We start from the raw sequence: 42,430 nt of genomic DNA on the forward strand, positions 1-42,430 counted from the left end.
CGGGATCACGGTGCAGAGCTGAGAGATGAATGTCTGAATGGAGAGATCTTCTATTCATTGAAGGAGGCTCAGGTGGTGATCGAACAGTGGCGGCAGCAGTACAACACCAGCAGGCCGCACTCGGCGCTCGGCTATAGGCCCCCGGCGCCGGGGGCCTATAGCCCTGTCAAAAACCCGGTTTCTCGGCCTCAGGTTGTGATGTAAACTCTCTCACAAGGATTGGTACAAAATCTCGGGCGGGCCAGGCCTCCGTCAAGCCGTCCGCATGTCCAAGAGGAGGTCTCAAATGGTTCACTTTAACCCTTTAATGGCCTAGTTAATCGTGAAGATATCCGTGTTGTTCGCGATCCACTCGGATCCGGATACGGTCGTGCTTCATGTTTTGCTGGATGTCTATATTTATTTGTTCATGGAATCAATGCGCTCGAATTAGTAGGCTGAGACCAGCGCTACTTCGTGACTTTAATTAGCGAACCGGCACGGTACGCGGTCCGGGTTTGGGTAGAGGCTTGCGCGGCAGCGGTTCGGGCCGGTTGGCCGTGTGATAGACGAATGACGCGATAATCGCCGCGGCCTGCATCAGGTCGGCGGGCACGATGCGGTCGTAGACGTCCATGTTGGAGTGATGCGTGCGCGAGTTGTACTCGACCTGATCCTGAATAAACTGGAAACCGGGTATGCCCACTGCGTCGAATGACAGGTGATCGGTGCCGCCCGTGTTGCGAATCGAGAGCGTGGTCGCGCCCAGATCGCGGAACGGCGACAGCCACGCATCAAAAGTGGGCCGCACCATGTCGTTGCCCTGCAGATAGACGCCGCGTATCTTCCCCGTGCCGTTGTCGAGATTGTAGTAGGCGGAGACCTTGCCATGCTCGGGAAGCAGCTTCATCGTCTCCGTATCGGCATAGTGATTCTTCACGTAGCCCTCAGAGCCAAACAAACCTTGTTCCTCGCCGCTCCAAAGAACTAACCGGACGGTGCGGTCCATCTTGAGGTCCAACGTCTTCAGGATGCGCATCGCCTCCATCATCACCGCGCAGCCGGCGGCGTTGTCGGTGGCACCGGTGCCGAAGTCCCATGAATCGAGATGCCCGCCGATGATGACCACTTCATCGCGCTTGGCGCCGCCGGGCAGTTCGGCGACCACGTTCGCCGCTTCCACCGGGTTCTCGTAAAACTGCGCCTGGACTTCGACCTCGATCTTCACTGGCTGCTTTTTCTCGACGAGGCGCATGAGGCGGTTGTAGTGCTCCGGCGTCAACGCGATCGACGGCGGCGGGAGCGGGAAGCCGCTCTGGTAGGCCGAGCCGGCCGTGGGAGGAAATATTGTTCCACCATCACCCGCGCTGGCCGGATAGATCAGCAGCCGCACGCCCTCATTTTTCAGAAACGTGTAGAGCTTCCTGTACATGACTTCGCGCTTCACGCGCGTTTGCTCGAAGACCCATGCCGGCGCGTAGGCATTGAATCGGCGGCGCTCCTCGGGATCGGAGGGCGGATGGGGATCGTCCATATTAATGTCGATTGGCTCGACCGGCTCGGGAGCCTCGGCGCGCTCGCGCAACTGGTCCGCCGAGTAACGAGTCGATGCGGCCTTGTCTTGAGGCTCCAGTTTTTTCAATGGACGGTACAGCAACATTTGATCGCGCAATTTGCCCTTGTACTTGGCCATGAATTTATCGATCGCGGCTTGGTATTCGTCCACATCCTGGCTGGGTTCCAGTGTGGCGATGATGGGCGTCCCGGTGAGCACGCCATTGGTGCCAGGCGTCCACGAGAGCGGCACGGCGATCAGCGGCGCATAACCCGGCTCGATCAAATGTGCTGAGACGCGGCTCGACGACCAGCCGCGCCCGAATTTTCCCCAAGGTTCCAGCGCGGCGTTCGCCAGTCCCATTTCCTTCGAACGTTTCACCACCCAATCCGCCGCTTTGTGGAAGCCGGGGGAGTTGGTCAGCCGCGGACCATGCACGTCGGTCAGATAGAATAGATGATCCATCACCTGCGAGCGAGTGAGCGCCTCCTCGCGGATGCGATGCACCACCTGAAGGTCACTGCTGTCGGCGGCATCGAGACACGCGGCCGGCGTCAGTAGTGTGAGCAGGAGCGCAAGATGGAAAACAGGGTTGCGTGGACTTCCTGACCAGCGCTGGCGCGACAGGCAATGGATATTTATGTTTGACACGGGACCTCCGTGAATGTTGAATAATCCTGAGCGATTATAGTGTACCTGCAGGACTTACGAAACAGTAATTGTGCCCCCGATCCTTTCCCCAGTTCCGCTTAATGGTAGAATCCCCTTTGCTTCATATTCGTCCCTCATCCGGGCTATGACATGAATCCACTTTTGAAAAACATTCTCCTCACCATACCGGCGGTTCGCCGCAGACGGACGGAACGGCTACGGCTAGAGAGTCTGCTGGAGGAAACCAACGCCACGCTGGCGGACGCCATTAAGCAACACCGCAAAGAGCTTGCGGGGTTGAGTATGGAGAAAGGGTTTCGGCCGGGACATTTCTACTCGCCCTACCTCGACCCGGAAGATCCGGCCGTCATCCAGGCGATGGAGTTGGAGGCGCAGTCCTCCATGACGCTCGATCAATTGGGTATTGATGAGCGGGAAGTGTTGGGCTGGTTTGAGCGCATCGCCGAGCACTATGACGCGCCGCGCGGCAAAGACCAGCCGTTTCCCAAAGATTCCACCGCGGGCAGGCGCTACCTCTACTACGCCAACCCGGCGTTTCCCCTGGCCGACGCGCTGGCCTTGCTGGCCTTCATGACCACCACGCGACCGCGGCGCTATATTGAGGTTGGGGCGGGGCACTCCTCCTGCGCGGCGCTGGACATCAACGAACAGTATCTCGGCGGGGCCGCGGAGATGACCTTCATCGATCCCCACCCGGAGACCTTTCACCAGCTCATCGCCGATTTTCCAGAGGACCGCCAGCGTATCGTGTCATCGCCATTGCAGGATGTTCCCATCGAGCGATTCACCGCGCTCGAGTCCGGCGACATTCTCTTCATCGACTCTTCGCACGTGGCCAAGACCGGCAGTGATGTGGTCGACTACATGTTCCGCATCCTGCCCGCGCTGCGTCCCGGCGTATTCGTTCACGTTCACGATATCTTTTATCCGTTCGAGTACCCGCGGCGGTGGATCGTGGACCAGAACCGCTCGTGGAACGAAGCCTATCTGCTGCGCGCCTTCCTGCACGCCAACCCGCGCTTCCGCGTGCTGTATTTATCCGACTGGATTTTTAAATGCCGCCGGGACTTGTTCGAGACGCGCATGCCGTTGTGCCTCCTGAACGCCGGCGCCAGCCTGTGGATGCGCGCCGTATGAGCCGTTTACATTCTCATTGCGCAACCGATAAAATGATCGTTACGGTCGTCCGAATCTCATCCATCGCCAGGACTATTCAATGCCATCCGAAAAATTTCCGGCACTGTTCCGCAGTCCGCTGCGCTCGCAGCTTGAACGAGCCGGCGCAAAATTTGTTGTCGCCGCGACCGCAGACGGCGGCGTGGAATCCGCCGCCACCTTCGGCTCCGCTGAGTCGGAGTACTGGGCGCTGAAGGAGTCCTCCGGGCTGATGGACCTGTCGCATCGCGGGCGGCTCCTGGTCAGCGGCCCGGACGCGGCGCGGTTTCTTCATGGCATGACTTCCAACGAAGTGAAGAACCTCGCCGTGGGGCAGGGCAATCATGCGTTCTTTCTGAATGTGCATGGGCACATTCTTTCCGACGCACGCGTGTTCCGCTTCGCCGAGCAGAAGTTTCTGATCGACTGCGATCCACAGCGCGTGGGCATGGTGCGCGAGAGTCTGGAGAAACACATCATTGCCGATCAGGTGGAGGTCAGCGACGTGCGCTCTGCGCTCGCGTGCCTGGCGATCGAGGGTCCCACGTCGCGCGAACTATTGCGCCAGGCCATAGGATTTGAACCGCCCAACTTACAGCCGCTCGAATCGTTGATCGTGCCGGGGGACGTTCCCGAGGATGGCGCCACCGGGCCGGCGTCGTTGGGGGAATCTCTGCGAATTGCGCGCGCGCGCATCACCAGTGAGACGGGCTTCTGGCTGTGGGCTGCGCCGGAGCGCCTCGCCGCCATCTGGGAGAAGGCCGTGGCCGTGGGCCTGCCGCTGGGCGCGATTCCGGTGGGCATGGACGCGGTGGAGATTTGCCGTGTGGAGGCGGGCCTGCCGCGCTGCGGCGCCGAGATTGTCGAGAAGACGCTCGTGCAGGAGACCAGCCAACTGCGCGCCGTCAGTTCTACCAAGGGTTGCTACATCGGGCAGGAGATCGTGGAGCGCGTGCGCTCGCGCGGCAATGTGCATCGCCAGTTGATGGGCCTGCTCTTCGACGGCCCGCAGGAAGTAGCGGCGGGTTCAGAAGTCCACATTCTGGGCGACGCCGGCCGCGTCCACGCCGGAACGGCGACCAGCTTCACTTACTCCTTCGGCCTGCGCCGCACGATCGCGCTGGCCATGCTGGATATTGGGAAGGTTGGGGGCCAGGCCGGCGACCAAGCTGAAGCCGGCAAGACGGTGGAGGTTGCTGGCTTGGCCGCGGAAACCTCCGCGCTGCCATTCTTCTTCCCCACTGCACGGTACTGAAAGCAGGGGTTTGGGATTAGGGGTTAGGGATTGGGGGAGGAGCGGGATGAGATTGGAAACTATCGACTAGGCATAGCGTGTAGTTCGACTAATTCCCAAAACCTAATCCCTAACCCCCAATATTAATCGTTCGCTTGAAGCTGCCGCTTTCGCGCTCAATCTTCTTTTGCAGCATCAATATTGCGTAGATGAGCTGCTCGGGTCGCGGCGGACAGCCGGGGACATACACGTCAATGGGGATCACCTGATTGACGCCCTGCACAATTGCGTAGTTGTTGAACACGCCGCCCGAGGTCGCGCACGCGCCCATCGAGATCACCCACTTGGGCTCGGCCATCTGCTGATAGAGCAGCTTGATCACCGGCGCCATCTTCTGCGAGACGCGCCCCGCGATGATCATCAAATCAGACTGCCGTGGCGAGGGCCGGAAAACCTCCGCGCCGAAGCGCGCAATGTCAAAGCGCGAGCCGCCCATCGACATCATCTCAATGGCGCAGCAGGCCAGCCCAAACGACATGGGCCACAGCGACGACTTGCGCGCCCAGTTCAGCGCATGGTCAAGCTGCGTGGTGATGATGCCCTCGGTGGAGTGCCCGCCCGTCCCAACATCGAGAGAGGATTGCCCCGCCGGCAACGGCGATGGATAATTTTCCTGCTGCATAATTAGTTCCGCCTAATTTCATTTTTCGATGCATCTGGCTAATTGTATATCGAATGCACCTACCCATTCACAAACTGAAAAACACTCAAGAATGGCCCGCAGATAGATTTCCGGGATCACTAGTGGCTACCGATACTAGAAGACGTTCGGTCCGCCATCGATTAAGGACAAATTATTTGAATTCCGAACTTCGTCCGGGCGTAAAGAGCTGGGCCATCTGCGTGCCCACTTCGGTTACGAGGACGTGTCCAAGTTTGATGCTATGATTTGTCCTATTCAAAAACCGAGTGTTCCGGGTCTGGGTAGTCTCTGCTGTCGGGTCGAGGTACACGGAAGCAGCTTCCTCGAAGGAGACGGCGTGCTTGCGCTGATTGGTTCTGGCTTCGCCGCATCCCACTCGAAGATCACAGCATAAGTTTACCTCAGGGAATGCTTGAATCAAACATTGGGTGTTGCCCGAGGAGGAGGCGCCGAAACGTCGAGCTGTGCGGGGCTTGCGCATGGCAGTAACGTGCGGTATCTTGCTTGCCAGCGGTTAGAGAGTACAGGAGGATATCGTGAACATCATTCTACTTGCGGCTATCATTTGGGCGGGGGCATCCGTTGTTGGCGTAGCTCCTCCCGCGGGGCAAACAATCGTCAAGCTTGATCCGGTGCTGGACGCGCTGATTGCGGCGGACGCCAGGCTGGAGATTGTCTCCAAGGATTTTGCGGAGGGCGACAGTCCCGCCACGGAAGGGCCGGTGTGGATCAAACAGGCGTCCTCGCCCGATGGCGGCTACTTTGTCTTCACCGATTCGCGGCGCACGCAGTTGACGCGCTGGTCGCCTGGCGCGGGGCTGGTGCAGGCGCATGATCTGAAGAAAATGCTCGGCGCGCTCGACCCAGAGCGGTCCCCCTCGAGCGGGCTGGCGGTTGATCCGCAGGGGCGCATTGTGTTTTGCAGCTCGGCGCGGCACGCCGTGGTGCGCATCGAGAAGGACGGCAAAGCCACCATCCTTGCCGAGACGTACAACGGCAAGCAGCTCAATAATCCCAACGACGTAACCATTGCGGCCAATGGGACCATCTTCTTCACCGACAATTCGCGCGACGAGACCGGCCAGATGCCCCCCACCGTTTACCGCATCAAGGACGGCAAGCTTACGGCAGTGGTCAGCGGGCTCACCAGCCCCAACGGCATCACGCTCTCGCCCAATGGCAAGGTGCTCTACGTGAATGATATTCGCCCGCGCAAGGTCTATCGCTACGACGTCGCAGCCGACGACAGCGTGGCCAATCAGCGCCTGTTTATTGATATGAGCGCGCGCACCGAGCCTGGCTCGAACGACGGTATGCGCACCGATGAAAAGGGGAATCTCTACGACAGCGGACCCAGCGGCGTGTGGATCATCTCGCCGCAGGGCAAGCATCTGGGGACGATCACGACGCCCGACCGTGTGTCAAATTTAAGCTTCGGCGGCGCCGACGGCAAGACGCTGTTCATGACCGGACGCTCGTCGGTGATGAGCATCCGCGTCAAGACCGGCGGCGCGATGCGCTAGCCCATTTTTATAGTTGGTGTATCAGAGCCCCGACCGCCAGGGAGAGGGCACGCTTGCCGGATATCGCAGCCCGTTGAACGTGCCCCCTCCCTGGCGGTCGGGGCTCTGATTGCTAGACGCCGACAAATCTTCAGCGATTAGACTTCAGCGATTAATCCACGCCAGGGCTAGCGATGCGATGAGTTTCGTTATCGAGTCATAGCCGATCTGCTGGGCGACCAGCGCGGCGGGCAGCGGCTGTACGGCGTAGTAAATCATGTAAGTGGGAAACACCAGCAGCACGATCATAGCCAGTCCGAAGCGGACGCCCTGCGCCAGCCACGGCGCGTCCTTGCGCCCCTCCAGATAGACCCACACCATGCCCACTGCGATGAATACGTGCGCCAGGAACATGTGCAGGAAGTGTGTCTGCTGGTCTTCCAGCGTGCGATAGAGCAGCGGCAATTGCGAATATCCGTCCGCTAAGAGTGCGCCATGCACCACGAAATCCAGTCCCATGCCGAGTACGAACATGGCAACCAGCGAAATCAAGACTTTTTTGTTCATCCGTTTCCTCCCGCGACAGTAAACGCTTGCAGACTGCGCCTGATTATAGCGGAATCTTAAGGTATTGACAGCATGGAATTCGTTGAGTATCTTCAGCGAGCAGTCGTTTTTGGATGCCAATGGAGGAACAATCTATGAGTTTGCAAAAATACGCCGCCACGATGCTTGCGCTCACGTTGATGCTGGGCGCGGCTGGCGTGCGCGCGCAGGCGCAGGCAGGCGCCGCGGCGACGCTCGAAGCACGGCACATTCACATTCGCGTGATGGATGTAGAAAAAACCAAGGCGTTCTATCGTGACAAGCTCGGACTAAAAGTCACCAATGAGCGCGGCGGCGCGGTGGTGGAATTTCCTGGCCTGTGGTTCGGCAAGTGGAGCGGGACCGGCGCCATTCCCACCGGCGGGATTACCATCGGCCTGGCCGCGAAATCCGTGCAAGCGACTTACGACATGATGAAGAAGAACGGCGTGAACATCCCCAAGCCTCCCGCGCCCGCGCGCGACGAGTGGGCCTTCAGCTTTCAAGACCCGGACGGCTACGCCATCGAAGTCGAAGGGCCGAAATAACACCTGCGGTGTGGCGTGCGCAGCGCTCCCGTTGGTCGCTTCGCAGGAGCGCGTTGTCTTAATTCGAATCGCGTCCAGCCTTTTCGCTGCGCGCTCTCTGGCTGCACGGCAGAAACCTAGCAGTGATGGACCTGCGAACTAAGTGTCGGCTGGAGTCAAAGTGAATTTGGTTACTTCCGGGCGCACGCCGAAGCGCACTTGCGCCAGATGTCCGACGCCGCGATTAATGTAGAGCCGCCGATTCCCTGCCAGATCGAACTCTCCGGCCGTATAGCGGCGATTGACCACGGGAAGAATGGGTGGCGGCAGGAAGGGCGGTTTGCATTGTCCGCCGTGGGTGTGGCCGGAGAGTATCCAGCCCTGATAATTTCCCCACCCATGCATATCGACGGTATCGGGATTGTGGCTCAAGGCAATCGCCGCCGTATCGTGTCGAAGTTTTGCCAATGCGTGTCCCGGGTTGAATTGGTTGGCCCACAGGTCATCCATGCCCACGATCTGAAGTCCTTCCACATCGCGCACTTCGTTGCGCAGAATTTGGATGCCGCAGGATCCAAAAATTGCGGCGAGCCGTTCGGCGATATCCAGATACGCCCAATTCCAACCATAATCATGGTTGCCCAAAATTCCCAGCGTCGCCAGACTCCCTCGCGGAGCCTGCGCATATATTTGTTCGGCTTTCTCGAATAAGTCGCTTTGGAACGAGGTGAAGTCTCCCGTATAGACTACGATCTCCGGCTGCAAGCGATTCACTCGTTCGAACGTCTCCAGAATGTATGCGTCCGATACTAGTGGCCCGACGTGCAGGTCGCTTAATTGAACGAGTGTTTTGGATTCAAGAGAGCGGGGAAGATTGCGGATTGGCAGGGGTCTGGAAACAATCTCCAGCCAATGCGGCTCGACGAAGGCGGCATACCCGCCCAGTGCCATTCCACCCGCGGCGGCGGCCATGACTCCTTGCAAAAGGCGGCGCCGGCCGGGGCTGGGGATATCGAGAGCGCGATTGCTTTCATCCATATTCATAACCCACTCGAATCACTAGCGCGTCGGGCAGCACTCGCCCGTGGGGATGGGGCTGCCGTGGGGGCAGCGGTCCGGGTGATTCAGAAAGATGCAAATGCGCTCGGTAACTTCCGGCGACAGGATGTGCTCAAAGGTGCAGGCGTTTGCTTCGAGTTGCTGTTCGTCGTGCATCTGAAAGGTGTCGGAGAACAGGCGCTCGGCAAGACGGTGTCGGCGGATGATGTTGGCGGCCCGCGCGCGTCCTGGTTCCGACATGACTACGAGTCCACCCTCTGGCAGCGCGCCTGCTGACTGCAAATGGCCGATGGGCTGAGACTGGCCAATAGGCTGCAACAGGCCAATCTCCCGCATCATCGGCAGCGATCTTGGATTGGCGCCGCATGAGGAATGAATCTTCTCCAGAGTGGCCGGCGTATCGGTTTCCTCCAACACCCATAGCTGCTCCAGCACTTCGTCAAAGTCCCTCTCCTGCTCGATGCTGAAACGACTGCCGGTCGGGCTGTGATCCCATATTTGCTCAATGCGCCCGTGGGCCAGGTCGATGCGGCGATTGGCCGAGCGGGCGATGATGGGATCGTGGGTCACCATGATTATGGTGTGCCCTTCGCCGTGTAGCTCGCGCAGCAGGCGCATCACGATGGCCTCATTCTCAGCGTCGAGATTTCCTGTTGGTTCATCGGCGAGCAGCAAGCTCGGCTGATTGATCAGCGCGCGGGCGATGGCCACGCGCTGCTGCTCGCCGCCGGAAAGTTGACCGGGCAGGTGCGTGGCGCGAGCGTCCAGGCCAACGCGCTCCAGCATCTCCCGCGCCTCGCGTTCGTCGGAGATGGAATGAAAGTACTGCGCTAGCATCACGTTCTCTACAGCGGTCAGGTAAGGGATCAGATGAAATTGCTGGAAGATGAAGCCGACGTGTGCAGCGCGAAAAGCCGCCAATTGCTGCTTGGAGAGGCTGGCCAGCTCCGTGCCCGCTATGCGCACCAAGCCGGCCGACTGCTGATCAAGGCCACCCAGAATGTTCAGCAGCGTACTCTTGCCGGAACCCGACGGCCCCATGATGGCCACCCACTCGCCGCCCGCCACGGTGAGATCCACGTGATCCAGCGCGATAACTGGAGTCAGGGATTTGCCGTACTGCTTGCGCAGTCCGGCAATCTCAATCAACGGCGCACCCACATCTACTTGATGTTCCACCTGATTCTTCTTCATCTGGTTTCCTGCAGTCCTAAGCCTTGAGTCTAACTTAGTATCGTGTCCCGACAGTATTGCGTCGTTTCTCTCCGTGTCGGCCCGTTTCGGCCCGTGTCGTCCCGATGGTGTCATTCTGAGCCAGCGAAGAACCTGCTTTTCTCTGAATCACCCGGCTGCCAAGGTAAAGCAGGTCCTTCGCTGCGCTCAGGATGACAGCGTAGCGGGGGGAGCGGGAGGGCGAGCGAAGGAGAATACATTCTCCCCATGGCCCTACTCGCCGCGCAGAATCACGGCTGGGTCAATACGCTTCATCTGCTGCGCGGGCAGAGCGCAGGCGAGCAACGCCACGGCCACCGTGATGCCTACCACCGCCGCGAAGACATCTCCGCGCAAAGCCAGCGCCGCTTCACCAGAGGCAATATTGAAGATGCGGTTCGCCGCCATCCTCGCCAGGCCAAAGCCCACGGCATATCCGGCAATTGATGCGCCCAGGGCCAGCAGGGAAGTCTCCGCGATCAGCAGCTGCAGGATGCGGCCGTCGCTGCCGCCCAGCGCTTTCATCACGCCAATCTCCTTCGAGCGATCTAGCACCAGCCCGCTGACCGTTGTCATCACGCTTAACAGGACCAGCGCGAGGACCATGGTGGTCAAGCCGAGCATCAGGCCGCGAATCTTCATCACAACGCGGGCCTGCGCTTCGATGACGGGCCGCAGTGCGCGGACTTCAATGTCGCCAAAGCCAATGTCGCCAGCGCCAAGGCCGCCAGTGCCAAGGCCAGCAGTGCCAGGCGTCGAGGAAGTGGAGGTGGCCAGTCCGGCAAGCAGAGACGCGCGCGCCGCCTCCACCTGAGCCGTCTCGCCGGGCGCGGCTACTTCAATGACGCTGAGCTGACCGCGGTGCCCGGTTAGTTTCTGTAGGGTGTCCAGCGGCAGGAATATCTGCTTGTCCTCGCTGCCGCCCGTGGCGACGATGCCACGCAGGGGCAGCTCCAGCTCACGGCCAGCGTATGCAATCTTCACCATCTGTTCGCTGTTCGATGCAGCGTTCCAACCCTTCGGGGCAAGCTGTTCCGCGGCGCGCTCACCCATCCATACCGCTGGCTCGTCGGTTGGCTTGCCTGAAGGCTTAAATGGAGCGGGAGCTAATTGCAAATCCCAACTCGGATGTAGTTGAGCAATGCGCTCCATCTCCGTTCCCGCCAGTACCAGACTCTTTTGGTTCACGGTGCCGACCGCGTAGAGCCACGGCAGCATCGCCGCGGACGGAGTCAGTGTGCGAGCTTGGGCGAGCGTTGCTTGTGGCAGCATGGCGTGGGGTGCGTCCGCGGATTCGGTGTCCGAAGACTTCGCAGACGGAGCGATCAGCAGATTGGGGCCGAGCGTTCGGAACTCGGCAGTCATTTTGGAGGGCAGGTCGAAATAGAGACTCAAAAACGCGCTGGAGAGCGTGGCGCTCACCACCAGCGCGGACAGTACGGCTATCAGCTTGCCGGGCCTGTGCGCGATGGCCCGCAGCAGCAGGCGCGGCATCATCATCTGTGAGGCCAGCGTGGGTGCAGCGTTCGACGACCGGCCGAATTGTGCTCTGCTCGTCATTAAATCAAATCCCTACTCCCCACGCAAAACGGGTGCGGGTTGCTGGCGTACCGCGCGCAACACGGGCAGCCATGTGCCGGCCAGACTTAAGATCACCGCACCAGCCACAATGACCGGTAGCAACAGCCAATGGACGGCCACATCGGTTTCAAATACGGCGCGACCGACTGCGCTGGCCAGCAGTTGTCCGCCGCAGAAACCGAGTACGCCGCCCGCCAGCCCTTGCAGGGCCATCTCAGTCATCAGGAAGGTGGAGACCAATCCGTCTGTTGCGCCGATGGCCTTCATCAAAGCGATCTCCTGGCGGCGCTCGATAACACTAAGGCTGGCCAGGCTGGAGATGCCCATCGCCGCGGCCAGCAGGGCCAGCAGTGCGAGCAGCACCATCAGGAAAGTCATCTTGCTCAAGATGCTGCCTTGGGTCTCGGCCACTTCGCGGATCGGCCGCACCACGGAACCGGGAATCGCGCCGCCAATCTGATACATGATGGAGGAAAGATAGGGCGCGCAAAACCAACGATCGTAGTCCGCCGGCGACATGGACTCCGGATCGCGCCGCGAGAGTGGGTCCTCCGGCTTGATCAGCGCGCTGACGCGGATGGTTTCCACCTGGCCCAATCGCCCCGAGATTTTCTGGACCGCTGCCAGAGGAGCAAATATCTGATCGTCCTCCGCCGTGCCGGTGGAAAGAATGCCGGTGATGCGGAATACGGATGGCGCGAAAGCTTGTCCGTCGGCTGGTGCGAAGTCCGCTGCGATGAGATCACCGGGTTGCGTCTTCAGTTGCCGGGCTAGTCGCTCACCGAGCATGGCGGGAATCGGTTGGCCGGAGTCGGGAGGTTGAGTCGTGTCGGTGGCCCACTCTCCTTGGACAAACCAAGCCGGATTCAGCGCGCGGATTCCGGTCCGAAAAGATTCATCTTCATTCTTAATCATCGGAAAATCGAACCAGGTTCCGGTCAGAGTAGCCGATACCGCAGATTCCGACAATTTGGATGATTTGTCTGTGGCCAGAGTGGTCAATTTGGGCAATTCCGTGAAAGTGTGCAATTTGGTCGGAACCGCAAGAAACGGCGCGAATGACTTGATATTATTGCGCCAGAAAATCGACTTCAGTTTGGGCAGAGACCCTTCGGCGAGGCTGCTTTCCTCCGAGATCGGGCGGTATTCCATGCCTCCGATGGCGACGGGAAGAGAGTCGCCTGCCGAAGTGATGACGATGTTGGGGCCCAGTGCGCGAACTTCCTCACCCATGCGATCGCCGATTTCAATCGAAACGTTTAGCATGGCCGCCGACACGGCTGTGCCCAGTGCCATGGCCGCCACGGCCCACAGCGCCCGGCGGCGCGTGTGAGGCCGGCGAAAGGGTTCGCGAATAAGTCTCCAATACATCGCGTGGGTAGCTAGTAACTAGATGGATATATCAGTTACTTGACCGAGTATCTCCTGTAAAGAATCTGCTGCCAGTAGTTAGGTCACTTACATTGATTAGTAACTCATTGTCTTGGACGCGTGAGGCCAGCGGCAGGGGATTGCATCCGCCAGTGACTCCTATGGATGGCGCATAAATCTCCGCTGTGCAATTCTTGCAGAAAACGTGTGGTCCCTGCTGATAGTAGCCCTGCGATCCGCAGATCACGCAGGCATCGAAGGCTGTGCCGATGCGGTCGCCGGTCTGGATGGCGATGAAGCGCGCCGTCGTGTCCGTGCCCTGATAGAGAAAACGCTGTAGCGTGCCATCCGACACTTGCGCCAATGGTATGCGGATAACGCCATCCACAGCGGTTACAGACTGGGCAGGCGTAAGAGAAGTCTGGCTCTTGGCATAAATGAATTCGGCGGTGATGGCCATTATGAAAATCAACGAGCTGGCGCAGACCGCGCCGGCCCAGAGTTTTTCGCGGCGAGCGATGTGCAACGCAGAGCGGCGCTCGGCGGCGGGCAGGGTGGAATCATCGGTCCGGTGAGTGTTGCGCGCGCGCCAATCAAATAGAATCATCATGCTGGCCAGGGCAAGAATGAGTACAATAAAGAAGAAGTCATTACTCACTATTGGTCCGATCAGAGCCATCATTTGCCGGTTACTGGGAACCACACCGGCTTCAGATAGTTCATGCAAGCCGGAGACTACCAATTGAATGACTACGGCGATGAGTATGACGGTAGTGATCTGGAAGAAGCGGCGGATATCCAGGCGCACCGAACCACGTAGAAAGAGCACACCAAAGATCGTGGCGAGAGCCAGACCGGCGATGGCCCCGAAGAAGTCCAGCAAGTCAGAGGTGTTCAGGGTAACGGCGCTGAGGATCAGTACCGTCTCCAGGCCTTCGCGGAAGACAATGAGAAATACGAAGAAAAACACGCCCCATAGCGAGGCTGCTGGCTGGGCGGATACGGACTCCAGCCGCTGTTCGATGTGCTGCTTCAAGCCACGTGCGGTCCGGTGCATCCAATAGAGCATGGTGGCGACGAAGAAGGCGGCGGTCAGGAAGACATATCCCTCGAAGGCTTCCTGATTGATGGAGATGCCTTGCAGGATTACGGCACCCGCAATGCTCGCCGCGATCGCGGCGCCCAGTGCCCAGTAAACGGTTCTGACGGCCTGTTCGCGGCCCGTCTTGCGCAAGTAGATGATCGCGATCCCGATGATCAGGGCCGCCTCAACTCCTTCGCGCAATGTAACCACCAATGATTGAATCATGACCTTAGATGGAATCCTCTGTATGGCTAGCTTGTCTTAAAATGTTATGCCATCTCCGTTCGAGTAGGAGCTGGATCGAGTGTAAGTTGGTGCAGTTCCGCGTGGATGGGCAAGCCTGACCTCAACTTCAGAAAATCCTTATTGCAAATAGGTTGCAATAAATATTGTACCTCAAGCCTGCTGAGCGGTGCAAGCAGGTAGTCCATGCAGCGAATTCACCTCGGCAACTTCGCCGCCAACGGGCGGGATGAATGACAGTACTAATGACAGTACTCAGGATAATGGAGGACGGAGGATGCAGGACAAATGACGGGAAGGTCCCAAGCTAGGAACCGGCAGGATAGGATTCCAGTTGTCAATTCACTAACATAAGCCATCGGATTTCATTACAATGGAAAGGTTGTTTGCTAGGGATTCCGATGCAAAGGAACTCCAAAGACCATTAATGAACAAGCATCTTGAAAAAGCGGAAAAGCTTTTCCAGAAGGGCAAGATCGAGGGCGCGCTCGAAGAGTATTTACTTGCTTGGAAGGACGAGCCAGCCAACGATTCCATCGTTTACACCGTCGCAGATCTTTACCAGTCGCTGAAGCGCGGCAAGGAAGCGATGGAGTGCTTTAACTTTCTGTTTGAAAAAGCCATGGAGCGCAATGACGCGCAACGCGCCGTCGAGTTGATGCGCAAGATGCAAGTCACCGGGACGGTTGATGCGCCAAAGGTTCTGCGGCTGGCCCAAGCGATAGAGAAGTTGCGCCCGGACTTATCCGCCGAGCAGTATCGCCGCTTGATGGATACTGCGGGCGAAAAGGATCCGGAACTCAAGCTGGAATGTCTGCAAGGGTTGCTCAGAATTCAGCCGAGTTCACAGGAGATCACGCGGCGAGTGGCGGAAGCTGCTTCCAAGCTGGGCCGGCGCGAGGTGGCGCGCACGAGCTTTCAGGAATTGGCGGACCAAATGGCTGCGATCAATAAATGGCCGGAAGCCATTGCGGCTCTCGATCAGGTGGTTCGTTATGATCCAGCCGATATGGCCGCGCAGATATCCTTGGTAAAGGCCTATTTGAAGAACGACGACCCGAAAAGCGTGCTTTCTTTGTGGGAAGGCGAAGAAACTAGTACGGAAAGCATCGAGGTAGCGCGCCTTTTAGCTGAGGCATTCAGCAAGAGTGGCCACCCGGACAAAGCGGAAGCGCTTACCTGGCGCCTAGCCGAGAAAGATCCGGAAACAAGTAAAGCCCTATTTGAGATTGCACAGGGCTATTTTGAACAGGGGGACATGCAGGCATTCCAGGCGTTCGTGCAGCGGTTGGAAAAAAGTCTGGGTGAAGACTATGCCTCCAAGGAAAAACTCTTTCTGTTCGAAAAACTTGCCAGTCTGCCACACACCAGCGTGCCCATATTCGAATCGATCATCCGCATCATGGATCGGATGAACATGGACGCCACGCTTGCCGCGGCGCTTAGTAAACTGATCGGCCTCTATTTTGCCGAAGGCAATTTTAATGGCGCGGCCGATAAGCTCGAAACGCTGGTGGCGATTGATCCCTACAACCCGGAAGCGTCCAGACTTCTGGAGAAATTACGCGGGCAAATTGAAGATAGAAAGTTTCAGGCCCTTTCGATACGCCTTGGTTTTGCCCCTGCGGAGTCTGGATCGAATCCTTCGTTTCACGTGGATGAACGCACGACTCCAGCCCTTTCTGATTCTCTTGCGGCAGAGTCTGGAATGCAGCCCCCTAGCGACCGGCGGGCACAGGAAGCATCCCCCAGTTCACTCAAGGATCTGATGCTGCAGGCCGAAATTTTTTTGCAGTACGGGATGTCTGACAAAGCTCGTGAGCGGCTGGAGCGAATCGCCAGGACATTCCCGGGGGAAGCGGAGCGGAGCGATGAGTTGCGAGCGTTATTTCAAAGGGGTGGAATTCTCAACATTCCAAGTCCAACGGCCGCGCCGCCAGTGACGACGTCGGCGGACACTCCCGCTGAAACCAGAGATATCCGCGCGGACTTGAAGAAGATATCCGAGATCAGCCGCAATCTATCGCGACAAGGCACCATAAAGGCAGTAATTTCAACGGCGGTGAATGACCTCGGAAGATTTCTTCAGGTCAGCCGTTGCGTGGTTGGACTGGCAGCACCCAATCGCCCACCCAGCATGGTCATGGAGTATATCTCGCCGGGCATCAAGCATGGTCATGGAGTATATCTCGCCGGGCATCAAGTCCTCCGATGGTGCTAGCTTAGGTCGCCTGGTGATGGGCATTCAGCAAACGATCGCGGGAAAGAATTTTCCAATGGTTGCTGAAAACGCATCTGAATCTCCCATGCTGGTGGGACTTCAGGAGGCACTGAAGCTGCTGGGTGTGGAATCGCTTGTGGCTGTTGCCTTGCGCGATGGCGAACAGGATATCGGCATCCTTGTCGTTCAAGAGTGCGGGAAGCGCAGGACATTTCGCGGTAACGATCTGGCGGCGCTGGAAGCGATCTCCGAACAGATTGTCATGGCGGTAGCCAATGTTCGTTTGCGCAATTTGATGAAGGCGCTGGCGGTAACCGATGAGCGCTCCGGCCTGTTGGCCCGTGATTCGTATCTGACTTGTTTGGCCTCGGAGGCCGAACGAATGCGAACACAGAAGTCGCCGTTGACTGTGGGTCTATTGCAATTTGTTGCCGTAGCGCAAGCAAATGGCGGAAAAAAATCCGAGGGCAGCCGAAAAGCGGAAGACCCAACTCTCGATGATTTCATTCAGCGCTTCTCCTGCAACGTCATGCAGCAACTGCGTCAGAATGATATCGCATTGAAGTACTCCTCGCGAGTGCTCGCGCTGGTGCTTCCCGGCGCCACCACCAAGGACTCCGCTCCGGTGATGGAGAAGATGCGGCGGCTGGCCATTAACACCGCGTCGGGAACGGGTACGGCGCCGCCGGAGATCATTGCGGGCTTCGCGGAAGCCATCCGCGAGGGGACCATGGATAATGTGGACCGGGTTACGGAGTTGATCAATCGCCTGGAGTGGGCTCTTGATGATGCAGTGAAGGAAGGCGGCTCCAATGTGAAAATCGTGAGTCCGCCGCTAACCCCCTAACCCAGGCGAATACTGAAATCAGCTAAGGATCTGTGAAATTAAAGGCAGCAGAACGGACAAGGGTATGAAGCAACGAGAACTGCAGGGCGAATTGAGCGCCGCCGGATTGCGGCTGGCCGTGCTGGTTGGCCGCTTCAATTCATTTGTAACGGAACGGCTCCTGAGTGGCGCATTGGATGCGTTGACGCGTGCTGGCGCTAGCGACGTGGACGTCGTTCGCGTGCCGGGTGCAATGGAAATCCCCGTGGCCGCGCGCCATCTGGCGGAAACGGGAAATTATGACGCCATCGTTTGTCTGGGCGCGGTGATTCGGGGAGACACTCCGCACTTCGATTATGTTTGCGCGGAGTCGGCGCGCGGGGTCACGCAGGTGATGCTGGAGACCGGCATTCCGCTGGCCTACGGCATCCTCACCGTGGACAGCTTGGAGCAGGCTGTGGACCGGGCCGGGTTGAAGTCCGGGAACAAAGGCTTTGACGCGGCTATGACCGCCATTGAAATGGGCAATCTGGTGAAGAAGATTTATGGCAGTACAGAGCAGGAAATTGAAAAGCCAACAGCCCCGGCAGTAAGGACTCGCGCGAAAGGCCGGACGCGCAAGTAGACACCCGAGAGAATTGATCGAAACTTTTTTCGCCCACCACGGTCGGTCCGTCGAATTGCCAAACTTAAATGCCTTCTAGAAGAAAAGCTCGAGAGTGTGCCCTGCAGCTATTATTTCAGTGGGATCTCGCTCGCGATCTGCCTGAGCGAATCCAGGAAATCTATTGGACCAACACGAGGCGGTCCGATGATGTGGCGCTGCAGGCAATTTCAAATCGCCTGTTTTACGGTGCCGTCGAGAGTATCAAGGAACTGGATGAGGCGATTCGCACGCATGCCGAGAACTGGCGACTGGAACGCATGCCCGCCGTAGATCGGAATCTGCTTCGGCTGGCGATTTACGAGTTGACCGTGGGAATGGAAAATGAGCGGACGCCACCGGCGGTAGTCATTAATGAGGCGTTGGAGATCGCCCGCCGCTACAGCGGCGAGGCATCGATCCCCTTCATCAACGGCGTACTAGACGGTATGCGCAAGAGTCTGGGATCTGCCGAGGCCAAGCAACCCTTGGGAGCCGCTGAGGAGCAATCCTAAGCAGGCTGGTCCTGTTTTTTTGCTAGGGCAAGCAGAGCAGGCAGGTCGTGGATGCTCTCGGCATGGAGCAGTCGCGGATGCGGATTGAGTGTTTGATGCTCCAATTCCCAGGTGTGCGGGTGGGGAACAAAGATGGCCCAGAGCCCCGCCGCCATGGCCGGAATCACATCTGACCGCGGACTATTGCCAATCATCACCGTGTCGTCGGCAGTAAGATCATGCGCGCGGATCAGGTCATGATAGGCTGCCGTATTCTTTTCTCCGGTAATGACCACGCGATCAAAGTAACGGTGCAATCCGGAGCGACGGACCTTCCCGGACTGTTCTTCAAAATCCCCTTTGGAAAATACCAGAAGGCGATACTGTTCATGCAACGACTCCAGTATTTCAACGACACCGGGCCTTAGGTCCATCGGGTGTTGGATCAGCTTCACGCCAATCCCCTCGATGCGCCGCAGATACACCGCCGCATCCTTACCCTTATATAGCCGACAGCAAGTCTCCTTCAGCGCATAGACGAAGTTGCGCGTGCCATAACCGCCCGTCGGAATACACTCCAGCTCGACGGCGGTGAGTAGCGCGCGCACCCGCAACACATCTGGAGCGAATGGCGACACCAGCACGAGGAACTCCTCAATGGCCTGCTGAAAATAGATATTGTTTTCCCAAAGCGTGTCGTCGGCGTCGAAGATAAGGCAGCGGGGCATATCTTTTCAAGACTAACGTAATTAAAAAGACTGGGGCAGGGAATTCGCCAGGTATTGTTGCCGCGACCGACGAGGGAGTAGTTGCATTTCACGACTATTGTCGACCGTTAAACGTGTCCGCTCCCTCTCGGTCGCGGCTCTGTTTATCGCTAGAGTACCGCCAGTCCAGCGGAGATGAGATTTCCATCCAGATCAAACTGAGCACGAAAAGTGAAGGGCGAATCACGCCGATTCGCGGGGCGAATGAATTGCAGATCGCGATACTCCACAACTTGCTTACCATCCCGCTCCTGGGATGTAACCCACGGAAACCGGGCAAACCAAAGGTAGGTTTGCAGCGCCGGAAGCGCGTGTAGCTTTTGCTCGTTGGGAATGGGATAGGTGTTAGCGAAATGTTCCGCCGAAGCATTGCCGCGATCAGTCAAGTCGATGGCGAAGCGCGTAACGCCTGTGTCGGTTTGCACCAGGCCGCTCCATTTCAGCAACGACGGAGGAGCGGGCAGCGCCGCGATGCGCAGGGCCGTCAATTGATTGCGAGCCACCAACTGTGCGACTCGGTCGAGCGCAACCTTATGTGCGAATCCGCAGGCCGCCAGATATAGAATCATCAAACCCAACCCTGCCTGACAGTATCGCGACTGAGGCCACGCTTTTGCCCGCGTGAAGCGCGGCAGAGCGAAGGCGGTGGCGAAGATGGCAATGCTGACGGCGATGGCGCCGAGCGATAAGGGAACTCCTACTGCATTCACCAGAAACCACGCGGCGATGGCGCCACAGCTGAGTGCCAGCCACATCATCCAGGCTCGCTGCCAGCTTCGACGGTAACCTGTCCGGCGCGCGCCGTGCTCAGGCTGCGACCAGGCCGACGCTACCAATTGCGGGATCAGAACGATGGCGCCCAGTGTGAGATCAATAATAAAAACCATGTCGAAGGTATAGCGCGCCATGCTCACCGGCTGGAGGATCATGGTGCCATATGCGGTGATCAAATCGAATAGGATGTGCAGTGCTAAACCGGTCCCGTAGGCTAATGCCAGAAGTTTCCAACGTGATTTCGCGTCTGATACCGGAGAAGTGAGACGGACGGTGGCCAGTGCCAGAAGCAGAGCGAACGCAGGCAGCGCGATAATTGAATGGGTGATGCCGCGGTGAAACTCCAGTTGAAAAAGTTCATCCGCGGTCAGCCAGCCGCCGATCATGTCAAGATCAGGAGCCACGGAACCGATGATTACGGATCGGCGTACCAGCCGGTTATCTGGCTGGTCGCAGAAGGCTTTTCCAAGCAGCGCTCCGGCCACGCCGTGTGTAATGGTATCCACAGAAAATTATAAGGTCAAATGGGAATGGATGCGAACAGCCCGCTCCGCCTGGAAGCGGGCCTGCTCAAGAAAGCGTGATTTACCGGAAGCGGTAAGTGATGCGGCCACGGGTCAGATCGTAGGGCGAAAGCTCCAGCGTAACGCGGTCGCCAGGAAGGATGCGGATGCGATTCTTGCGCAGCCGTCCAGACAGATGCGCCCGCACGAGCTGCTTTTGCTGCTCCAGCTCTACGTCGAACACCCCGCCGGGAAACTTTTCCACTACGGTGCCGCCGACTTCTATGCCTTCCTCTTTCAAATCCTCTGTCGGCTTCTTATCTTTCTTATATTTTCCTTTGGCCATAGACTCCCTGATCCCAATCCAATCGCACAGCGCTTAGTTTGTCGCCCGCAGCCACTTCTACTCTCAACCGCCAAGCGCCCTCAAACGATAAGACACTGGTGGATGCGGAAAGCGCTGTCCGACGCAAGCCCTATCCTATCACTGTGTCTGCATGGAGTCGAGATACGCGGAGCATTCTTCCGCGCCTCCAGTTGCGTGCAGGAAAAATAATCTTGCCCGAAACTTGACGCGATGGCACTAATTTCAGCAGAATCAGTTGATATGGCTCGCATTGAACGACAGGTTAATCCCACCGCGGAACAGATAAAGGCTGCGCAGTCGCAGCATCGCATGGTATTCGATGCGCCGCAGATACCGCCATTTGACCAGGGCAATCTCTCGTTTCTGATGGATCATCTGGAGAAGATGGCCAGTTTGGAGAATCGGCGTTTGAAGGCCAAGGCAGCCGGCGAAACCGAGCGCGTTGCCGACCTCGCTGCCAGTCAGAAGAAGCTGGCGACAAGCGATGGTGCAGGGCAATTGAAGAAGTTTGAAGTCACGCGCTGGAGCCGCATCGTTGCAGGAGCGCTGACGCAGGGCGTGGTGCTGAGTCTGGTCATGTCACTGCTGATGCTGGCCTTCACGCAACGCTGGACCTGGTCGCCGCTTTCATTTGTGGTGATGCCGATCATGTGGATCATCCTGATGTGGAATCTGGCGCCGCCCGTCTTCGGAGGGGCGCCATCGCCCAAACGCGCCCGCAAGCTGGCCAAGGCGCTCGGCAAGCGCATGCAGACGGCTGGCGTATATTCGCTCGTCGCGCGACCTTGGATGACGGCGCTGGTTTTATGGCGGATACCGAAGCAGATGCTGGCAGTCTATCGGGCAAACAAATCCGCAGGCAAAGCAGCCAGAAAATAGTTTTGCGGTATATCTAGCGAAACTTTCCACCTACGAACACTTCATAATGTCACGAATTGGGCATTACTCCATTAGAGAAGTGGACATGGAAACTCCCAATCAATTGAGCTAAACTTACGGTCTAAGGTGCTTATAGGCGAGTGTAGGCCTGTGGCAACCGCTGGAACATTGAATTGGAGGAACCCTTTTTGGCCACACCGCCGCCCCCCGCACCGAGGCCCGCACCGCCAGCCGCGCCGGCTGCGGGACCAATGATCCTGCCGACTCATATGATCATGGGTCAAATGCTGCGTGTCTCGCCGCGCATCAGTGACTTGATTTTCTCACCCGGCCGGCCGCCCCAAGTGGAGTTGGACAACAAGCTCACCGCGGTCAAGATCGATGGTCTTCCTTTTCTGCGGCCTGAGGACACCGTGCGTATCGCCACGGACTTGATCGGCACCAACAAGTCTGCCTTTGAGAAGTTACGCACCGAGGGATCGTGCGACATCTCCTACAGCCTGGCCAAGTCGGCTCGCTTTCGCGTAAACATTTTTACGCAGCGCGGCTCGTGCGCCATTGTCATGCGCGTGATTCCCTCGGAGGTCCCCAACTTCGAGACGTTTAATCTTCCACCCACGCTACGCAACATTTGTAATTTGAAAAATGGCATTGTGCTGGTTACCGGACCCACCGGATCGGGAAAGTCCTCCACGCTTGCGGCAATTATCGATAAGATAAACAACGAGCAAGCCATCCACATTGTCACCATCGAGGATCCCATCGAGTTTCTCCACTCGCACAAGCTATCCACCATCCACCAGCGTGAGCTGCACTCGGATACGCCCAGTTTCGCTCTGGCCATGCGCGCCGCCCTGCGTCAGGCGCCCAAGATCATCATGGTGGGCGAGATGCGTGACCGCGAGACCGTGGAAATCGCGCTGGAGGCCTCCGAGACAGGCCACCTGGTTTTCTCGACGCTGCACACCACCGATGCCTCCAAGACGATCGAGCGCATCATCGGCGTGTTTCCGCTGACTGATCAGCATGTTATCCGCACACGTTTCTCGAAGATGTTTCGCTACATCGTCTCGCAGCGCCTGATGCCCAGGAAAGGCGGGGGACGCGTAGCTGCAATGGAAGTTCTGATCTCCACCATGCGCACTCGTGAATACGTGGAAAAAGGCGAGCAGGAAGGCAAGACGCTGGTGGACGCCATGGAAGATGGCACACTGGAAGGCATGCAGCACTATGACATGGTCATCGAACAGCAGATTCGCGATGGCATTATTGATATGGAGACGGGCCTGTCCTATGCCACCAACGCCGGAAATATGCGCCTGAATCTTTCCGACTTGCTCGATGATACCCAACGCGATCTAGCCAAAGCCGAGGCGGACGCCGAAGCGAGACTAAAGTCAGGCAAATCCGGCAAACAGGGTCGCGAAACTGAGTTGGAGATTGAGCGGCTCTAGGGTGGCCAGATTACACCGTGTCCGGTTTCGGACAACTATCCGTCCATTAAATACATCCGATCTGTAGACGCAGCGTTCGTTGCAGGAGGCAGTTTGCGAATTCCGTGCTGGTCCGCCATCACACATTTATTCGCAACAGGAGTTCTTGGTGGCGCCCTGCTGACTCAGGTTGGCGCCACCCAGGTGCCTTCCGCAGGAGCTGCCAGCGAGACTATTGTGGATGAGGTCAATGTCATCCGCGTCGATGTGTCGGTGGTCAACGTGTTGTGTACCGTCCGGGATCGCAAGGGCGGACTGGTGGACACCTTGGACAAAGCGGCCTTCGAGATTCGCGAGGACGGCAAGCCACAGCAGATCGTTTACTTTTCCCGCGAGAATAACATTCCCCTCACCGTGGGGCTGCTCTTTGATTCCAGCGTCAGCCAGGAGCGTCTGATTCCCGCCGAGCGTGAGGCCTCGGAGCTATTCTTCAACACTTTCCTTCAACCGCACGATGCGGCGTTTCTCATCGGGTTCGATGCCTCTGTTGAACTGCTTCAGGATGTATCCAGCAGCAAGGACGATCTGCGCGATGGTCTTGGGCACATTCGCGTGCATGGCGGGTCCCCTGCCGGCCTCGGACCGTTTCCTAGCATCAGTATCGGCGGAACGCACCTGTTCGACGCAGTTTTTCTGGCGGCTGAAGATGTGATCGCGCGCGAGGCCGGTCGTAAGGCGCTGATCCTGATAACGGACGGCCAGGATCAGGGCAGTAAAGTATCGCTCGACCGCGCCCTCCGGGCCGCGCATGAAGCCGATGCGATCATCTATGGAATTTTATTTGTGGATCAGTCGTTCTACGGTTCGCGCGGCATGGGTGCAGGTTACAGCGGCGATAGCACTCTCCGCAAAATGGCGGAGCAGACCGGTGGCAGAGTGTTCCGCGCGGATAATGATACCGAACTCAACCGAGCATTTAATGAAATTTCCCAGGAGCTGAGGACGCTGTACAGCATCGGCTATTCGCCCACCAACTCCGCCCAGGATGGCAGTTTCCGCAAAATCGATGTCCGCACGAAGACCGGCGGCATGAAGGTCCAGGCCCGCAAAGGCTACTACGCGCTTGATGGAAGCGAGCTGCGCTAGGGTATCCGGCTCTGTAAAAGTCAGCGCTCCACAGCCAAGGCAAAAGCATTGCCCCCGCCCAGGCACAGTGCAGCGATGCCGCGCCGAGCCTGCCGCCGCTCCATCTCGTAAAGCAGAGTGGTCAGAATACGTGCGCCGCTGGCTCCAATCGGGTGGCCTAGCGCGACAGCTCCACCATTGACGTTCACTCGTTCCGGGTCCAGATCGAGTTCACGAATGAGTGCCACCGACTGCACGGAGAAGGCCTCGTTTAGTTCGTATAGATCCACTTCATTCCGCATCCAGCCGGTCTTCCTGAGAATTTTTTCGATAGCCACAACCGGGGCCATCATCACCATCATCGGTTCGATACCGCTGGCAGCCTGCGCTACCACGCGCGCCAATGGGCGTAATCCATGTTTCTCCGCCAAGGACTGCGAGGTCACCACCAGCGCCGCCGCACCATCGTTCATGCCGGAAGCATTGGCGGCCGTAACGGTGCCGTCTCTTTGGAAGACAGGCTGCAAGGCGCGCATGGCCTCCAGACTCACATCCGCGCGCGGGGATTCATCGCGATCCACTGTCTTGGGCACTCCTTTCTTGGATGGGAGCGGTACGGAAAGAATCTCCGCGTGGAAGCGTCCGGCATCAATCGCGGCCATTGCTTTGCGATGACTGTGGAACGCGTACTGATCCTGCTGCTCGCGCGTAATGCCGTACTTCTCCGCGACGGCCTCTCCGGTGCAGCCCATGTGACAGTTGTGAAAAGCATCGGTTAGCCCGTCGAAGACCACTGAGTCGATCATTTCGCCGTGGCCGAGCCGGTAGCCGTCGCGCATCTTGCGCAGCAGAAGAGGCGCGTTGGACATGGACTCCATGCCGCCGGCGACGATCATCTCACTGTCGCCGCATTGGATCGCCTGCGCGGCCAGCCCAACGGCCTTCAAACTCGACCCGCAGACTTTATTGATGGTCATCGCCGCCGCTTTGTCCGGGATGCCGCCGTGCCGCGCCGTCTGCCGCGCCGGATTCTGTCCCAGCCCAGCCGAGATCACATTGCCCATGATCACTTCCTCGATCAGCTCCGGGGGCACACCCGCGCGCGTTACAGCCTCGCGCACCACCAGCGCGCCCAGCTCCGTGGCGGACAGCTCAGCCAAAGCGCCAAGAAATTTTCCCACCGGCGTGCGCACGGCGCTCAATATTACCGGTTGATCATTCATGATGGGAACCTCTTCAGAGCAGTCTTCGCCGTCCATATTAACATTTCAGATGACGGCTGCGGGTCACAGCAGAATTTTTAACTCGAGTGGCTGGAGTGAAGCTTGGGGACATGGTAATATGGTTGGCAGGTAGAGTAGTTACAACCAATGTGGGCGGCTAGCTCAGCTGGGAGAGCGCTGCGTTCGCAATGCAGAGGCCGCCGGTTCGATCCCGGCGCCGTCCACCATATTCTTCAATAACTTCCGGGATAACCGTTTCCGTGAAAACTCCATTTGTGTCGTGCTTTGTGTCATAACCTACTGGCTCATCCTTGGGTTGGGCCGCTGGCGTGCGGTTCAGGGAGTCCAGGGCGCGGCGCTTCGCGTCCAGCCGAACGTGCGAATAATGCTCCAGCATCTTCCGGGAGACGTGGCCAGCGATGGACATGATTACAGTCTCCGGGGTCTCCGATTCAGCAAGCTCGGTGATCGAATGATGGCGCAGATCGTGGAAGCGAAAGCCGGGAATACCGGCTAGCTTGGTGATCCGCCTCCAGGCCGAGCGCCAGCCATGTGCTGGCTTTGTCGGATCAACGTGTCCCGTCTCGCAGGCTGGAAAGGCGAAGTGATCCGGCTCTGTTGAGCCAAGTTGTTTACCGCGCTCGCGCAACTCCATCATTGCCTGCCACGCCTCGTGGTTGAGCGGTATGACGCGCTCGCCCGCCTCCGTCTTGCTATGGCGGATCGTGAGCGTCTTCTCGAAGAAGTTAATATCCCGCCACTGAAGGCCCTTAATCTCGCAACCGCGCATGGTGGTATTCAATGCCAGAGTCATCGCCAGCCGCGCGCCCTGCCAGCCTTCCTGGGACGCAGCGGACTTCTGTAGCTTGATCTTTTCCCCGTGGCTTAGAGAACGAGAACTCCAGCGATGCAAGCCGGACTCGTCACAAAGCGACTAACCTTCCGCGATGTATTCATGTCCGTATCGCTTTTCTTGCGCTTAACGCTGATCATTTTCCATGTCATCTGGGAGAGGGAATCTTACCCAGGGGAAATTCCGCCGATTTCTATTGCAGCCTAACAACACTGGATGGCGGAAGCACCCGGTCGGTGATGATCGCCAATTCGCGCGGCGCTGCGTTGCCCGTCTCGGCGGCGGTCATCACCTCACATCGGTAAAAATCCGCTTGGATTTCTTGAAAATATTCGCCCGCCGGATTCGCGGAATTCGCGGCGGTGACCAAATCATCTACTTCTCAGGTTTTTTCCACTCCCGCGGAACTTGCGGTTTCCGCGGTCAAGCGTATTACCAGGTGCTGGCTCCGACGGGTTGCGCGCCGATTTCCTGGGCCAGCGCGGAAACCAGATGCACCGTTTTTCCGCCCACCACGGTCATCAGAACTTTGGTATTGGGAATGTCGTTCTCGGGGATCGCGAGGAAGTCGCGGTCGAGCACAATGAAGTCCGCGTACTTTCCCGCCTCCAGCGTTCCCAGGACTTTCTCCCTCAGCAGATAGTAGCCGCCCCAGCGGGTCAGCGCCTTCAACTGCGTAACCCGATCGGTTCGCTCCGCCGGGCCATAAACTTTCTGGTCCTTGTCATTGAAGCGGGTCATGCCTCGATTGATGAAGAAGAAGACCTTCTCCGGAATCCAGCGGTCAATCTCAAAGGTGTGCATCACCCCGGCATCGTTCACGCTTTTTCTGGGGACGGTCCAATTGGCGTACTCCACTCCGTAATTGCGCACGCGGAAGGTCATGTCGTAATCGGTGCGATCCTCCCACAGCACGGTGTTGATCATGCTGGTCATCATGCCCAGATTCTTGAGGACCGGAATCTGGTCCGGGCGCGGCGCGCCGGAGGAGTGGTCGAAGGCGTGGCGCTTGGCGCGGATGTCGTCCAGCGACATGCCGGCCTCCTTGCTGGCCTTCACGATCGAGTCCATGAAGTAGTCAATGTCCTTGTCGCCGCCCGTGTGCATGGTGGCGATGCGTCCGCCGGCGCGAATGATGCGGTCCAGCGTTTCGCGATCCTTGCTGCCGGGCGTGAAGCTGCAGGTCTCCTTGGCCTTCACCTCCGGCTTGGCGTTGATGGTGGTGCATCCGCCGCCGGCGCCCGACCAGATGCCCACGTTCCAGAAGTAATCGCTGCCGCTGCCGAGCAGGCCCGCGACGTAACTCAGCGTATCCACGCTCATGTCAGTTCCGGTGTAGGCCCAGCCCATGCGCGCCGGCAACTCATTTCTGCGATCCAGATATGCCAGCGCCTGAAAATTGCCGTAGGCATAGGTGGAGGATCCAAAGGTGGTGATGCCGTTGGAGGCCCAATACTCAAGGGTGGCCTTCAGCAGCGCCGCCATCTGCGGCGTGCGGCCCTTGAAGAGCACGTCCGGCTCAAATTCACGACCGCTGCGCTCAGTCGTCTCGGGATGAACTTTGCGCGCCTCCTCGAGTCCTTTGGTGTTCAGCAGCACCTGCTCGCCGATGGGCCAGGAGTTGCGCACTCGCGCCGGATTATTCGGAACCAGTTGGTCCAGCTTGGCGCGCGTTACCAGCTTGGGAAACGTGGCGTAGAGTTCATTGGCATATTCAAAGTCCGGCCCCCAGGTGAAACTGAGCCACACCCATTGACCCGGCTTGGCCTTAGCCGCGAGATCCTTCAGCGCGGTTTCCCACTGCGCGATCTGCTGCGCGGCGGTGCCGGTCAGGTAGCGAAATACGATGAAGTCGTTCTGCTCGGGGATGGCGCGCTTCATCGACACCTGATCAATCAGCGCCCAATCGGTGGGATGCTCGTGCGTCATGATGAATCCCGGCAGCACGGTGCGCCCCTTCAGATCCACCTGCCTGGTTTGCGGGCCGGCCAGCGCGCGCACGTCGGCGCTTGTTCCGGTCGAGAGTATCTTGCCGTCACGGATCGCCATGGCCTGCACGATGCTGCCGACATTCGCGGTGAACGTCGGATCGTCCATGGTTACGATCTTGCCGTTATGCACGATCAAGTCGGGATAGCCAAGCTTGGCGGCGATTCCGCGCTCCTGGGCCGATGCACACACGCTGCCGAGGAGCATCCCCAGCACCAAGACAACGATTCGCATAACTCCTCCTTCAATTCACCAAACCGGCCATTGCACCAAGCCGCCATTGCCGACCAGCCAGCTCATTTTTACTTTTGGTATAGCCCGATCCGAGCCGCGCCAGTCATGGCGCGTCCACGATGTACGAAAATACGATGTACGAAAATCTGAATGCTCCTAAACGCGAAACATTGGTAGCGTGCCCGATTCTGGTGGACGCGCCATGACTGGCGCGGCTCGGATACGCCAATGCAGGATTGCTCTACACCGTCATGAAGTTCTTCATCCAGTGCTCGGCGATGTCCTGGTAGCGCGCCACCCAAACATCCTGATGCTTGCGCACATGCTCGAAGAAGCGATCATGCACGCCGATGCGATCGGGAATTGCCGAGCGCATGGGATGGATGCCGTAAGTCAGCGCCTGCGGATATTCCTCGCGGCCCAGCTTGTAATAAGAATCGAAGAAGTCCTTCACAAACTCATAGGCATCGTTGCCGCTGCGGAAGCCCTTCAGGCTGGTAACTTCCGGGAAAATCGCGAAGTCGTTGCTGGTCATGGTACGGTGCGGGATGACCACGATCTTCTTGCCATTCTTCGTCTTGATTCCATAAGGCAGGTCGTCGCCTTTCAGATCGCCGAACCAGAGATAGCCGGCATCGGCGAGCAGGTCCGGCGTGCGGTCGGTACACTTCGCGCCGGGGCTGATCCATCCCACTGGCTTCTTGCCAATCACTTTCTCCACCAACTGCGAGGCGCGCTGAATGTCCATGCGCTCGGCTTCCGCGTTGAGATGCGGAGGCGGCACGCCCTGATCGAAGCTGCGCCCGACGATCTCGTGGCCCTTGCTGTAGAGTTCGCGGAACAGGTCCGGGTATTTATCCACCATGCCTGAGCTGGGGAAGATGGACGCCTTGATGCCGTGCTTGTCAAGCAGCTTGGCGGCGCGCCACACGCCCACGGTGAAAGTGTACTGATCCTGCTCGGACTCGAGCGAGAGATCGCGCTTGTACACGGCCTGCGGATCGGCCAGCGGACGGTTGGCGCTCCACTCCGCGGTCAGATAAACATGCAGGCACAGCGGCCCGCCGTTGGGCCAGTGGATGCGTCCGGGCCGGTCGCGATACGGAATGCGAATCTCCTCGAACGGCCAGCTCGGCCACGGCCCGGCAGCGCCGCCCTCCAGCTTAGTCTGTGCCGGCGCCTTGCGAATGGCCGCCAGCGCCGCTCCGGCAAAGGCGAAGGCCTTGAATATGTCTCTACGTTGCATAGCTCACTCTCTCCTCTGTTTCCCTTCGCTTAAAAGCTGAACTTCAGGGCAAACTGCACTTCTCGGCTGGTGGTGGTTGTTCTGGTAATTACTCCCGCATTTTCCTGCCGCGCGCCGGTGGCGGTGAAGAGATTGCCGCCCGGCAATGCGAAGGTCGGATGATTGAAGAGGTTGAAGATTTCCGCGCGGAACTGGAAACTCTTGGTCTCGCTTACCGGGAATTTCTTGTACACCGAGAAATCGAAGTTCACCAGCGCGGGACCGATCAAGGTGTTGCGGCCTGCGTTGCCGAAAGTGCCGGCGTCCTGCAGGGTGAAAGCCGTGGCGTCAAAATAACGGGTCGGATCGCCGATGAGCGGATTGTTGCTGGCTCCCGGCGCCAGGTTCGGGCGATCAGCGCCGCAGTTGGTAGTGACATTGGAACGGCAGAATCCCGTCAGTGCCGTATAGGGGTTGCCACCCGCCAGGGAGATGATGCCACCCAGGCTCCAGCCGCGCAGGGCGGCGCGGGCCACTGCGCTGTTGCGCTCGCCGGAGGGAACCTCATACAGATAATTCAACGTGAAGTTCTGCCGGGCGTCAAAGTCCGACAAGCCTTTGTCGATGCTGTGCAGGAAGGGATTCATGAACAGCGTGGGAGCGCCGCGCGAATCCGCGCCGGCCTGCGAGGACAGGTTGTCGATGCTCTTGCTCCACACGTAAACCGTCTGAATCTCCAGCCCGTGCGTCGGCCTCATGCGGAAATCCAGTTGCAGCGAGTTGTAGCGCGAGGCTGCCTCGCTGCTGCGCTCGGTGATGGGATTCAGGCGTGGATTCACCAGCGGAGTGGTCGCCGCGAAGAACATTCTGCCGTCAGGAAGAATGGTTGGGAGCCTTGGATTGCCCAGTGAATTGCTCAACAGGCTATAGCCTTTGCTGCCGACATAGCCCACGCGCAGCATTCCGGTGGGAAACAGTTCGCGTTGAACCTCCAGACTGTAGTGCAGCATGGTGGGAGTCTTGACGCCGTCATACTGCACGTGGCTGCCGGTGGGCAGGCTCGACGAGATGGGGAAGCCCAAGCCCTGCTGCACCAGAAACTCATTCGGGAACACTGGCTGCCGGGCGGGCGGCTGAATGGTCAGCGTGCCGCGGTACTGCGGAGCGGGCTGCACGAAAATGCCATAATCACGACCAAGCCACAGGTTGTGATACAGGCCGAAGCCCGAGCGGATGCTGGTCTTGCCGTCCCCGGAGACGTCCCAGGCCAAACCGACACGCGGCGCGAATTGGTTCTTGGTAACATTGAACAGCACCGGCGTGAGTGTGGCATCGGGATCGCGGGCGAGGCTCAGGAAGGCCGCCGTGTGGCCGGCGCGGCGGTCGCGCGGCGAGGTAACGAACTCGTGCCGCAAGCCAAGGTTGAGCGTCAGGCGCGGCAGGATTTTGAAGTCGTCCGCCACATACCAGCCGAGATAGTGCTGGTAGTAGTCGCCGCTGGGATCGCGGCTTGGCAGATCAGCGGTGAAGCGCGCGGGCTGGCCGGCCAGGAATGACTCGATGCTGGTAAACGTATAGGAGCCGCCGGCCACCGTTCCATTGTTGATCCAGTCGCGGATCAACTCATATTCAAAGCCAAACTTTATGGCATGGTCTCCGCGCGTCAGCACCAGGTGGTCATTCAACTGATAGCCGGTGGTGAACCAGTGGCCGGGCGTCAGGCTGGCCTGTCCGAACGGGGTCAGGGCGGAAGATGCGCCCGCGCCAAAGGTGTTGGAGGTGGTGCTGAACTCCATGCGCCCGAAGGGCTGGCTGGGGATGAAGGTCAGCGCCTGCTCCGGGAAGTCCGAGCCGGCCAGTGGCACGCTCTTGGGCACCGCGCGCTTCACGCCCACGCGGGAAATGTTGATCAGCGAGGGGCTCAGGATGCGCGTGTATTGGAAGACGCCGCTGTGCTGCGTGAAGTCGTGCGCGGCGTTGAATGATGGCGTGGAGCCGCGCAGGTCGGGGTCCACCGAGCTGGACTCATCGCGCGTGTAGCGGAAATAAATCGAGTCGTTGTCGTTGATGCGATAGTCGAGACGCCCCATGCCGTAGTCTTCCTGGGTCGGCTTCTTGAACTGGTAGAGAAAGCGGCCGGTAACTCCGCCGGGCAGGATGCCCGCGTTGGGAAGCTGCATCACGTTGGGCGACAGATACGGCATGACTTGAGGCGCCACCGTGATCGTGCCGGTGGGCAGAATCCCACGGCGCGCCGTCTCAGTCAGCACGAAGTTGGTGAACGGGCTGCCGCGGCGCTCGCGGAAACCTTCATAGTTGGCCACGAAAAACGCCTTGTCCGTCCTGATAGGCCCGCTGACCACGCCGCCGAACTGATTGCGGCGCAGGGTGCGCTTCTCGGCGTCGAAGAAGTTCCGGGCGTCCAGCCGGTCGTTGCGCAGGAACTCATAGACCGAGCCATGCATGGTGTTGGTGCCGGAGCGCGTAACAATGTTGATCACCGCGCCGGCGTTGCGCCCGAACTCGGAGGAGTAGTTGTGCGTGAGCACTTTGAACTCCTGCACCGCGTCCACGCCCAGGAACAAGCCCGCCGCGCTGCCGCCGCCGGAGCGGGACCAGTCATTGATCTCGATGCCGTCAAGAATAATATTGTTGGCGTCGATGCGCGCGCCGCTGACCGTCATCCGCGTGGAGAAGCTGGTGTTGGCGGTAACCAGCACCTGGCGAAACGCCTGCACGCCAGCCTGCAGCAGCGCCAGTTGATCGAAGCTGCGTCCGTTGAGCGGCAGCTCGCGAAGCTGGTTGCTGCTGACCAGTCCGGCCAACTGCGCGTTGGTGGTCTCGATGAGCGGGGCTTCCGCCGTTACCACCACCTGCTCGGAAACATCGCCGAGTTCCATCTGGATGTTCACCACGGCATTCTGCCCGACGACCAGGGTGATGCCCTTGCGCACGAATTCCTTGAATCCGGTGAGCGACACCGCCATCTCGTAGCTGCCCACCGCCAGGTCGCGCGCGTTGTAGCGGCCCTGATCGTCGGTGGCCACGCTGCGCTTCAGGCCGGTCTCCTGATTGCTGATCACCACCGAGACGTTGGGCAGCACGGCCGCGCTGGAATCCTTGATGACCCCGGAAATTGTGGCCGAGGTAATCTGGGCGCGGGCCTGTTGGCTGACAGGCTGGCTGACTAGAACAACCAGCATCACTGCCATTGCTAAAAATAAGTTCGCTTTCATTGTGCGCTGCTCCTTAGGCTGGAATAACTTGAAACCGCAACTTCCAGCCACTAGACACGATGCATTTTTGAAAATAGCTCCAATCAACTACGGCTTACTCTTACTCAAACAGCCCATAATTGTCAATGGGGGTTATCTTGTATAGTATTGGCTTTACGAACCGCCGGCGCCGACCGGCAGCGGGTGGGCAGGGCTGGATTGCGCGCGCCAGGAGCTGCGCCAGATGCAGGCCCGGGTGAAAGGCTCGATCAGGATGAAGCTACAGCATGTCGGAGTATGCGGATGCGGGCTGATGGGCGCGGGAATCGCCGAAGTGGTGGCGCGTGCCGGCTACCCGGTGGTTGTGCTGGAAGCAACCAACGAGCTTTGCGAGCGCGGGCTAGGCTCGATCACGCGCAGTCTGGACAAGCTTGTCAGCAAGAGTCTACTGCCGGCCGATGAGAAGCTGGCAATCGTGAATCGCCTGCGGGCCACGGTTGATCCCAGTGAGTTGGCGCACTGCGACCTGATTATTGAAGCGATCGTTGAAGACCTCGACGCCAAGAAGAAGTTGTGGCGCGCCCTCGACCCACATCTGAAGAAGGACGCCATACTGGCCAGCAATACTTCCTCGCTATCGATCCGCGAAATGATGACCGCCACCAGCCGGCCGGAGCGATTCGTAGGCCTGCATTTTTTCAATCCCGTTCCGCTCATGTCCTTGGTTGAGGCCAGCAAGTCGGATCGCACCGACCCGGAAGTCTATCGCGCCGCGCTCGAGTTTGTCGCGGTGCTGGGCAAGACGGCCGTCGAGGTCTCCGATCGTCCCGGCTTCATCGTCAATCGCCTGCTGATTCCCTACCTGCTCGACGCCGTGCGCGTCCTGGAGCAGCGCGTGGGGACCATCGCCGACATCGATCAGGCCATGAAGCTGGGCTGCGGCTACCCGATGGGGCCGTTCGTGCTGATGGACCTGATCGGCATTGACACCACCGTCTCCATCGCCAACATCTTGTTCGCGCAACTCGCCGAGCCGCGCTTCGCCCCGCCCGCGCTGCTGCGGCGCATGGTCGCCGCCGGTTGGCTGGGGCGCAAATCCGGCCAGGGCTTTTACGATTACGCGGATCGCAACTCACCCAAGCCTCAGGATGAGTTACTTTTGAGTTAGTGACTGCGCGCCGGTGTCAGGAGTCAAGGCCATGGAACTTTTCGAGAACCTGAGCATCGAGCGGCGCGATCAAGTGGCCTTGGTAACCATCAACCGGCCCAAGGTGCTGAACGCGCTGAACGCGCTGACGATTGACGAGCTGGCGCGCTGTTTCACGACATTGAAGACAGATGCCGATGTGAGCGTGGTCATCCTGACCGGCGCGGGCGAGCGCGCCTTCGTGGCCGGAGCGGATATCCGGGAGCTTGCCCAGTACACCCCGGAACAGGCCAAGGCCTGCGCGCTGAAGGGGCAGGCGCTGTGCGACAAAATCGAGAAACTCGGCAAGCCGACCATCGCGGCCATCAACGGGCTGGCGCTGGGCGGCGGTTGCGAAATCGCCCTGGCCTGCACGCTGCGCATCGCCAGCCAGACGGCGCGCCTGGGCCAGCCGGAGGTGAAGCTGGGCATCATCCCTGGCTACGGCGGAACGCAGCGGTTGCCGCGCCTGGTGGGGCGGGGCCGAGCGCTCGAGCTGATCCTAACCGGCGAGCAACTCTCCGCCGAGGACGCCCTTCGCTGGGGCCTGGTGAATCGCGTCGTGCCGCCCGATCAATTAATCGCCGCGGCCCTCGAGCTGGCGGCCAGGATTGTCGCCAACTCGCCGCGCGCAGTCTCTCTGGCCATGGAAGCCGTGAACGAAGGACTTGACTCGCCGCTGGCGCAGGGACTATTCCTGGAGGCCAGTCTGTTCGGCCTCAGCTTTTCGACCAGCGACATGCAAGAGGGCACCAAATCTTTTCTGGAGAAAAGGCCCGCGAATTTCGCGAAGCCATGATCCCGCCGGTTTTAATGCCTGTGTAACGAACGCACTGGTAGCCACGGTGAGTGATTTTCTCACCGTGGCTACCAGTGCGGATTAGGATAAGATGTGGAGACGCATGAACGACATTGACCAACATCTCGAGTACCGGCCGGCGCCACTGACTCAGCTCACCGAAGACGAGTTGCTGCTGCAGGCCAGCGTGCGTAAGTTCGCGCGCGAGCGCATTTCCCCGCTCGTGAAGCAGATGGACGAAGAGGCCGCTTTCCGCCGCGAGCTGCTCGATGAGTTCTTTCAGTTGGGATGGATGGGCATCGAGATTCCCGAGCGCTACGGCGGCGCCGGCTGCAGCTTCATGAGTTGCGTGGTGGCCATCGAAGAGCTCGCCGCCGTGGACCCTTCCGCCGCGGTGATTGTGGATGTGCAGAACACCCTGGTCAACAACGCGCTGCTGCGCTGGGGCAACGAGGAGCAGAAGCGCCGCTACCTGCCGAAGATGGCGGCCAAGTTCGTCGGCGCATACGCATTGTCGGAAGCCTCATCGGGCAGCGACGCCTTTGCCATGGCCACAACGGCTGTGGAGCAAGGCGATCATTACATTCTGCAAGGCCGCAAGCTTTGGATCACCAACGCCTACGAGGCCTCCGTCTATCTCCTTTTCGCCAACGCCAACCCGGCGGCGGGCTATCGCGGCATCACCGCCTTTCTGATTGACCGCGACACGCCGGGCTTCCAGGTCGGGCGCAAGGAAGACAAGCTCGGCATTCGCGCCAGCAGCACGTGTGAACTGTTGCTGGATGACTGCCGCGTGCCCAAAGAAAATGTGATCAGCGAAGTTGGACAGGGCTACAAAGTCGCCATTGAGACGTTGAACGAAGGCCGCATCGGCATCGGCGCGCAGATGATTGGTCTGGCGCGTGGCGCGCTGGATCATGCGCTTGCCTACACCAAGGAGCGCAAGCAGTTCGGCAAGGCCATCGCGGAGTTTCAAGGCGTGCAGTTTCAACTGGCGGAGGTCGCCACCAGGATCGAAGCCGCGCGCCTGCTGGTCTATAACGCCGCGCGGCTGCGCGAAGCCGGCAAGCCGTTCCTGAAGGAGTCGGCGATGGCCAAGTATTATTCGTCGGAGGTGGCCGAGCGCGCGTCGTCGCTGGCCGTCGAGTTGTTCGGCGGCTATGGCTTCACGCGCGACTATCCGGTTGAGAAACTTTATCGCGATGCCAAGATCGGGAAGATTTACGAAGGCACTTCCAACCTGCAACTGCAAACCATCGCGCGGGCGATTCTTGGCACTCGTTGAGCATCCGGCGTAAATGCAACGCCTAAATTACCGGAACCTGTTGGAGGCCGTCATTGGAAACCGCGCTGACTCCCTTGGAATTTGCCCGCCGGGCCCGCCGCCTTTATCCCCATCGCGAGGCGGTGGTGGACAACGATCTGCGCCTAACTTACGCGCAATTTTTTGAGCGCTGCGACCGTTGGTCGGCTGCTCTGCAGCGCATGGGCGTGCGGCAGGGCGATCGCGTCGCTTACATCGCGCCGAACACCCATGCGCAACTCGAGTCCTTTTACGCCGTGTTGCAGATCGGCGCCATTCTCGTTCCCCTGAATTACCGCCTGACGCCCGATGATTTCGCCTACCTGATTCAGCACAGCGGCGCTCGAGTGGTTTGCGCGCACTCCGATTATCTGGATGCCGTCGCTGGCATTCGCGCGCAGATACCTGAGGTGCGGAACTTTGTCGCTTTGGAGGGAACGGAAGAAGGCTGGCTGGATTATGAGTCGCTATTGCAGTCCGCGCCAGCCGAGTTTGCCCGGCCTGATATTCTCGAGACGGACATCGCCACCATCAACTACACCAGCGGCACCACTTCGCGGCCCAAGGGCGTCATGATCACGCATCGCAACGCTTTCATGAATGCCGTCGGCACGCTGCTGCACTTTCGCCTTTCCCCCGCGGACCGGTATCTGTGGACCCTGCCGATGTTCCATGCGAACGGATGGACCTTCACGTGGATGGTGACGGCGGTGGGCGGAACTCACATCTGTCTGCGCCGGGTCGAGCCCCGGGCGGTGTTTGAAAAAATCATTGGCGAGCGAATTACCGCGCTTTGCGCGGCTCCCACGGTCCTGATTATGCTGTCTCATGCGCCCGAGGACGTGCGCCGCGGCGCGCAATCCGGCGTTCGCGTGATGACCGCCGGCGCGCCACCGGCCGCGGCCACCATCGAGCGGATCGAAGGTGAGTTGGGCTGGGTGATTACTCATACTTATGGATTGACGGAGACGTCTCCGTTCATCACGGTTTGTGAGCCGCTGCCCGAGCACTTGGGGCTCAGCACGCAGCAGAAATGTGTCACCAAATCCCGGCAGGGCGTCGAGCTGCTGACCTCCGGCGAGCTGCGCGTGGTGACTCCGGATGGCTCGGAAGTTCCCCATGATGGAGCGGCGATCGGCGAAATCACGGTCACCGGAAACGTGGTGATGAAAGGTTACTATAACGATCCGGAAGCGACCGCGAAGGTGATTCGCGACGGGTGGTTTTATACCGGCGACGCCGCCGTGGTGCATCCCGACGGTTATGTGGAAATTCGCGACCGCCTGAAAGACGTGATCATCAGCGGCGGCGAGAATATCTCATCGGTGGAGGTGGAGGGCGTGCTGCTGCGCCATCCCGCCGTGCAGGAAGTGGGTGTGGTCGGCCTTCCGCACGAGCTTTGGGGCGAGACGCCGCACGCCTTTGTGGTGCTGAAGGCCGGGGGACAGGCCAGCGAAGATGAACTGCGCGAGTTCGCGCGAGCCCGCATGGCCCATTTCAAAGTACCCAGCGGATTTACGTTCGTGCCCGAGCTTCCCAAAACCGCCACCGGCAAGATACAGAAATACGTGCTGCGCGCGAATCATGCCGCCGCGAATCAGCGGTAGAATGCGGCGACAGCCGAACATGAATAGCTGAACCCAGATGAGCGACCACCACGACAGACCCGCAACGGAACTTGTTGAAGCAGCGCCGCGTCGCGCGCCGCGCGTGTGGGTGCGCGTGCTGACGGCGGCGGCGCTGTTCGACGGGCACGATGCCTCCATCAACGTGATCCGCCGCATGCTGCAGGCCGAGGGCGCCGAGGTGATCCACCTGGGCCATGATCGCTCGGTCGGCGAGCTGGTCGCGGCCGCCATTCAGGAAGATGTGGACGCCGTTGCCGTGTCTTCTTATCAGGGCGGGCACCTCGAGTTTTTCAAGTTTCTGGTCGATGAGCTGCGGCGCAGGGGCAGTGCCCACATCCGCGTCTATGGCGGCGGCGGTGGAACCATTCTACCGGAGGAGATCGCCGAGCTGCAGGCTTATGGCGTCGCGCACATCTTCAGTCCGGAGGACGGGCGCCGCCTGGGATTGAAGGGCATGGCCCGGCACATTCTGGATGAGGTCGGCGCAAGAGCCGCAAGAGTCGGCGACGCGCCGGATGCGTTGTTGACGCGCCTGGCATCCCAAGACGACGGCCAGGACGACGTCGCCATCGCGCGCATGATCACCTGGATCGAGAACCATCAGGAGGACTTCAGCGCCGAGCTTGCGGACATTCGCAAGAAATTGGAGGCGGCGGCGCAGGCATCGCCCTCGCTCACCATCGGACTGACCGGCACGGGCGGCGCGGGAAAGTCCAGCGTGCTGGATGAGCTGGTGCGCCGCTTCCGGCTGGACAATCCGCTGGCCTCCGTCGGCATTCTGCTGATTGATCCGACGCGGCGCAACTCGCGCGGCGCGCTGCTGGGCGACCGCATTCGCTTGAACGCGATTCACGCGCCGGGAATTTACGTTCGCTCGCTGGCCACGCGCCGCGAGCATCGCGCCATCTCCGCCGCGGTGGGCGATGCCATTGGCGTGCTGCGCGCCGCGCGCTTCGATCTGGTGATTGTGGAAACTTCGGGCATCGGCCAGAGCGATTCCGAGATTGTCGAGTACGTGGATGTTCCCGTGTATGTGATGACGCCGGAGTACGGCGCGCCATCGCAGCTCGAGAAGATCGACATGCTGGAGATGGCCGAGCTGGTGATCCTGAACAAGGCCGACCGGCGTGGCGCGCAGGACGCCCTGCGCGACATTCGCAAGCAGTGGCGGAGAAACACCAACCGGCCCGCGCTGCTCGACGCCGAAGTTCCCGTGGTGGCCACGGTGGCGAGTCAGGCGGACCATCCGGGATTGAATGACGCTTACGACCGGCTGATGGCGCAGGTGGCCGCGAAATGCGGGAAGCGCTTCGCCCGCTCCGCGCGCGCGGCGAGTGGCGAGTATGTTGTCCCAACGCTGCCAACGCTGATTGATCCGGCGCGCGACCGGTACCTGGCCGAGATCGCCGATACCGTGCGCGCCTATCACCAGGAAACCGAGCGGCTGGCCGAGCGTGCCGCCGACGCGCGAGCGATCGAGCGCACCATTAGCATGGTCGGGGCCCAGATCGGCGCAACCGCATCGGTGGAGGGCGGACGAAATCTCGACGACTACCGCGCGGCGGCGCTGGCGGAATTGGACCCGCAACTGCGCCAACAACTGGAAGCGTGGCCGGGCGTTCGCGCGAGCTACGAGTCGGAGGAGCAGTTCTACACGGTTCGCGGCAAGCAGATTCCGGTCGCCAATCATGCCGAGACACTCTCGCATTCCAAAGTTCCCAAGGTGGCGCTGCCGCGCACCAGCGATTGGGGCGAGCTGACTCGTTATCTGCGCAGCGAGAATCTGCCGGGGCGTTTCCCATTCACCGCCGGGGTGTATCCATTCAAGCGGCAGGACGAAAGTCCGGTGCGCATGTTTGCGGGCGAGGGTCCGCCGGAGAGCACCAATCGGCGCTTCCACTATCTGGCGAAAAATCAGGACGCCGCGCGGCTCTCGACCGCCTTCGACAGCGTTACGCTCTATGGCCGCGATCCGCACCAGCGCCCGGACATCTACGGGAAGGTGGGTAACTCCGGCGTCTCCATCTGCACCGTGGATGACGCCAAGAAACTTTACTCGGGGTTTGATCTTTGCTCGCCCTCCACTTCCGTGTCCATGACCATCAACGGCCCGGCGCCGATGATCCTGTCCTTCTTCCTGAATGCGGCGATTGATCAGCAGGTGGAGCAGCACCTCGTCGAAACCGGGAAGCTCGATGAAGCGCTGCAACCCTATGCCGGCAAGAATCTTCCGCGCTATTCTTCCGAGCTTGCGGAGAATCACAGCGGCCTGGGCCTGCGGCTGCTGGGCATTCCGGGCGACGAGGTGGTGGACGCCGAGACCTATCAGCGCATCCGGCGGCGCGTGCTCTCCACCGTGCGCGGCACCGTGCAGGCCGACATTCTGAAGGAAGATCAGGCGCAGAACACCTGCATTTTCTCGACCGACTTCGCATTGAAGATGATGGGCGACATACAGGAGTACTTCGTCGCCAACCAGGTGCGGAATTTTTATTCCGTCTCCATCTCCGGCTATCACATCGCCGAGGCGGGCGCGAATCCCATCAGCCAACTGGCGTTCACCCTGGCCAACGGATTCACTTACGTCGAGCATTACCTGAAGCGCGGCATGAAGGTTGACGACTTCGCGCCGAATCTTTCCTTCTTTTTCTCGAACGGGCTGGATGCCGAGTACACCGTGATCGGGCGCGTGGCGCGGCGGCTGTGGGCCATCGCCATGCGCGAGCGCTACGGCGCCTCCGAGCGCAGCCAGTTGTTGAAGTATCATGTGCAAACCTCCGGGCGCTCGCTGCACGCGCAGGAGATGGCCTTCAACGATATTCGCACCACGCTGCAGGCACTGCTGGCGCTCGAGGACAACGCCAATAGCCTGCACACCAATGCGTATGATGAAGCCGTTACCACGCCCACGCAGGAGTCGGTGCGGCGCGCCGTGGCGATTCAGCTGATTATCGGCAAGGAGTTCGGCCTATCCAAGAATGAGAATCCGCTGCAGGGATCATACGCCATCGAGTATTTGACCAATCTTGTTGAACAGGCCGTGCTGGATGAATTCCACCGCCTGTCGCAGCGCGGCGGAGTGCTGGGCGCAATGGAGACCGGCTATCAGCGCAGCCGCATTCAGGAAGAGAGCATGCACTATGAGTCGCTGAAACATTCCGGCGAGTTGCCCATCGTCGGCGTAAACACTTTTGAAAGTCCTGATCCCGCCGAGGCCTCGGCGCGGCCCAAGGATATCGCCCGCTCGACCGATGAAGAGAAGCAGGCGCAACTGCGGAATCTGGAATGCTTCAAGAATGCCCGGCCCGAGAAAGCGCGCGCGGCGCTGGCCCGCCTGCAGCAGGTGGCGCTGGCGCGCGGCAACGTTTTCACCGAGCTGATGGAGACCGTGAAGTACGCGAGCCTCGGGCAGATTTCCGACGCGCTGTTTGCCGTGGGCGGCCGGTACCGCCGGTCCATGTAGGAAGCTGTGATCCAATCCAATCCAAGCCGCGCCAGTCATGCCGCGGCTCTGATACGCCAACTGTAAAAATAGTCTGGTCGTGGAGATTGCCGGGCAGTTGCATCTCCGGCGAGCGCGCTGCGCTCCTGCACCCACTTCCAGGCGCTGGCGACCATGTCGTATGGTCCAAAAACTCAAACGTCGACCGCGGCGGTACGGATTTCACTTCGGCGGCCAGCCTGATGGTTACCACTACAGGCCACTCTCGCTGCTGCCATAAGAACCAATTGGGGTGTTGAACGGAAGGAGGCGCAGGAACTCTCGCGAGTGTCCATGCCGTGACGAAAATTACTGGCATTTTGTTCGTTTGCTATGCGGCGTTTCGATAGTAATAGTTGAGCATGCCGCCAAGGCGCTGCCGGCGTTGCACCGGGCCCGATGATTTGACGGCATTGATCGGCGTGATCAACCGGTTCCCCAAGCCTTGGTGATTTCGCTCCAGGTGATAGTGGGCCACGTATTCCGTGATCGATCTTCGCAATGCTGTTTCGCTGAAGAAAATAGTTCGCTCCAGGCACGATTCCTTGATGGTGCGGACGAATCTCTCGGCGTGGGCATTCAGGTTCGGCGATCGTGGTGGTAGCTTTACAGATCGAATACCAGTTACCTCCAGAATCTGAAGAAACTCGACCGTAAACAGCGGGTCGCGATCATGAATCAAGAACCGTTTCCCCAATAGAATTCCATCGACCGAATCTGTCAGATTCCGGGCCATCTGGGTCATCCACAGACCATTGACCAGCTTTGCGATGCCTCCGATTTTGACTCGGCGGGTAGAA

General features: G+C 59.4%; 33 protein-coding genes, 1 tRNA gene and 1 pseudogene. 17 read left to right on the forward strand and 18 right to left on the reverse strand.

Translation table 11 applies throughout. The annotated features are described in order from the left end of the window. Window positions 1-204 (forward strand): transposase (locus EXQ56_08155; protein ID MSO20424.1); only part of this gene is annotated, 204 nt, incomplete at its 5' end. A 262-nt stretch (window positions 205-466) separates the two neighbouring features. On the opposite strand, the gene EXQ56_08160 is transcribed toward EXQ56_08155, so the two are convergent. Continuing rightward, window positions 467-1,999 (reverse strand): M20/M25/M40 family metallo-hydrolase, encoded by a 1,533-nt coding sequence (locus EXQ56_08160; protein ID MSO20425.1) that lies wholly within the window; start codon window positions 1,997-1,999, stop codon window positions 467-469. 336 nt (window positions 2,000-2,335) lie between these two features. Here EXQ56_08160 and EXQ56_08165 point away from each other — a divergent pair, with 336 nt between their 5' ends. Together EXQ56_08165 and EXQ56_08170 are read left to right on the forward strand one after the other, a co-directional pair. Beyond that, on the forward strand, window positions 2,336-3,343 hold the full coding sequence (locus tag EXQ56_08165; GenBank protein ID MSO20426.1) for a class I SAM-dependent methyltransferase: 1,008 nt from the start codon (window positions 2,336-2,338) through the stop codon (window positions 3,341-3,343). A 79-nt stretch (window positions 3,344-3,422) separates the two neighbouring features. Further along, window positions 3,423-4,616 (forward strand): aminomethyl transferase family protein, encoded by a 1,194-nt coding sequence (locus EXQ56_08170; GenBank protein MSO20427.1) that lies wholly within the window; start codon window positions 3,423-3,425, stop codon window positions 4,614-4,616. A 109-nt stretch (window positions 4,617-4,725) separates the two neighbouring features. On the opposite strand, the gene EXQ56_08175 is transcribed toward EXQ56_08170, so the two are convergent. Next, a complete protein-coding gene (locus EXQ56_08175; protein ID MSO20428.1) occupies window positions 4,726-5,277 on the reverse strand; it encodes an NADH-quinone oxidoreductase subunit B in 552 nt (183 codons plus the stop codon). 172 nt (window positions 5,278-5,449) lie between these two features. Continuing rightward, entirely contained in the window at window positions 5,450-5,779 is a 330-nt protein-coding gene (locus EXQ56_08180) for a BrnT family toxin (GenBank protein MSO20429.1), read from the reverse strand. Window positions 5,780-5,831: 52 nt separating this feature from the next. Between EXQ56_08180 and EXQ56_08185 the strand changes: the two genes are divergently transcribed. Further along, window positions 5,832-6,821: an SMP-30/gluconolactonase/LRE family protein gene (locus tag EXQ56_08185; GenBank protein ID MSO20430.1), complete on the forward strand. Its 990-nt coding sequence runs from the start codon at window positions 5,832-5,834 to the stop codon at window positions 6,819-6,821. Window positions 6,822-6,965: 144 nt separating this feature from the next. Here the strand turns inward: EXQ56_08185 and EXQ56_08190 are convergent, their stop codons facing one another. Further along, window positions 6,966-7,367, reverse strand: coding sequence for a hypothetical protein (locus tag EXQ56_08190; protein ID MSO20431.1), 402 nt, complete (start codon window positions 7,365-7,367; stop codon window positions 6,966-6,968). 113 nt (window positions 7,368-7,480) lie between these two features. Between EXQ56_08190 and EXQ56_08195 the strand changes: the two genes are divergently transcribed. After that, a complete protein-coding gene (locus tag EXQ56_08195; protein MSO20432.1) occupies window positions 7,481-7,933 on the forward strand; it encodes a VOC family protein in 453 nt (150 codons plus the stop codon). Between the two features lie 138 nt (window positions 7,934-8,071). Here EXQ56_08195 and EXQ56_08200 read toward each other — a convergent pair whose 3' ends face one another. The 5 genes from EXQ56_08200 to EXQ56_08220 form a co-directional block, all read right to left on the reverse strand. Further along, the gene (locus EXQ56_08200) at window positions 8,072-8,884 is read right to left on the reverse strand and encodes a phosphoesterase (protein ID MSO20433.1); all 813 of its coding nucleotides are present in this window, start codon (window positions 8,882-8,884) and stop codon (window positions 8,072-8,074) included. A gap of 87 nt (window positions 8,885-8,971) precedes the next feature. Next, entirely contained in the window at window positions 8,972-10,165 is a 1,194-nt protein-coding gene (locus EXQ56_08205; GenBank protein ID MSO20434.1) for an ATP-binding cassette domain-containing protein, read from the reverse strand. Between the two features lie 252 nt (window positions 10,166-10,417). Next, entirely contained in the window at window positions 10,418-11,743 is a 1,326-nt protein-coding gene (locus EXQ56_08210; GenBank protein ID MSO20435.1) for an ABC transporter permease, read from the reverse strand. Window positions 11,744-11,755: 12 nt separating this feature from the next. Beyond that, on the reverse strand, window positions 11,756-13,135 hold the full coding sequence (locus EXQ56_08215) for an ABC transporter permease (GenBank protein MSO20436.1): 1,380 nt from the start codon (window positions 13,133-13,135) through the stop codon (window positions 11,756-11,758). Window positions 13,136-13,166: 31 nt separating this feature from the next. Beyond that, window positions 13,167-14,444 (reverse strand): DUF2318 domain-containing protein, encoded by a 1,278-nt coding sequence (locus EXQ56_08220; GenBank protein MSO20437.1) that lies wholly within the window; start codon window positions 14,442-14,444, stop codon window positions 13,167-13,169. A 2,084-nt stretch (window positions 14,445-16,528) separates the two neighbouring features. Between EXQ56_08220 and EXQ56_08225 the strand changes: the two genes are divergently transcribed. The 3 genes from EXQ56_08225 (at window position 16,529) to nusB (ending at window position 18,667) form a co-directional block, all read left to right on the forward strand. Beyond that, window positions 16,529-17,530, forward strand: a complete 1,002-nt coding sequence (locus EXQ56_08225; GenBank protein ID MSO20438.1) for a GAF domain-containing protein — start codon at window positions 16,529-16,531, stop codon at window positions 17,528-17,530. A 64-nt stretch (window positions 17,531-17,594) separates the two neighbouring features. Next, entirely contained in the window at window positions 17,595-18,134 is a 540-nt protein-coding gene (locus EXQ56_08230; GenBank protein ID MSO20439.1) for a 6,7-dimethyl-8-ribityllumazine synthase, read from the forward strand. 68 nt (window positions 18,135-18,202) lie between these two features. Continuing rightward, window positions 18,203-18,667 (forward strand): transcription antitermination factor NusB, encoded by a 465-nt coding sequence (gene nusB / locus EXQ56_08235; GenBank protein ID MSO20440.1) that lies wholly within the window; start codon window positions 18,203-18,205, stop codon window positions 18,665-18,667. Here nusB and EXQ56_08240 read toward each other — a convergent pair. The 3 genes from EXQ56_08240 to EXQ56_08250 all read right to left on the reverse strand — a co-directional run bounded on the left by EXQ56_08240 (window position 18,664) and on the right by EXQ56_08250 (window position 21,036). Beyond that, window positions 18,664-19,374: an HAD family hydrolase gene (locus EXQ56_08240; protein MSO20441.1), complete on the reverse strand. Its 711-nt coding sequence runs from the start codon at window positions 19,372-19,374 to the stop codon at window positions 18,664-18,666. The two genes, nusB and EXQ56_08240, sit on opposite strands and share 4 nt — an antisense overlap. Before the next feature lie 149 nt (window positions 19,375-19,523). After that, window positions 19,524-20,693: a metal-dependent hydrolase gene (locus EXQ56_08245; GenBank protein ID MSO20442.1), complete on the reverse strand. Its 1,170-nt coding sequence runs from the start codon at window positions 20,691-20,693 to the stop codon at window positions 19,524-19,526. 79 nt (window positions 20,694-20,772) lie between these two features. Further along, window positions 20,773-21,036 carry a translation initiation factor IF-1 gene (locus EXQ56_08250; GenBank protein ID MSO20443.1) on the reverse strand — a complete coding sequence of 88 codons (264 nt, stop codon included), beginning with the start codon at window positions 21,034-21,036 and terminating at the stop codon, window positions 20,773-20,775. Window positions 21,037-21,297: 261 nt separating this feature from the next. Between EXQ56_08250 and EXQ56_08255 the strand changes: the two genes are divergently transcribed. The 3 genes from EXQ56_08255 (at window position 21,298) to EXQ56_08265 (ending at window position 24,515) form a co-directional block, all read left to right on the forward strand. Further along, on the forward strand, window positions 21,298-21,936 hold the full coding sequence (locus EXQ56_08255; protein MSO20444.1) for a hypothetical protein: 639 nt from the start codon (window positions 21,298-21,300) through the stop codon (window positions 21,934-21,936). 251 nt (window positions 21,937-22,187) lie between these two features. Continuing rightward, on the forward strand, window positions 22,188-23,390 hold the full coding sequence (locus tag EXQ56_08260; protein MSO20445.1) for a PilT/PilU family type 4a pilus ATPase: 1,203 nt from the start codon (window positions 22,188-22,190) through the stop codon (window positions 23,388-23,390). Window positions 23,391-23,399: 9 nt separating this feature from the next. Beyond that, on the forward strand, window positions 23,400-24,515 hold the full coding sequence (locus tag EXQ56_08265) for a VWA domain-containing protein (protein MSO20446.1): 1,116 nt from the start codon (window positions 23,400-23,402) through the stop codon (window positions 24,513-24,515). 20 nt (window positions 24,516-24,535) lie between these two features. Here EXQ56_08265 and EXQ56_08270 read toward each other — a convergent pair whose 3' ends face one another. Continuing rightward, window positions 24,536-25,717, reverse strand: coding sequence for an acetyl-CoA C-acetyltransferase (locus EXQ56_08270; GenBank protein ID MSO20447.1), 1,182 nt, complete (start codon window positions 25,715-25,717; stop codon window positions 24,536-24,538). Between the two features lie 151 nt (window positions 25,718-25,868). On the opposite strand from EXQ56_08270, the gene EXQ56_08275 reads away from it, so the two are divergent. Further along, a tRNA-Ala gene (locus EXQ56_08275) sits at window positions 25,869-25,944 on the forward strand. Between the two features lie 146 nt (window positions 25,945-26,090). On the opposite strand, the pseudogene EXQ56_08280 reads toward EXQ56_08275, so the two are convergent. From EXQ56_08280 to EXQ56_08295, 4 genes and pseudogenes are all read right to left on the reverse strand, one after another. Then, a pseudogene (locus EXQ56_08280) lies at window positions 26,091-26,531 on the reverse strand (site-specific integrase). Between the two features lie 471 nt (window positions 26,532-27,002). Further along, window positions 27,003-28,793, reverse strand: a complete 1,791-nt coding sequence (locus tag EXQ56_08285; GenBank protein ID MSO20448.1) for a hypothetical protein — start codon at window positions 28,791-28,793, stop codon at window positions 27,003-27,005. A 241-nt stretch (window positions 28,794-29,034) separates the two neighbouring features. Beyond that, window positions 29,035-30,039 (reverse strand): hypothetical protein, encoded by a 1,005-nt coding sequence (locus tag EXQ56_08290; GenBank protein MSO20449.1) that lies wholly within the window; start codon window positions 30,037-30,039, stop codon window positions 29,035-29,037. Between the two features lie 29 nt (window positions 30,040-30,068). Beyond that, complete coding sequence (locus EXQ56_08295; GenBank protein MSO20450.1) at window positions 30,069-33,254, reverse strand: TonB-dependent receptor; 3,186 nt, start codon at window positions 33,252-33,254, stop codon at window positions 30,069-30,071. Between the two features lie 253 nt (window positions 33,255-33,507). Between EXQ56_08295 and EXQ56_08300 the strand changes: the two genes are divergently transcribed. The 5 genes from EXQ56_08300 (at window position 33,508) to EXQ56_08320 (ending at window position 41,612) form a co-directional block, all read left to right on the forward strand. Continuing rightward, window positions 33,508-34,401, forward strand: a complete 894-nt coding sequence (locus EXQ56_08300) for a 3-hydroxyacyl-CoA dehydrogenase family protein (protein MSO20451.1) — start codon at window positions 33,508-33,510, stop codon at window positions 34,399-34,401. Window positions 34,402-34,432: 31 nt separating this feature from the next. Then, window positions 34,433-35,218 carry an enoyl-CoA hydratase gene (locus EXQ56_08305; GenBank protein ID MSO20452.1) on the forward strand — a complete coding sequence of 262 codons (786 nt, stop codon included), beginning with the start codon at window positions 34,433-34,435 and terminating at the stop codon, window positions 35,216-35,218. A gap of 103 nt (window positions 35,219-35,321) precedes the next feature. Further along, a complete protein-coding gene (locus EXQ56_08310) occupies window positions 35,322-36,503 on the forward strand; it encodes an acyl-CoA dehydrogenase (GenBank protein MSO20453.1) in 1,182 nt (393 codons plus the stop codon). Between the two features lie 53 nt (window positions 36,504-36,556). Further along, window positions 36,557-38,128 (forward strand): long-chain-fatty-acid--CoA ligase, encoded by a 1,572-nt coding sequence (locus EXQ56_08315; protein MSO20454.1) that lies wholly within the window; start codon window positions 36,557-36,559, stop codon window positions 38,126-38,128. Window positions 38,129-38,165: 37 nt separating this feature from the next. After that, on the forward strand, window positions 38,166-41,612 hold the full coding sequence (locus EXQ56_08320) for a methylmalonyl-CoA mutase (protein ID MSO20455.1): 3,447 nt from the start codon (window positions 38,166-38,168) through the stop codon (window positions 41,610-41,612). 349 nt (window positions 41,613-41,961) lie between these two features. Here the strand turns inward: EXQ56_08320 and EXQ56_08325 are convergent, their stop codons facing one another. Further along, a complete protein-coding gene (locus EXQ56_08325) occupies window positions 41,962-42,375 on the reverse strand; it encodes a hypothetical protein (GenBank protein MSO20456.1) in 414 nt (137 codons plus the stop codon). Window positions 42,376-42,430: the final 55 nt, after the last annotated feature.

It is taken from the genome of Acidobacteriota bacterium (assembly GCA_009691245.1).
Classification (GTDB): Bacteria; Acidobacteriota; Terriglobia; order 2-12-FULL-54-10; family 2-12-FULL-54-10; genus SHUM01.

Excerpts from the sequence above, each read along its gene's own strand:
- EXQ56_08290 (MSO20449.1), bottom strand. The coding sequence starts at position 30,039 with ATGCAACGTAGAGACATATTCAAGGCCTTCGCCTTTGCCGGAGCGGCG.
- EXQ56_08285 (MSO20448.1), bottom strand. The coding sequence starts at position 28,793 with ATGCGAATCGTTGTCTTGGTGCTGGGGATGCTCCTCGGCAGCGTGTGT.
- EXQ56_08175 (MSO20428.1), bottom strand. The coding sequence starts at position 5,277 with ATGCAGCAGGAAAATTATCCATCGCCGTTGCCGGCGGGGCAATCCTCT.
- EXQ56_08240 (MSO20441.1), bottom strand. The coding sequence starts at position 19,374 with ATGCCCCGCTGCCTTATCTTCGACGCCGACGACACGCTTTGGGAAAAC.
- EXQ56_08255 (MSO20444.1), top strand. The coding sequence starts at position 21,298 with ATGGCTCGCATTGAACGACAGGTTAATCCCACCGCGGAACAGATAAAG.
- EXQ56_08210 (MSO20435.1), bottom strand. The coding sequence starts at position 11,743 with ATGACGAGCAGAGCACAATTCGGCCGGTCGTCGAACGCTGCACCCACG.
- EXQ56_08195 (MSO20432.1), top strand. The coding sequence starts at position 7,481 with ATGCCAATGGAGGAACAATCTATGAGTTTGCAAAAATACGCCGCCACG.
- EXQ56_08220 (MSO20437.1), bottom strand. The coding sequence starts at position 14,444 with ATGATTCAATCATTGGTGGTTACATTGCGCGAAGGAGTTGAGGCGGCC.
- EXQ56_08230 (MSO20439.1), top strand. The coding sequence starts at position 17,595 with ATGAAGCAACGAGAACTGCAGGGCGAATTGAGCGCCGCCGGATTGCGG.
- EXQ56_08170 (MSO20427.1), top strand. The coding sequence starts at position 3,423 with ATGCCATCCGAAAAATTTCCGGCACTGTTCCGCAGTCCGCTGCGCTCG.
- EXQ56_08300 (MSO20451.1), top strand. The coding sequence starts at position 33,508 with ATGAAGCTACAGCATGTCGGAGTATGCGGATGCGGGCTGATGGGCGCG.
- EXQ56_08270 (MSO20447.1), bottom strand. The coding sequence starts at position 25,717 with ATGAATGATCAACCGGTAATATTGAGCGCCGTGCGCACGCCGGTGGGA.
- EXQ56_08225 (MSO20438.1), top strand. The coding sequence starts at position 16,529 with ATGACCTCGGAAGATTTCTTCAGGTCAGCCGTTGCGTGGTTGGACTGG.
- EXQ56_08180 (MSO20429.1), bottom strand. The coding sequence starts at position 5,779 with ATGCGCAAGCCCCGCACAGCTCGACGTTTCGGCGCCTCCTCCTCGGGC.
- EXQ56_08295 (MSO20450.1), bottom strand. The coding sequence starts at position 33,254 with ATGAAAGCGAACTTATTTTTAGCAATGGCAGTGATGCTGGTTGTTCTA.
- nusB (MSO20440.1), top strand. The coding sequence starts at position 18,203 with ATGCCTTCTAGAAGAAAAGCTCGAGAGTGTGCCCTGCAGCTATTATTT.
- EXQ56_08200 (MSO20433.1), bottom strand. The coding sequence starts at position 8,884 with ATGGCCGCCGCCGCGGGTGGAATGGCACTGGGCGGGTATGCCGCCTTC.
- EXQ56_08215 (MSO20436.1), bottom strand. The coding sequence starts at position 13,135 with ATGTATTGGAGACTTATTCGCGAACCCTTTCGCCGGCCTCACACGCGC.
- EXQ56_08260 (MSO20445.1), top strand. The coding sequence starts at position 22,188 with ATGATCCTGCCGACTCATATGATCATGGGTCAAATGCTGCGTGTCTCG.
- EXQ56_08165 (MSO20426.1), top strand. The coding sequence starts at position 2,336 with ATGAATCCACTTTTGAAAAACATTCTCCTCACCATACCGGCGGTTCGC.
- EXQ56_08250 (MSO20443.1), bottom strand. The coding sequence starts at position 21,036 with ATGGCCAAAGGAAAATATAAGAAAGATAAGAAGCCGACAGAGGATTTG.
- EXQ56_08190 (MSO20431.1), bottom strand. The coding sequence starts at position 7,367 with ATGAACAAAAAAGTCTTGATTTCGCTGGTTGCCATGTTCGTACTCGGC.
- EXQ56_08320 (MSO20455.1), top strand. The coding sequence starts at position 38,166 with ATGAGCGACCACCACGACAGACCCGCAACGGAACTTGTTGAAGCAGCG.
- EXQ56_08205 (MSO20434.1), bottom strand. The coding sequence starts at position 10,165 with ATGAAGAAGAATCAGGTGGAACATCAAGTAGATGTGGGTGCGCCGTTG.
- EXQ56_08325 (MSO20456.1), bottom strand. The coding sequence starts at position 42,375 with ATGACCCAGATGGCCCGGAATCTGACAGATTCGGTCGATGGAATTCTA.
- EXQ56_08160 (MSO20425.1), bottom strand. The coding sequence starts at position 1,999 with ATGGATCATCTATTCTATCTGACCGACGTGCATGGTCCGCGGCTGACC.
- EXQ56_08305 (MSO20452.1), top strand. The coding sequence starts at position 34,433 with ATGGAACTTTTCGAGAACCTGAGCATCGAGCGGCGCGATCAAGTGGCC.
- EXQ56_08310 (MSO20453.1), top strand. The coding sequence starts at position 35,322 with ATGAACGACATTGACCAACATCTCGAGTACCGGCCGGCGCCACTGACT.